51 protein-coding genes and 4 tRNA genes (2 of these 55 only partly in view) are annotated in these 57,671 nt (G+C 66.9%); 19 read left to right on the forward strand and 36 right to left on the reverse strand.

What is annotated here, in order from left to right:
* The 26 genes from K7711_RS03360 to K7711_RS03485 all read right to left on the reverse strand — a co-directional run.
* A protein-coding gene (locus K7711_RS03360; RefSeq protein WP_222964737.1) for a Uma2 family endonuclease crosses the window boundary here: on the reverse strand, positions 1-77 show its start. The gene continues 700 nt to the left of window position 1, outside the view; 77 of the gene's 777 nt are visible here — the first part of the coding sequence; its start codon is at positions 75-77; the stop codon falls past the left edge of the window.
* A 225-nt stretch (positions 78-302) separates the two neighbouring features.
* Positions 303-4,265, reverse strand: coding sequence for a DNA-directed RNA polymerase subunit beta' (locus K7711_RS03365; RefSeq protein WP_222964739.1), 3,963 nt, complete (start codon positions 4,263-4,265; stop codon positions 303-305).
* A gap of 121 nt (positions 4,266-4,386) precedes the next feature.
* Positions 4,387-7,977 carry a DNA-directed RNA polymerase subunit beta gene (gene rpoB / locus K7711_RS03370; protein ID WP_222964741.1) on the reverse strand — a complete coding sequence of 1,197 codons (3,591 nt, stop codon included), beginning with the start codon at positions 7,975-7,977 and terminating at the stop codon, positions 4,387-4,389.
* Positions 7,978-8,369: 392 nt separating this feature from the next.
* On the reverse strand, positions 8,370-9,116 hold the full coding sequence (locus K7711_RS03375; RefSeq protein ID WP_222964743.1) for a hypothetical protein: 747 nt from the start codon (positions 9,114-9,116) through the stop codon (positions 8,370-8,372).
* A 12-nt stretch (positions 9,117-9,128) separates the two neighbouring features.
* On the reverse strand, positions 9,129-9,872 hold the full coding sequence (locus tag K7711_RS03380; protein WP_222964745.1) for a hypothetical protein: 744 nt from the start codon (positions 9,870-9,872) through the stop codon (positions 9,129-9,131).
* A gap of 52 nt (positions 9,873-9,924) precedes the next feature.
* Positions 9,925-11,166: an MCE family protein gene (locus K7711_RS03385; RefSeq protein WP_222964747.1), complete on the reverse strand. Its 1,242-nt coding sequence runs from the start codon at positions 11,164-11,166 to the stop codon at positions 9,925-9,927.
* The gene (locus K7711_RS03390) at positions 11,163-12,368 is read right to left on the reverse strand and encodes an MCE family protein (RefSeq protein WP_222966606.1); all 1,206 of its coding nucleotides are present in this window, start codon (positions 12,366-12,368) and stop codon (positions 11,163-11,165) included. The genes K7711_RS03385 and K7711_RS03390 overlap by 4 nt, the downstream gene beginning before the upstream one ends.
* Positions 12,369-12,379: 11 nt before the next feature.
* Positions 12,380-13,894, reverse strand: a complete 1,515-nt coding sequence (locus K7711_RS03395; protein ID WP_222964749.1) for an MCE family protein — start codon at positions 13,892-13,894, stop codon at positions 12,380-12,382.
* On the reverse strand, positions 13,894-14,904 hold the full coding sequence (locus K7711_RS03400; RefSeq protein ID WP_222964751.1) for an MCE family protein: 1,011 nt from the start codon (positions 14,902-14,904) through the stop codon (positions 13,894-13,896). The genes K7711_RS03395 and K7711_RS03400 overlap by 1 nt, the downstream gene beginning before the upstream one ends.
* On the reverse strand, positions 14,904-15,971 hold the full coding sequence (locus tag K7711_RS03405) for an MCE family protein (protein WP_222966608.1): 1,068 nt from the start codon (positions 15,969-15,971) through the stop codon (positions 14,904-14,906). The genes K7711_RS03400 and K7711_RS03405 overlap by 1 nt, the downstream gene beginning before the upstream one ends.
* Before the next feature lie 8 nt (positions 15,972-15,979).
* Positions 15,980-17,329, reverse strand: coding sequence for an MCE family protein (locus tag K7711_RS03410; protein WP_222964753.1), 1,350 nt, complete (start codon positions 17,327-17,329; stop codon positions 15,980-15,982).
* Complete coding sequence (locus K7711_RS03415) at positions 17,326-18,183, reverse strand: MlaE family ABC transporter permease (protein WP_222964755.1); 858 nt, start codon at positions 18,181-18,183, stop codon at positions 17,326-17,328. Before K7711_RS03415 ends, K7711_RS03410 begins: the two co-directional genes overlap by 4 nt.
* A 2-nt stretch (positions 18,184-18,185) precedes the next feature.
* Positions 18,186-18,980, reverse strand: a complete 795-nt coding sequence (locus tag K7711_RS03420; RefSeq protein WP_067896654.1) for an MlaE family ABC transporter permease — start codon at positions 18,978-18,980, stop codon at positions 18,186-18,188.
* An 11-nt stretch (positions 18,981-18,991) separates the two neighbouring features.
* The gene (locus tag K7711_RS03425; RefSeq protein ID WP_222964757.1) at positions 18,992-20,068 is read right to left on the reverse strand and encodes an ABC transporter ATP-binding protein; all 1,077 of its coding nucleotides are present in this window, start codon (positions 20,066-20,068) and stop codon (positions 18,992-18,994) included.
* Positions 20,069-20,571: 503 nt separating this feature from the next.
* Positions 20,572-20,952, reverse strand: coding sequence for a 50S ribosomal protein L7/L12 (gene rplL, locus K7711_RS03430; RefSeq protein ID WP_040828120.1), 381 nt, complete (start codon positions 20,950-20,952; stop codon positions 20,572-20,574).
* Between the two features lie 59 nt (positions 20,953-21,011).
* The gene (gene rplJ, locus K7711_RS03435) at positions 21,012-21,563 is read right to left on the reverse strand and encodes a 50S ribosomal protein L10 (protein WP_222964759.1); all 552 of its coding nucleotides are present in this window, start codon (positions 21,561-21,563) and stop codon (positions 21,012-21,014) included.
* Positions 21,564-21,915: 352 nt separating this feature from the next.
* Complete coding sequence (gene rplA, locus K7711_RS03440; RefSeq protein WP_040828123.1) at positions 21,916-22,629, reverse strand: 50S ribosomal protein L1; 714 nt, start codon at positions 22,627-22,629, stop codon at positions 21,916-21,918.
* A gap of 73 nt (positions 22,630-22,702) precedes the next feature.
* Entirely contained in the window at positions 22,703-23,137 is a 435-nt protein-coding gene (rplK, locus tag K7711_RS03445; protein ID WP_040828125.1) for a 50S ribosomal protein L11, read from the reverse strand.
* A 156-nt stretch (positions 23,138-23,293) separates the two neighbouring features.
* Positions 23,294-24,076 carry a transcription termination/antitermination protein NusG gene (nusG, locus tag K7711_RS03450; RefSeq protein WP_308014436.1) on the reverse strand — a complete coding sequence of 261 codons (783 nt, stop codon included), beginning with the start codon at positions 24,074-24,076 and terminating at the stop codon, positions 23,294-23,296.
* 113 nt (positions 24,077-24,189) lie between these two features.
* Positions 24,190-24,558 (reverse strand): preprotein translocase subunit SecE, encoded by a 369-nt coding sequence (gene secE, locus K7711_RS03455; RefSeq protein ID WP_308014437.1) that lies wholly within the window; start codon positions 24,556-24,558, stop codon positions 24,190-24,192.
* 30 nt (positions 24,559-24,588) lie between these two features.
* Positions 24,589-24,661 (reverse strand) — tRNA-Trp (locus K7711_RS03460).
* A 238-nt stretch (positions 24,662-24,899) separates the two neighbouring features.
* Positions 24,900-25,892 carry a fused (3R)-hydroxyacyl-ACP dehydratase subunits HadA/HadB gene (locus tag K7711_RS03465; protein WP_222966612.1) on the reverse strand — a complete coding sequence of 331 codons (993 nt, stop codon included), beginning with the start codon at positions 25,890-25,892 and terminating at the stop codon, positions 24,900-24,902.
* A gap of 279 nt (positions 25,893-26,171) precedes the next feature.
* Entirely contained in the window at positions 26,172-26,342 is a 171-nt protein-coding gene (rpmG, locus tag K7711_RS03470) for a 50S ribosomal protein L33 (protein ID WP_011211653.1), read from the reverse strand.
* A gap of 45 nt (positions 26,343-26,387) precedes the next feature.
* Positions 26,388-26,460: transfer RNA gene (locus tag K7711_RS03475), tRNA-Met, on the reverse strand.
* Positions 26,461-26,526: 66 nt separating this feature from the next.
* Positions 26,527-26,599: transfer RNA gene (locus tag K7711_RS03480), tRNA-Thr, on the reverse strand.
* Between the two features lie 203 nt (positions 26,600-26,802).
* Positions 26,803-26,883, reverse strand: a tRNA-Tyr gene (locus K7711_RS03485).
* Positions 26,884-27,043: 160 nt separating this feature from the next.
* Between K7711_RS03485 and K7711_RS03490 the strand changes: the two genes are divergently transcribed.
* The gene (locus K7711_RS03490) at positions 27,044-27,535 is read left to right on the forward strand and encodes a YajQ family cyclic di-GMP-binding protein (RefSeq protein WP_222964763.1); all 492 of its coding nucleotides are present in this window, start codon (positions 27,044-27,046) and stop codon (positions 27,533-27,535) included.
* Here K7711_RS03490 and htpX read toward each other — a convergent pair.
* Positions 27,526-28,410, reverse strand: a complete 885-nt coding sequence (htpX, locus tag K7711_RS03495) for a zinc metalloprotease HtpX (RefSeq protein WP_222964765.1) — start codon at positions 28,408-28,410, stop codon at positions 27,526-27,528. The two genes, K7711_RS03490 and htpX, sit on opposite strands and share 10 nt — an antisense overlap.
* A 314-nt stretch (positions 28,411-28,724) precedes the next feature.
* A complete protein-coding gene (locus tag K7711_RS03500; RefSeq protein ID WP_235746536.1) occupies positions 28,725-29,747 on the reverse strand; it encodes a polyprenyl synthetase family protein in 1,023 nt (340 codons plus the stop codon).
* Positions 29,748-29,948: 201 nt separating this feature from the next.
* Here K7711_RS03500 and K7711_RS03505 point away from each other — a divergent pair, with 201 nt between their 5' ends.
* The 3 genes from K7711_RS03505 (at position 29,949) to K7711_RS03515 (ending at position 32,271) form a co-directional block, all read left to right on the forward strand.
* Entirely contained in the window at positions 29,949-31,223 is a 1,275-nt protein-coding gene (locus tag K7711_RS03505) for a geranylgeranyl reductase family protein (protein ID WP_222964767.1), read from the forward strand.
* A gap of 22 nt (positions 31,224-31,245) precedes the next feature.
* A complete protein-coding gene (locus K7711_RS03510; RefSeq protein ID WP_222964769.1) occupies positions 31,246-31,671 on the forward strand; it encodes a helix-turn-helix transcriptional regulator in 426 nt (141 codons plus the stop codon).
* 150 nt (positions 31,672-31,821) lie between these two features.
* Complete coding sequence (locus K7711_RS03515) at positions 31,822-32,271, forward strand: VOC family protein (RefSeq protein ID WP_040828132.1); 450 nt, start codon at positions 31,822-31,824, stop codon at positions 32,269-32,271.
* Positions 32,272-32,336: 65 nt separating this feature from the next.
* Here K7711_RS03515 and K7711_RS03520 read toward each other — a convergent pair whose 3' ends face one another.
* Positions 32,337-32,843: a DUF2505 domain-containing protein gene (locus K7711_RS03520; RefSeq protein WP_222964771.1), complete on the reverse strand. Its 507-nt coding sequence runs from the start codon at positions 32,841-32,843 to the stop codon at positions 32,337-32,339.
* Between the two features lie 40 nt (positions 32,844-32,883).
* Here K7711_RS03520 and K7711_RS03525 point away from each other — a divergent pair, with 40 nt between their 5' ends.
* From K7711_RS03525 to K7711_RS03540, 4 genes are all read left to right on the forward strand, one after another.
* Positions 32,884-33,360 carry a DUF3592 domain-containing protein gene (locus K7711_RS03525; protein WP_222964772.1) on the forward strand — a complete coding sequence of 159 codons (477 nt, stop codon included), beginning with the start codon at positions 32,884-32,886 and terminating at the stop codon, positions 33,358-33,360.
* Between the two features lie 112 nt (positions 33,361-33,472).
* Positions 33,473-34,615, forward strand: a complete 1,143-nt coding sequence (locus tag K7711_RS03530; protein WP_222964774.1) for a glycosyltransferase family 4 protein — start codon at positions 33,473-33,475, stop codon at positions 34,613-34,615.
* A 56-nt stretch (positions 34,616-34,671) separates the two neighbouring features.
* Positions 34,672-35,376, forward strand: a complete 705-nt coding sequence (locus K7711_RS03535; RefSeq protein ID WP_040828135.1) for a demethylmenaquinone methyltransferase — start codon at positions 34,672-34,674, stop codon at positions 35,374-35,376.
* Between the two features lie 189 nt (positions 35,377-35,565).
* The gene (locus K7711_RS03540) at positions 35,566-39,786 is read left to right on the forward strand and encodes a bifunctional nitrate reductase/sulfite reductase flavoprotein subunit alpha (protein WP_222964777.1); all 4,221 of its coding nucleotides are present in this window, start codon (positions 35,566-35,568) and stop codon (positions 39,784-39,786) included.
* A gap of 96 nt (positions 39,787-39,882) precedes the next feature.
* Here the strand turns inward: K7711_RS03540 and K7711_RS03545 are convergent, their stop codons facing one another.
* Positions 39,883-40,917, reverse strand: coding sequence for an aldo/keto reductase (locus K7711_RS03545; RefSeq protein WP_222964779.1), 1,035 nt, complete (start codon positions 40,915-40,917; stop codon positions 39,883-39,885).
* Positions 40,918-41,000: 83 nt separating this feature from the next.
* Here K7711_RS03545 and K7711_RS03550 point away from each other — a divergent pair, with 83 nt between their 5' ends.
* A complete protein-coding gene (locus tag K7711_RS03550) occupies positions 41,001-41,612 on the forward strand; it encodes a TetR/AcrR family transcriptional regulator (protein WP_222964781.1) in 612 nt (203 codons plus the stop codon).
* 43 nt (positions 41,613-41,655) lie between these two features.
* On the opposite strand, the gene K7711_RS03555 is transcribed toward K7711_RS03550, so the two are convergent.
* Positions 41,656-42,237 carry a TIGR03086 family metal-binding protein gene (locus tag K7711_RS03555; RefSeq protein ID WP_222964783.1) on the reverse strand — a complete coding sequence of 194 codons (582 nt, stop codon included), beginning with the start codon at positions 42,235-42,237 and terminating at the stop codon, positions 41,656-41,658.
* A gap of 223 nt (positions 42,238-42,460) precedes the next feature.
* Between K7711_RS03555 and K7711_RS03560 the strand changes: the two genes are divergently transcribed.
* On the forward strand, positions 42,461-42,673 hold the full coding sequence (locus K7711_RS03560) for an Rv3202a family protein (protein WP_222964785.1): 213 nt from the start codon (positions 42,461-42,463) through the stop codon (positions 42,671-42,673).
* A 9-nt stretch (positions 42,674-42,682) separates the two neighbouring features.
* Here the strand turns inward: K7711_RS03560 and menD are convergent, their stop codons facing one another.
* The 4 genes from menD to K7711_RS03580 form a co-directional block, all read right to left on the reverse strand.
* Entirely contained in the window at positions 42,683-44,308 is a 1,626-nt protein-coding gene (gene menD, locus K7711_RS03565; RefSeq protein WP_222964787.1) for a 2-succinyl-5-enolpyruvyl-6-hydroxy-3-cyclohexene-1-carboxylic-acid synthase, read from the reverse strand.
* A gap of 109 nt (positions 44,309-44,417) precedes the next feature.
* The gene (locus tag K7711_RS03570) at positions 44,418-44,864 is read right to left on the reverse strand and encodes a DUF6918 family protein (protein ID WP_067674635.1); all 447 of its coding nucleotides are present in this window, start codon (positions 44,862-44,864) and stop codon (positions 44,418-44,420) included.
* A gap of 87 nt (positions 44,865-44,951) precedes the next feature.
* On the reverse strand, positions 44,952-45,608 hold the full coding sequence (locus tag K7711_RS03575) for a PaaI family thioesterase (RefSeq protein ID WP_222964789.1): 657 nt from the start codon (positions 45,606-45,608) through the stop codon (positions 44,952-44,954).
* An 84-nt stretch (positions 45,609-45,692) separates the two neighbouring features.
* Complete coding sequence (locus K7711_RS03580) at positions 45,693-46,583, reverse strand: 1,4-dihydroxy-2-naphthoyl-CoA synthase (RefSeq protein ID WP_222964791.1); 891 nt, start codon at positions 46,581-46,583, stop codon at positions 45,693-45,695.
* Positions 46,584-46,706: 123 nt separating this feature from the next.
* Here K7711_RS03580 and K7711_RS03585 point away from each other — a divergent pair, with 123 nt between their 5' ends.
* The 7 genes from K7711_RS03585 to K7711_RS03615 all read left to right on the forward strand — a co-directional run bounded on the left by K7711_RS03585 (position 46,707) and on the right by K7711_RS03615 (position 52,486).
* On the forward strand, positions 46,707-47,102 hold the full coding sequence (locus K7711_RS03585; protein ID WP_222964793.1) for a VOC family protein: 396 nt from the start codon (positions 46,707-46,709) through the stop codon (positions 47,100-47,102).
* A 104-nt stretch (positions 47,103-47,206) separates the two neighbouring features.
* Positions 47,207-48,421 (forward strand): inorganic phosphate transporter, encoded by a 1,215-nt coding sequence (locus K7711_RS03590; protein WP_222964795.1) that lies wholly within the window; start codon positions 47,207-47,209, stop codon positions 48,419-48,421.
* A complete protein-coding gene (locus tag K7711_RS03595; protein WP_222964797.1) occupies positions 48,421-48,714 on the forward strand; it encodes a hypothetical protein in 294 nt (97 codons plus the stop codon). The genes K7711_RS03590 and K7711_RS03595 overlap by 1 nt, the downstream gene beginning before the upstream one ends.
* 18 nt (positions 48,715-48,732) lie before the next feature.
* On the forward strand, positions 48,733-49,161 hold the full coding sequence (locus K7711_RS03600; RefSeq protein WP_372460092.1) for a DUF3349 domain-containing protein: 429 nt from the start codon (positions 48,733-48,735) through the stop codon (positions 49,159-49,161).
* Between the two features lie 65 nt (positions 49,162-49,226).
* Positions 49,227-50,417, forward strand: coding sequence for an o-succinylbenzoate--CoA ligase (gene menE / locus K7711_RS03605; protein ID WP_222964799.1), 1,191 nt, complete (start codon positions 49,227-49,229; stop codon positions 50,415-50,417).
* Between the two features lie 219 nt (positions 50,418-50,636).
* On the forward strand, positions 50,637-51,647 hold the full coding sequence (locus K7711_RS03610; protein WP_222964801.1) for an ATP-binding cassette domain-containing protein: 1,011 nt from the start codon (positions 50,637-50,639) through the stop codon (positions 51,645-51,647).
* On the forward strand, positions 51,644-52,486 hold the full coding sequence (locus tag K7711_RS03615) for an ABC transporter permease (protein ID WP_222964803.1): 843 nt from the start codon (positions 51,644-51,646) through the stop codon (positions 52,484-52,486). The genes K7711_RS03610 and K7711_RS03615 overlap by 4 nt, the downstream gene beginning before the upstream one ends.
* Before the next feature lie 395 nt (positions 52,487-52,881).
* Here the strand turns inward: K7711_RS03615 and K7711_RS03620 are convergent, their stop codons facing one another.
* Positions 52,882-56,274, reverse strand: coding sequence for an AfsR/SARP family transcriptional regulator (locus K7711_RS03620; protein ID WP_235746537.1), 3,393 nt, complete (start codon positions 56,272-56,274; stop codon positions 52,882-52,884).
* Between the two features lie 190 nt (positions 56,275-56,464).
* On the opposite strand from K7711_RS03620, the gene K7711_RS03625 reads away from it, so the two are divergent.
* On the forward strand, positions 56,465-57,334 hold the full coding sequence (locus K7711_RS03625) for a 1,4-dihydroxy-2-naphthoate polyprenyltransferase (protein WP_222964807.1): 870 nt from the start codon (positions 56,465-56,467) through the stop codon (positions 57,332-57,334).
* A 17-nt stretch (positions 57,335-57,351) separates the two neighbouring features.
* On the forward strand, positions 57,352-57,671 hold the 5' end (the start) of the coding sequence (locus K7711_RS03630; RefSeq protein WP_222964809.1) for a helix-turn-helix domain-containing protein. It continues 556 nt past the right edge of the window; only the first 320 of its 876 coding nucleotides appear in the window; its start codon is at positions 57,352-57,354; its stop codon lies beyond the right edge, outside the window.

Below are 57,671 nucleotides of genomic sequence, written 5' to 3' on the forward strand. Positions count from 1 at the left end.
CCCTCACGCAACTGCTCGACGATCTCGCGACGGTCCATCTCAGGTTCCCGAGGCGATCGCATCATGTCGGCAAGCATGCCCGAAGCATACAGCCACACTCAGCGTACGGTCCACACCTTGAATTCGAATTCTGTTGCGGTACAACCGATTACATTGACAAGATATCGAAATGCGCAGGAGCACAGTGGAACTGGTCCAATCAGACAACAACGCAGCCGAATGCCCCCACGAGCCCCACACATACGACAACCGCCCCGCCTCGGATAACCGAGGCGGGGCGGATTGTGTTGTCTCCTACCGGATTACCGGTAGTCGCTGAAACCGTAGTCGTCCAGCGGGACCGCTGCACCCGTGGTCTGGCCGAAGCCCTCCGGGGTGTAGTAGGTGTCGTCGTAGGACGGCACCGCGTAGGCGGCCGCGCGGGCCTCCTCGGTCGGCTGCACCTGGATGTTGCGGTAACGGTTGATGCCGGTACCGGCCGGGATCAACTTACCGATGATCACGTTCTCCTTCAGGCCGATCAGCTTGTCGGAGCGGCAGTTGATCGCGGCGTCCGTGAGCACGCGGGTGGTCTCCTGGAAGGAGGCCGCCGACAGCCACGAATCGGTCGCGAGCGACGCCTTGGTGATACCCATCAGCACCGGGCGACCCGACGCGGTCGACGCGGCATCGCCGTGCTCGGCCATGACGCGGCGGTTGACCGCCTCGAACTCCGAACGCTCCACCAGCGAACCGGGCAGGAACTCCGTCGCACCCGAATCGATGATCGTGACACGCCGCAGCATCTGCCGGACGATGACCTCGATGTGCTTGTCGTGGATGGACACACCCTGCGACCGGTAGACCTCCTGGACCTCGTGGACCAGGTGGACCTGCACCTGACGCGGACCCATCACGCGCAACACCTCGTGCGGATCGGCCGAGCCCTCCAGCAGCTGCTGGCCGACCTCGACGTGATCGCCGTCGGCGAGCAGACGCTCGGAGCCGTCGTCGTGCTTGAACACCCGCAGACGCTGACGCTTCGACAGCTTGTCGTAGACCACTTCGTCCGAACCGTCGTCCGGAATGATGGTGATCTTGTAGAAGCGGTCGTCGTCCTCGAGCCGGATCCGGCCCGAGACCTCCGCGATCGGCGCCTTGCCCTTGGGCACACGAGCCTCGAAGAGCTCCTGCACACGGGGCAGACCGCCGGTGATGTCGTCACCCGCGACACCACCCTGGTGGAAGGTACGCATGGTCAGCTGGGTACCGGGCTCACCGATGGACTGCGCGGCGACGATACCGACGGCCTCACCGATGTCGACCAGCTTGCCGGTCGCCATCGAACGGCCGTAGCAGGTCGCGCACACGCCGGTGCCGGTGGTGCAGGTCAGCACCGAGCGGACCTTCACCTCGGTGACACCCGCCTCGAGCAGCGCCTCGATGGCCGGGTCGCCGAGATCGTGACCCTTCTCCACCACGACGTTGCCCTTGGCGTCGAGCGCGTCGGCGGCCAGCGTCCGGGCGTAGGTGCTGGTCTCGACGTGCGCGTCACGGATGATCGAGCCGTCGGCCTGCTTCTCCGCGATCGCGACGAGGATGCCGCGCTCGGTGCCACAGTCGGTCTCGCGCACGATGACGTCCTGCGACACGTCCACCAGACGACGGGTCAGGTAACCCGAGTCGGCGGTACGAAGCGCGGTGTCGGCCAGACCCTTTCGCGCACCGTGGGTGTTGATGAAGTACTCCAGAACCGTCAGGCCCTCACGGAAGGAGGACTTGATCGGCCGCGGGATGAACTCACCCTTCGGGTTCGTCACCAGGCCCTTCATACCGGCGAGGGTACGGGTCTGGGTGAAGTTACCCGTGGCGCCCGAGTCGACGATCGTGATGATCGGGTTGTCGGCCGGGTAGTGGCGGCGCAGCGCGGCGCCGACCTCTTCGGTGGCCTCCTGCCAGATCTTGACCAGCGCGTTGTTCCGCTCCTGGTGATCGAGCGCACCACGCTGGTACTTCTTCTCGATCCCGTCGGCCAGACCCTCGTAGCGCTCCATGATGTCGGCCTTCTCCGGCGGCACGAGCACGTCGGACATCGAGACCGTCACACCCGAACGCGTGGCCCAGTAGAAGCCGGCGTCCTTGAGCTTGTCGACGGTCTGAGCGACCACGATCATCGGGTAACGCTCGGCGAGATCGTTGATGATCGTCGCCTGACGCTTCTTGGGCATCGGCTCGTTGATGAACGCGTAGTCCACCGGGAGGAGATCGTTGAACAGCACGCGGCCCAGCGTGGTCTCGGCGGTCCACGCGTCACCGGGCTGCCAGCCCTGCGGGAACAGCTCCGCCTCGATGGCCCGCGGCGGACGCTGATCGTTCAGCCGCACCTTGATCTGCGACTGCACGGTCAGCTCACCGCGGTCGACCGCCATCTGTGCCTCGGCCGGCGAGGAGTACACGCCGAACTCCGGCTCGTCCTTCGTGGCCGCGCGGTACGCGCCCTTCGCATCCTCGACCCAGCGGGTCAGGTAGTACAGGCCGGTCACCATGTCCAGACGGGGCATGGCCAGCGGGCGACCCGAGGCCGGGGACAGGATGTTGTTCGAGGACAGCATCAGGATGCGTGCCTCGGCCTGCGCCTCCGCGGACAGCGGGAGGTGCACGGCCATCTGGTCACCGTCGAAGTCGGCGTTGAACGCCTCACACACCAGCGGGTGCAGCTGAATAGCCTTGCCTTCCACCAGAAGTGGTTCGAAGGCCTGGATACCCAGACGGTGCAGGGTGGGCGCGCGGTTCAGCAGCACGGGGTGCTCGGCGATGACCTCTTCCAGGACATCCCACACCTGCGGCCGCTGCCGCTCGACCATCCGCTTGGCGGACTTGATGTTCTGCGCGTGGTTCAGGTCGACCAGACGCTTCATCACGAACGGCTTGAACAACTCCAGCGCCATCAGCTTGGGCAGACCACACTGATGCAGCTTGAGCTGCGGACCGACGACGATGACCGAACGGCCGGAGTAGTCGACGCGCTTACCGAGCAGGTTCTGCCGGAAACGACCCTGCTTACCCTTGAGCAGATCGCTCAGGGACTTCAGCGGGCGGTTACCGGGACCGGTGACCGGGCGACCGCGACGGCCGTTGTCGAACAGCGCGTCCACGGACTCCTGCAGCATCCGCTTCTCGTTGTTGACGATGATCTCGGGCGCACCCAGATCGATCAGTCGCTTGAGGCGGTTGTTGCGGTTGATCACGCGGCGGTACAGGTCGTTCAGGTCGGAGGTGGCAAAACGGCCACCGTCGAGCTGAACCATCGGGCGCAGCTCCGGTGGGATCACCGGAACAGCGTCCAGAACCATGCCCATCGGCGAGTTGCCGTTGGTCTGGAACGCGGCGACGACCTTCAGTCGCTTGAGCGCACGCAGCTTCTTCTGACCCTTACCCGTGCGGATGGTCTCGCGCAGGTTCTCGGCCTCGGCCGGGATGTCGAACTGCTGCATCAGCCGCTGGATCGCCTCGGCGCCCATGGCTCCGACGAAGTACTCGCCGTAGCGGTCCTGCAGCTCGCGGTACAGCACCTCGTCCACGATCAGCTGCTTGGGAGCCAGCTTGGTGAACGTGGTCCAGATCTCGTCCAGCCGGTCCAGCTCGCGCTGGGCGCGGTCGCGCAGCTGACGCATCTCGCGCTCGCCGCCGTCCTTGACCTTGCGGCGCACGTCGGACTTGGCGCCCTCGGCCTCGAGCTCGGCGATGTCGCCCTCGAGCTTCTGGGCGCGGGCCTCGAGATCGGCGTCGCGCTGATCGGCGACGGCCTTCTTCTCGACCTCCATCTCCGCCTCGAGCGTGGACAGCTCGTTGTGGCGCAGATCGTTGTCGACGGCGGTGATGACGTAGGCGGCGAAGTAGATGATCTTCTCGAGATCCTTCGGCGCCAGGTCCAGCAGGTAGCCCAGACGCGAGGGCACACCCTTGAAGTACCAGATGTGGGTGACCGGGGCCGCCAGCTCGATGTGGCCCATCCGCTCACGGCGCACCTTGGCGCGAGTCACCTCGACGCCACAGCGCTCACAGATGATGCCCTTGAAGCGCACGCGCTTGTACTTACCGCAGTAGCACTCCCAGTCCCGGGTGGGACCGAAGATCTTCTCGCAGAACAAGCCGTCCTTCTCCGGCTTGAGCGTGCGATAGTTGATGGTCTCCGGCTTCTTGACCTCACCGAAAGACCAGTTGCGAATGTCTTCGGCGGTAGCCAGGCCGATCCGGAGTTCATCGAAGAAGTTGACGTCTAGCACGTAACTTCCTTTCCCCTGTCGGGATTGATTTCGAGCAAGTTCTCAATCGTCGTGAACAGGTGCCCCGACCGCCCTGCTCGCCCGGCGCGCGGCCGGGTGAGCAGGGGGTGCGGGACCAAAATCACTGCGCCAGATCGTCTACCGTGGCGGCTTCGTTGCGGGACAGGTTGATGCCCAGGTTCGCGGCGGCCCGCTCCAGGTCCTCGTCGTCGCCGTCGCGCATCTCGATGGCCGCGCCGTCCGAGGACAGCACCTCCACGTTCAGGCACAGGGACTGGAGTTCCTTGAGCAGAACCTTGAACGACTCCGGGATACCCGGCTCGGGAATGTTCTCGCCCTTGACGATCGCCTCGTACACCTTCACACGACCCACCACGTCATCGGACTTGATGGTGAGCAACTCCTGCAGCGTGTACGCCGCACCGTAGGCCTGCATCGCCCAGCACTCCATCTCACCGAAGCGCTGACCACCGAACTGAGCCTTACCACCGAGGGGCTGCTGCGTGATCATCGAGTACGGACCCGTCGACCGCGCGTGGATCTTGTCATCCACCAAGTGGTGCAGCTTCAGGATGTACATGTAACCCACAGCCACCGGGTACGGGAACGGCTCACCCGAACGACCGTCCAGCAGGACCGCCTTACCGTCGGCGTTGACCATGGTCTCGCCGTCGCGGTTGGGCAGGGTCGAACCGAGCAGACCGGTCAGCTCCTCCTCGCGGGCGCCGTCGAACACCGGGGTGGCGATGTTGGTGTCGGCTTCCTGACCCCACATCTCCTCCGGCAGCGCCTGCGCCCACTCGGGCATGCTGTCGGTGTCGGAGCCCTCGACATGCCAGCCGGCCTTGGCGATCCAACCCAGATGGGTTTCGAGCACCTGGCCGATGTTCATACGACGCGGCACACCGTGCGTGTTCAGGATGATGTCGACCGGAGTCCCGTCGGGCATGAACGGCATGTCCTCCTTCGGGAGGATCTTGCCGATGACGCCCTTGTTACCGTGCCGACCCGCCAGCTTGTCGCCGTCCTGGATCTTGCGCTTCTGCGCCACGTAGACGCGGACCAGCTCGTTCACACCAGGAGGCAGATCGTCGTCGTCATCACGGGAGAACACCCGGATACCGATGACCTTGCCCGACTCACCGTGCGGCACCTTCAGCGACGTGTCACGAACCTCGCGCGCCTTCTCACCGAAGATCGCACGCAGCAACCGCTCCTCCGGAGTCAGCTCGGTCTCACCCTTCGGAGTGACCTTGCCGACCAGGATGTCACCGTCACGAACCTCCGCACCGATGCGGACGATGCCACGCTCGTCGAGGTCAGCCAGGACCTCGTCGGAGACGTTCGGAATGTCGCGAGTGATCTCCTCGGCACCGAGCTTGGTGTCGCGGGCATCGATCTCGTGCTCCTCGATGTGGATCGAGGTCAGGACGTCCTCTTCCACGAGGCGCTGCGACAGGATGATCGCGTCCTCGTAGTTGTGGCCTTCCCACGGCATGATCGCGACGAGCAGGTTCTTGCCCAGCGCCATCTCACCGTTCTCGGTGCAGGGACCGTCGGCCAGGACCTGGCCGTGCTCGACCCGCATGCCCTCGTCCACGATCGGACGCTGGTTGGAGCAGGTGCCCTGGTTGGAACGGTTGAACTTGCGCATCCGGTAGCTGCGGCGGGTGCCGTCATCGTGCATCACGGTGACGTAGTCGGCCGAAACCTCTTCCACCACACCGGGCTTCTCGTTCACCACGACGTCGCCGGCGTCCACCGCAGCGCGCAGCTCCATACCGGTGCCGACCAGCGGCGACTCGGAACGGATCAGCGGCACGGCCTGACGCTGCATGTTCGCGCCCATGAGGGCACGGTTGGCGTCGTCGTGCTCGAGGAACGGAATCATGGCGGTCGCGACCGACACCATCTGGCGCGGCGAGACGTCCATGTAGGTGACCTCGGTCGGGCCCACGTACTCCATCTCCTCGTTGCCGCGGCGCGCGAGCACCCGGTCCTCGAGGAAGGTGCCGTCGGCGGCGACGGGCGAGTTGGCCTGGGCGCGAACCTCGCGGTCCTCCTCGTCGGCGGTGAGGTACTTGACCTCATCGGTGACGCGGCCGTCCTCGACCTTGCGGTACGGGGTCTCGATGAAACCGAACGGGTTGACCCGCGCGTACACCGACAGCGAACCGATCAGGCCGATGTTCGGGCCTTCCGGGGTCTCGATCGGGCACATGCGGCCGTAGTGCGAGGGGTGCACGTCGCGCACTTCCAGGCCGGCGCGCTCACGGGACAGACCACCCGGGCCCAGCGCCGAGAGACGACGCTTGTGGGTCAGACCCGAGAGCGGGTTGTTCTGGTCCATGAACTGCGACAGCTGCGAGGTGCCGAAGAACTCCTTGATCGCCGCCACGACCGGGCGGATGTTGATCAGGGTCTGCGGGGTGATCGCCTCGACGTCCTGAGTGGTCATGCGCTCACGCACGACGCGCTCCATACGCGAGAGGCCGACCCGGATCTGGTTCTGGATCAGCTCGCCCACGGTACGCAGACGGCGGTTGCCGAAGTGGTCGATGTCGTCCACGTTCACCGGAACCTCGGCACCCTGCGGGGCCGTCATCGTCCGATCGCCCTGGTGCAGGCGCACCAGGTACTCGATCGTGGCGACGATGTCTTCCCGGGTCAGCGTCGAGCCGGTGACCGGGACATCGAGGTTCAGGCCCAGCTTCTTGTTGATCTTGTAGCGACCGACGCGAGCCAGGTCGTAGCGCTTGTCCTTGAAGAACAGGTTCTCCAGCAGGGTCTGCGCCGACTCCTTGGTCGGCGGCTCGCCCGGACGCAGCTTGCGGTAGATGTCCAGCAGCGCCTCGTCCTGACCGGCGGTGTTGTCCTTCTCCAGGGTGGACATCATGATCTCGGAGAAACCGAAACGCTCGGTGATCTCCTCGGCGGTGAGTCCCAGCGCCTTGAGCAGCACGGTGACCGGCTGACGACGCTTGCGATCGATGCGGACACCGACGGTGTCGCGCTTGTCGACGTCGAATTCCAGCCACGCGCCACGGCTCGGGATGACGCGCACGCTGTGCAGCGTCTTCTCGGTGGTCTTGTCGATGGACTCGTCGAAGTACACGCCCGGTGAACGCACCAGCTGCGAGACGACCACACGCTCGGTGCCGTTGATGATGAACGTGCCCTTGTCGGTCATCATCGGGAAGTCACCCATGAAGACCGTCTGGGACTTGATCTCACCGGTGTTGTTGTTGATGAACTCCGCGGTGACGAACAGCGGCGCCGCGTAGGTCATGTCCTTGTCCTTGCACTCCTCGATGGAGGCCTTGACCTCTTCGAAGCGCGGATCGGAGAAGGACAGGGACATGGATCCGGAGAAGTCCTCGATCGGCGAGAGCTCTTCGAGCACCTCCTCGAGCCCGCCATACGGGGTGACCTCACCACGGGCGATCGCCTTCTCCCGCCACTGCGGGGAGCCGACCAACCAGGCGAACGAATCGGTTTGTAGATCGAGAAGCCCCGGAACCTCGAGAGGCTCGCGGATCTTCGCGAAAGACACCCGCTTCGGGGCTCCGGGGATTCCGGCCTTGGTCTGGGTGGAGACTGCCAAGATGCGTCCTTCCAGCACCTCACGCGAGTCGCACGGTGGGCCTGCGACCGTCGCTTGTCTGCTTCGTTGTGTGAGATTCCCGCTGGTCACAACCCGAACGAGCCCCATACAGCAGACAACGGAAGTAACACCTGACGGTGGAACTTTCGTAGTGTGCGATCAAAGGTGTGGACAGGAGGCAGCCAGCGCAAAGTCCAAACGTACACCCCCGAAGCAGGGGTGTCAAAGTACCACCAAGGCCCAGCTTCGGTGTATCGGCGCGCCGTACCCGTATTCGCTGGCTGCGTCAGGGTCGGCGGCTGCCTGCACACTCCGAGTCCTGGACCCTGTGACAGCTGCCGCTGTTGTGAATAGCGTGACGGTTCGGACGTAACTCGTCAAGTGGCGGGGCCGCCCCGGTACCCGCGAGATCGACTGGGGCGCTGGACCTTCACGCGATCAGGGCATCGTTCGACATCGATAATCAGGCCCTGAACAGCGGTTCCGCGATCCGGGAAGACTCAGCGGTCGGCGATTTCGCTGGCCAGCCAGTGCCCGTTGATCTTCTGCATGCGCAGCACGATCGGGCCCGAGGCACTCTCCTGCGGCGCGCCGTTCTTGGTCGCGGCCACTGTGAGATCTACCAAAAGCTCGGCGCGATCATCGGTGAGCAAAGTCACACCGATCGGATCCGGCGTGGCCTTGGCGGTCGACTGAGCCTGTTTCACCGCCGTGACGGTGGTGTCGGCGAACTTGTCGAAATCGCCCAGCATCTTTCCGGTGACCACCTTGTGGACCGTGTCCTTGTAGCCATCGATGTTCTTGACGTCGTAGGAGTAGATCGTCTGGAGCGCGTCGGCGGCGGCGGCGGTGACCTGCTGGGTGGCCGCGGTGTCCACGAACGCCGCGTTCCCGTCGTCCACGCCCGGCCGCAGGAACGCGACCACCGCGAACGCGGTCAGCACGATCGCGCCCACCAGCATGCCGACGCCCATCCCCCAGCCCGTCGCGCGCAAGCGCGGCAGCGAAGGCATCGTGACCCGCGGCAGCCGGAACGAGGGCCTCGCATCGGCCGCGGATCCGGCGGCCCGGCCACCGGCGAACTTCGCTCCGAAAGCCTTACCAGCAGTGTTACCCGCAGAGGAGTCCGGCCGCGACGAACCGGCCGTGACGCGGGAGGTCCGCTTGCGGGTGGTGGCGTTCTCCGCGGCACGTGCCGCAGGCCGCATCCGCGAGGAGATCTTGTTGACTGGACGACGTGAAGTCATTGACGGTTCCTCCTACGAACCCGGTTGGCTCTGCGGCGCGGGTGCGGGAGTACCGCTCGGTGCGGGGGCCGGCGTGGCCGGACCCGGTTGGGCCGAGGGCGCGGCCTGCTGCGGCGACGCGGTCGAACCCGCGTTGTCCAGCGGAACCAGCTGCCCCAGCGAATTGGCCTGATCGGTCTTCCACAGGCCGCCGACCTTCGACAGGTCCAGGGTCCAGGTGGCCCGGAACGACTGCACCGGCACGTTCGGCGCGGTCTGCGTCTGCTGCACGACCACGATCGCCGCGGCCTTGTCCCGCTCGCTGTCCAGCGACGTCAGCGAGGCGCCGAGGATCTTGGCGTCCAGCCGGGTCCTGGACTCCTGCGCGGTCTGTTTGATGCGGTCGTGGTTCTGGTTGAACTCGTCGAGCATCTGCCCGGTCATCGAGGACTGCATCAGCTTGATCGAGCCCTCCACGTCGTCGGGATTCATCGAGCTCAGGTTCAGCGCCGCCTGCCGCGCGGCGTCCAGCGCGCTGTCGCGGGCCTGGGCGCGGGGCGCGTCGGTGAAGAATCCGGCGCGCACCCACCCGACGCCGAACCAGGCCGCCGCCACCACCGCCGCGACCAGCCAGACGGCGGCCACACAGGTCACCACCGTCCGGATCGGAAATACCTGGGCGGTTACCTCGTGCGAGCCGTCAGCAAACTTCGAGTCGGCCTCTTCCGACGGCGTCTGCGCAGCTTCCGGCACGGCGTTGGACAGATCAGTACTCACAGCGACACCCTAGCGTCGTTATTTTCCCGGACTCGCCACCCCTGCTCGGCCATCACCGCTTCGGGGTCACTCCGATGAGAGTGGCCAGCTGGGTGGCGACCGGGTTCAGGTTCAACTTGTCCGGATCGGTCTTGGGCTTGTTGTCCCACGGCTGTGGAACACTCGGATCGGCCAGTTCGGCTCGGGCTCCGCCCCGCACGTCCGTCGGATTACCTTGCGGCACAGTGCATTTCGCGTCCTTGTTGAACGGGAAATCGTCGCGGGTGTCATCGAAGTTCGGATTCTTCGCCTTCATCTGCGCGAGAATCTTCTGCGTGCCCTCGTACCCGAGAGTACAGGCCGGCGGATTGTTGGTTTCCAGCACCAGCCCGAAGTGCGTGGTCCCGTCCCCCGGCGCGGTGGCCGAACCGCCGATCGACAACAGCGGCAACATCTGCAGCAGCGGTTTGAGCCCGAAGTACTTCGGCGAGACCGCCAGCAGTACCGTGCGCAGATTCGCCAGATCCTTGGTCAGCGGATCACCGCTCTCCTGCAGCAGTTTGCCGATCGAGTTACCGGCGTCGGCGCCGGTGCCGATCAAGCGGCGGATATCGGGATCGTTGGCGCGCAGCTGGGCGGCCACCTTGTCCAGGCCATCGCTGAACTGCCGGATATCCCCACCCTGATCGACCTGGGTCTGCAGGACGGTCTGCGCGTCCTTGATCAGATCCACCGTCTGGGGCAGCGCGTCCAGGCCGGTCACGGAGAACTTGTTCAGCGAATCGATCAGGACGCGCAGATTGTCGCCCTGCCCGTCGAACGCCTTGCCCAGTTCGGTGACCGTCGTGCTCAACGCCTTCAGATCCGTGGTGCTGGCCAGGGTGTTCACACTCGCCAACAGGTCCTGCACCGGAAGCGGCGTCTGCCCGCCGACGATGATCGAACCGTCCCGCAGATACGGCCCGCCCTCGCTGGAGGGCACCAGATCCACGTACTGCTCACCGATCGCCGACCGGTTGGCCACGACCGCCTTCGCATTCGCGGGCACCTTCGGCTTACCCGAATCCAGCTGCAGGTAGATGACCACACCATCCGGAGTGATGTCCTGCTCGCCGACGGTGCCGACCGGAACACCGCGATAGGTGACCTCCGATCCCTTGGACACGTCACCGGTAGTCTGCATCTTCAACTTCACCTGGTACTGGCCGAAACCCAGCATGTGGTCCAGGTGAACGTATTTCGCGCCGACGAACACCACGCCGAGCACGGCGATCAGGCCGAACGCGATCAGCTGATAGCGAACGAGTTTGCTCATCTCGGCTTCACTCCCAACTGATTCAGAATCGAGCCGATCGGATCACCCGGCTTGGCGTTGGCCGGAGCAACCACGGTCGGCGGCAGTGGAAGCAGCGAGACCGTGGGCCAGCCCGGCCGCGGGCCGTTGCCGTTGTAATAGGGGTTGGTCGGATCGACCGGCACCGGACGACCCCACTTCGGCGGGATGTAGACCGGATTGGGCTCGCCCACCCCCAGGCCCTTCAACATGGTGCCGATCTGCAGATCCACCGACAGCCAGGTGTTCACCGAACCGCCGAATTCGGATTTGATCGCCTCGTCGGGGAACGGATAGGTCGGGATCAGCGGGAACGCCGTCACCAGATCCGGCGCCGAGCGGCCCAGTTCCTGCAGGGTCGGCCGCAGGGCGACCAGGTCCTTGATCAGGTTGTCCTTGGATTTGTCGAGCACCGAGACACCGGCCGTCCCGACCCGGTTCAGCTGCTTCAACAGCCCGATCAGCTCGGGACGCTGCTGGTCCAGGATGTGGATGCCCGCGGGCAGTTCGTCCAGGATCTTGGCGATCTGATCGTTCTGCTGCCCCACCCGCTCGGACAACGTGCCGAGTCCGTCCAGCGCGTGCTGGATATCGCCGACCTGATCGTTCAACCCCTTGATCAGGGTGTCGGTCTGGTTCAGCAGGGAGCGGACCTTGTCCTCACGACCACCGAGGGTCTTGTTCAACTCGGTGACGATCGGCTGCAATTGCGCGACGCCACCACCGTTGAGCAGCAACGACAATGCGCCCAGTACCTGCTCCACCTCGGTGGCGTGCTGAGTGTTCTGCACCGGGATGACCTCGCCGTCGTGCAACGGCTTGTCGGACACGTCGGAGGTCGGCGAGGTCAGTTCGATGAACTTCTCACCCAGCAGATTGGTCTGCTTCACCTCGGCGTGCGCGTTCGACGGCAGTTTCACCGAATTGTTCACTACGGCACGCACACTCGCGGTCCAGCCGTCCGGTGCGACCTCGATCTTGTCGACACGGCCGACGGGAATGCCGTCCACCTTCACCGCGGACTGCGGCACCAGGTCCAGCACGTCGTCGAACCGGATGTCCAGATGCAGCGGATGATCGCCGACGTTCGCGCCACCGGGCAGCGGAACGCTGTAGATCCCCGCCGAACCACAGGAACTCACCAGCAGCGTCGTCACGCCCAGAACCGTTGCGGCACAGGCCATCTTGAGCGGCTTCACTTCTGGCCTCCCGGCTTCTGCGAGGGCGGCTGCTGATTCGACGGCGTCCCGGGCACGGTGCCGGGCACCGGCGCGCGCTGCAGGTTCTCACCGCTCAGGATGCCGAACGGCAGGTTCAGCGTGGGCGTTGTCACACCCGCTTTGATCTGGTCGGTGATGGTCTTGCACTTGCTCAGGATCGGTCCGAGCTGACGGCTGATCGCGTCGAACTTCGGATCACCCGGACGCAGCTGCCCCAGATCGAGCATCTTGCAGATCGCGCCGAACGGATTCTGCAGATCGGTGAAGTTGGCACGCATGTCCAGGGTGCCGGTCTCACCGTTGTGCACGTTGATCAGGTTGCTCAGCGCCAGCGGCAGCACCGGCAGCAGATTGGCCACGTCGTTGCGCTGATCGGCCAGGGTCTGGGTCAGCTTGGTCAGCGACGCGGCGTTGCTCGCGACGAGTTCCCGGTTGTCGTCGATGAACCGCGCCACGTCCCCGAGCGCCACCGACAGCAGATTCAGCGCCTGCCCCAGATCGTGCCGCTCGCCCGAGAGGAATCCGGCCAGATCCGCGAGCTGCGTATTGAACTGCCGCACCTGCGCATCGTTCACCGACAGTGTGTGCACGAAGATCTGCAGATTCTTGATCGTGCCGAAGATGTCACCGCGCGCATCGGACAGATAACTGGCCGCGTGCGAGAGCTGGGTGAGGCTGTTGGACAACGCGTCACCGTTACCGGCCAGATTCTTCGCGCCCGTCTCGACCAGCTGGTTGACCGCGCCGTTCTTGTTGGCGCCGTTGGGCCCCAGCTCGTCGGACAGTTGCGCGATGGACTTGTAGAGCCGGTCCACCTCGACCGGGGTCGCGGTGCGCTCCTTGGGGATGGTCGCCTCGCGGGCCATCTTCGGCCCGCCCTTGTAGACCGGGCTGAGCTGGATGTAGCGGTCCGAGACCACCGAGGGGGTGATCTGCGCGGCCGAGGCGTCCGCCGGGATGTCGTACTTCCGGTCGACCGACATGACGACCTTCACCCGATCGCCCATCGGGGTGATCGAATCCACCTTGCCCACCGGCACACCCAGGATGCGCACCTCCGAGCCCTGATAGATGCCGATCGACTTGTCGAAGTACGCGGTGATCCGGGTGGTGTCGAAGCTCTCGAACAGCCACCACACCACCCCGGCCAGCACGACCGCCACCACGGTCACCAGAGAGATGAGAATCTTGGTGGGACGGCCGGATTCGCGCAGCGTGGTCAGCGGATCACGATGACCTGCCGAACCACCGGCGGCCGCAGCATCTTTCGCGGCTGCAGCATCCTTCGCGGCCGAAGTGTCTTTCGCGGCAGCCGCATCTTTCGCGGCGGCCTGCTGTACCGGAATCTGCTCGGTCGGTGAATCGGCACCGGCCACATCGTCTCGGGACGCGGCCTTCTGCACCGGCAGCTGCTCGGTCGGCGAATCGCCGCCGCCCGCAACATCTTTACCCTGCTCAGGCACGGCATCTCTGCCGAACTCGGGTTCCATCAGCGGCCTCCCAGGTTCCGGATGGGCGGACGGTTGCCCGGGACGTCCGGCAGCGCCGGGGGAATCAGGTTGACGATGACCGCGTCGAACCAGCGGCCGTTACCCAGAACGTTGGAATAGAGCCCGTAGAACGGCGCGGCCAACGTCAGCGTCTTGGAGATGTTCTGCTGGTTGTCGTTGAGCATGTCGATGGACTTCTGCAGGTTGGTCAGCGCCGGGCCGATCTGCTGCTCGTTGTCGTGCACCAGCGTGGTCAGTTCCGCCGCAATGGTTTTCGCGCCGGTCAGCAGCTGCGCGATCGCCTGCTGTCGAACGTTCAGCTCGGCCAGCAGCTGACCGCCGTTGGCGAGCAGCCGTTCGAACTGGACATTGCGGTCGGCGAGCACCTTGGTGGTCTTGTTGGTCGCCGCGAACAGCTGCTTGAGCTGCTCGTCGCGTTTGGCCAGGGTCTCGGACAGTCGCGCGACGCCGTCGATCGAGCTGCGGATATCCGGCGGGGTCTCGGAGAACGCGTCCGAGAGCACCTGCATGCTCTTGGCCAGCTGCGCGGTGTCGGTCTGCTCGAGACTCTTCGCGGCGTCCTGGAACGCCTCGGTCACGTCGTAGGGAGAAACCGTGCGCGACAACGGAATCCGCTTGGACGGATTCGCCGGATGGGTGCCCTTGGGATCCAGGGCCAGATATTTCTGCCCGAGCACCGTCTTGATCTGGATCGATGCGGTGGTGTCGTCCCCGACCCAGGCGTCCTTGGTGCGGAAGGAGATCAGCACTCGATCGCCGTCCAGCCCGACGTCGGTCACATCACCGACCTTGACCCCGGCGATGCGCACCTCGTTCCCCTTCTTCAGCCCGGCGGCCTCGGAGAATTCGGCGGTGTACTTGGTGCCCGCGCCGATGATCGGCAAACGGTCCAGGTAGAACGTCGACACGGCGATCAACAGCACCAGGAACAGGCCGAGCGCACCCATGAACGCGGGGCTGCGCCGCCCCAGGAGCTTGCGCTCATCCATCAGCGACCACCCTTCCCATGACACCGCGGCGCGGGATTGGTGTAGACCGGCTGATTCACCGTCGGCATATTCGCCGGCAGGTTCAGATTCTGACCGTCCTTCATGCCCGGACCCGCGACGATGTCGATACCGCACAGATAGAACTGGAACCAGGAGCCGTAACTCGCGGCGCGGCCCAGTTTCTCCATCTTGATCGGCAGATTCGTCAGCGCCTCGTTCACCTCGGGCGACCGGTCGTTCAGTGTGCCGGTGAGCTGGTTCAATCCCGCGATCGAACCCTGCAGCGTCGGCACCGTCGGCACCAGCAGATCCGCCGTGGCCGAGGCCAGGTTGCCCAGTGAGCTCACCGCCGAGCCGATCGTGCCGCGTTCGGCGTTCAGTCCGCTCACCAGCGCCTCGGTGTTGACGATCAGATCGTTGAGCGCGCCGTCCTTCTTGTTCACCGAATCCAGGATCGCGTTGAGGTTCTTGACGATCTGACCGATCACCGCGTCCTTGTCGGCGATCTTGTTCGTCAGGCCGGCGGTATTGCTCACCAGATCGCTGATGGTGCCCTTCTCACCCTGGAACACCTGGATGATCTCGTAGGACAACTTGTTCACATCATCCGCGGTCAACGTCTGGAACAGCGGGCGGAACCCGTTGAACAGCGTGGTCAGATTCAGCGCCGGACGAGTGTGGTCCAGCCCGATCGTCCCGCCCGCGTTGATTTTTCGGCCCTGCTGGCCGGTGCCCTGCTCCAGCGAGATGTACCGCTGCCCGACCAGATTTCGGTAACGGATGGTCGCGGTCACCGAGGCAGGCAGCCAATCGCGATCGGTCAGTTCGAAATTCACCATCGCCTGGTCGTGATCCACAACCGAGACCTTGGTGACCTTGCCCACGCGCACACCCGCGACGCGCACCTCGTCGCCCGGATTGAGCGAGGTCACATCGCTGAAGCGCGCCTTGAACCCGGTGCCGCCGCCGGAATAGTTGGCGATGGTCAACCCGAGCACGATCGTCAGCAGAACGGTGACCAGGATGAAGATGATGAGTTTGGTCAGCGGCCCACCCAGTCCGCGCAGTGCGGCCTTCACTTCACACTCACCTCACTTCCACGCAGCGCGGGCGCGCCGATCCGGCTCACCCAGCTGGGCACCTTGTCCGGCGACACCCCGTTCGCCGCAGCGTAGATCGCGCCCAGCGCGTGCTCCTCGGACGGCGAACCGGCCAGCGAGGTCGGCTGCGCGCCGAAGACCGAGAACTGCGCCGGCGGCAATTGACCGATGTTCTGCTTGCCCGGATTGCGGGTCGGCGGCTGATACGAGCCGTCGTTGGCCGAACCGGTCGGATACTGACCGGCGTCGGTGCCCAGCGGGGGCTCCGGGAAACACACCGGCGGGCGGGTGTCGAACCAGCGCGGCTCGTCCTGGTTCGGCAGGTACCGGCCGCGCGGATTGACCAGTTTGATCGACACCCGCGAGCCGGGCAGATCGGTTCCCTTACCGAAGATCTGGTCGATCCGCGGCTTCTGCTGCGCGAAATTCTTCATGGTGCAGGCATATTCGGGGGAATAGGTGGCCAGCAGCTGCAACGCCTCTCGCGAATCGGCAGCCACGTCGATGATGTTGTCGTGGTTGGCCGTCAGGAAGTCGGCCAGTCGCGAGGAGGTCGGGGTCAGCACCGAGTACAGCGTGTCGATCTGCGAACGCTTCTGCACGATCGTGGCGTTGAGTGTGCGCAGATCGTTGAAGGTGTCCACCAGCTGCGGCAGCGCGTCGGCGTAGGTGTCCGCGACGGTGGCGAAGTTGTGGATGTCGTCCTGCAGGGTCGGCATGACGCCGTTGATCCCGCGGAAGACCGTGTCCAGCCGGTCCACAGTGTGACCGAGCTCCTCGCCCTGTCCGCCGAGGGCCTGCGAGAGCGCGCCCAGCGTGGAGGCCAGATACTGCGGCGGAATCGCCTGCAGCAGCGGCATCACACTGTCGAGCAGCTGACTGACCTCGATGGCGTTACCGCTGGCGTCCTGATGCAGAGTCTGTCCCGCGGTCAGATGCCCGCTGGGATCCTGCGGCCAGACCAGATCGACGTACCGCTCACCGAACAACGTCTTGGGCAGCAGCCGCGCGGTGACGTTGGACGGAATCTTCCCGGCCTTGCCCGGATCCAGCGCCAGATGCAGCGTGACCTTGCTGCCCTGCGGCTGACTGGATCGGACCTCGCCGACGGTGACGCCGCGAACCTTCACATCGGCGTTGCGCGTCAACGCGTTTCCGACGGTGTCGGTGATCAGATCGACCTTCACCACCGGGGTGAAGGACTTGTTGTACATGGCGACCGTGGTGCCCAGGAACAGGGCCATCACCACGAAGAACAGCACACCGAGCGTGCGCGTGCGCAATTTCTCCGTCGATCGCCAGAACTGAATTCCAGCTGCACTCATCCGGCTACTCGCACTGTGGTCGTCGTCCCCCAGATGGCCAGGCTCAGAAAGAAATCGAGAATGTTGATCAACACGATCGAGGCGCGGACCGCACGGCCCACCGCCACGCCCACGCCCGCCGGACCGCCCGAGGCGTTGAATCCGTAGTAGCAGTGGATCAGGATGATCACGAAGGCGAATATCAGCACCTTGAGGAACGAATACAACACGTCCTGAGGTGGCAGGAACAAATTGAAATAGTGGTCGTAGGAGCCTGTGGATTGCCCCTCGAACCACACGCTGATCTGCCGCGAGGCCACGAATGTGCCCAGCAGACCGACGATGTAGAGCGGAATCACCGCCACGAATCCGGCGATCACGCGCGTGGTGACCAGGAATGGCACACCCGGCACCGCCATCACCTCGAGCGCGTCGATCTCCTCGGAGATCCGCATCGCGCCCAATTGGGCGGTGAAACCACAACCGACCGTCGCGGACAATGCCAGCGCCGCGACCAGCGGAGCCAGCTCGCGGGTGTTGATGTACCCGGTGAGGAATCCGGTCAGGACCGAGGAGCCCAGGGCGTCCAGGGCCTTGAAGCCCTGCAGGCCGACCACGACACCGACCGAGGCCGACATCATCACAACGACGCCGATGGTTCCGCCGATCACCGCCAGCGCACCCGAGCCGAAGGTCACCTCGGCCAGCAGCCGCATGACCTCCTTGCGGTAGTGCACGATGGTGCGGGGAATCCAGGCGATCGCCTTGGAGTAGAACGCCATCTGATCGCCGGCGCGATCGATGACATCGACGGGAGCCCGTAGGACACCGCCGATCCGGCGCAAATTCTTGGTGGATCGCTGCGAAACAACCATGGTCAGGCGCCCTTGGCCGGGACGATCTGCAGGTACACCAACGTCAGTACGAGGTTGACGAAGAAGAGCACCAGGAAGGTGATCACCACGGATTGGTTCACCGCGTCACCCACTCCTTTCGGTCCCCCCTTCGGATTCAGGCCTTTGTATGCGGCGATGACGCCCGCGAGCAGCCCGAACAACAACGCCTTGATTTCACCGATCCACAGGTCCGGCAGCTGAGCCAGCGCCGAGAACGATGCCAGATACGCGCCCGGCGTGCCGCCCTGCAACATCACGTTGAAGAAATAGCCACCGCAGATGCCGACGACCGAAACCAGGCCGTTGAGCAGCAGGGCGACCAGCATCATGCCCAGCACACGAGGAACCACCAGGCGCTGTACCGGGTCGATGCCCAGCACCTCCATGGCGTCGATCTCCTCGCGGATGGTCCGCGAGCCCAGATCCGCGGCGACGGCCGAACCCGCCGCACCGGCGATGATGAGCGCGGTGACGACGGGCGCGGCCTGTTGGACGGTAGCCAGCACACTGGTTGCGCCGGTGAAGGACTCAGCGCCGAGCTGCTTGATCAGTGAACCGGTCTGCAACGCCACGACGGCACCGAACGGGATTGCCACCAGGGACGCGGGAAGGATCGACACACTCGCGATGAACCACGACTGTTCGATGAACTCGCGCCACTGGAACGGCCGGACGAATGTCTTACGCGCAACGCTGATGAGCAGCGCAAAGATATTGCCCGCCTGAGCAAAACCCGACTCGACCGGGGTGCGCAGCCGCGTCAGGGTTAGATTCACGGGAGCGTATGTTACCCGTTGGTTGGGTTTTGTCGCGCGGTGGTGTCGTACGCGTTGCCTGGGTAATCCTGTTGGTTACCCGAATAGGCCGGGAGAACTTGTGTATCGCCGTTCTCCTGCATCGATTCCTGGATCGCCACCTGGGCCTGATGCGGCAGGGTGTGCATGATCTCCAGCACGCGACGACGACGACGCTCCACGCCCTGTCGCACCGGCATACCGGGCGTGGCCTTCATCTGCGGGATGATGCCCTCGATCTCCTCGGTGCCGTTGTCGTAGTGACCGGCCTCCGCGAGCGCCTGCTCGCGAGCCATCTGCGCCTCGTCCTTCTCCTCGGACATACCGATCGGACCGACCATGCGGCCGTTGAGGAACTGCTTCACCACCGGCTCCTCGGAGGTCAGCAGCACCTCGCGCGGGCCGAACATGACCAGCTGACGCCGGAACAGCATGCCGATGTTGTCCGGCACCGAACGGGCCAGGTTGATGTTGTGCGTGACGATCAGGATCGTCGCGTCGATCTGCGCGTTGATATCGATCAGCAGCTGCGACAGATAGGTGGTGCGGACCGGGTCAAGACCCGAGTCCGGCTCGTCCACGAGGATGATCTGCGGATCCAGCACCAGGGCGCGGGCCAGACCGGCGCGCTTGCGCATACCACCGGAGATCTCGCCGGGCAGTTTGGATTCCGCGCCGAGCAGACCGGTGAGCTCGAGCTTCTCCATGACGATCTTCTTGATCTCGGATTCGCTCTTCTTGGTGTGCTCCCGCAGCGGGAACGCGGTGTTGTCGAACAGGTTCATCGACCCGAACAACGCGCCGTCCTGGAACAGGACGCCGAACAGCTTGCGGATCTCGTACAGCTCCTTGTTGGAGCAGGTGGTGATGTCCGTGCCGTCGATGAAGATCGAACCGCGCTCCGGGCGCAGCAGACCGATCAACGACTTCAGGAATACGGACTTACCGGTACCGGAGGGGCCGAGCAGCGCGCTGACTTCCCCCGTGGGCAGAGTCAGTGTGACATCCTGCCAAATACGCTGAGAGCCGAAGGATTTGGTGACACCTTCGGTCCGGACCTCGACGCCCACGCCAACCTCCACATAATTCTTTGCAACGAGCGGTCCCGTGCCGTGTCACTGCTCGGCCGAAACCGCTCCAGCGCTGGGCCGATACAACACAGCACGATGTGACGCGTCACACTGGGTGCGGCCACTGTATCGCATGTAAACCGGCATTCCCATCCCTCCCTACCGGAGAGTAAGAAGTAATACGTTCCGGTTTATTCTTGCTCATCCCCCTACCAGGACAAACCGAGTACGGATACAAACCTCGATCAACCTGCGCGACTCGCCGCACATACGCCTAGCGGGCGGCTCCCACAAAGGGAACCGCCCGCTAGTGACAACAACCGCCGCACCTCGTCCCGCCGGCTCCGGACGACGCCGACACCGCGTTTGCGGCGCGGCTTGCCGCCCGGACGCGTGGCGGGTGCGAGGAACGAGTGCCCGACACGGGGCCGGGCGGTGAGCCTTCAGGCGCCGCAAACCCGCCGGAGCGAAGCGGAGGCCAAAGACACAGCCGAAGATACTGCTTACTTGACCGAGACCTTGGCGCCGGCCTCTTCCAGCTTGGCCTTGGCGGCCTCGGCGGCGTCCTTGGCGACCTTCTCCAGGATCGGCTTCGGCGCGGACTCGACGAGGTCCTTGGCCTCCTTCAGGCCCAGGCCCGAGACGATCTCACGCACGACCTTGATGACCTGGATCTTCTTGTCGCCGGCGCCCTCGAGCACGACGTCGAACTCGTCCTGCTCCTCGGCGGCCTCGGCCGGGGCAGCACCGCCGGCAACGGCGGCCACGGCGACCGGAGCAGCAGCGGTGACCTCGAACTTCTCCTCGAACTTCTTGACGAAGTCCGACAGCTCGAGCAGGGTCATGCCGCCGATGGTCTCCAGCAGCTCGTCAACGTTGGCCATGATGGCTTCCTTTCAGTGGGGTCTCCCCGCACAGGCGGGAAAAGTGTTGGGGTGGTTGGTTATTCGGCAGCATCGGCCGGAGCGGCCTCGCCGCCGGCGGCACGCTGCTTGTCCTCGAGCGCGGCGAACAGGCGCGCGACCTGTCCGGCGGGCGCGGCGAACAGGCCCGCGGCCTTGGTGAGGTTGCCCTTCATGGCACCGGCCAGCTTGGCCAGCAGCACCTCGCGGGACTCCAGGTCGGCGATCTTCTCGACCTCGGTCACGGACAGCGGCGCGCCGTCCATGTACCCGCCCTTGATGACCAGCGCCTTGTTGTCCTTGGCGAAGGTCTTCAGCGCCTTGGCGGCGTCGACCGGCTCACCGTGGATGAAGGTGATCGCGGTCGGCCCGACGAACAGCTCGTCCAGGCCCTCGACGCCCGCGTCGGCGGCAGCGCGCTTGACGAGGGTGTTCTTGGCGACGGAGTACGTGGCGTTGTCGCCGAGGGCACGCCGCAGCTCGGTGAGCTTACCGACGGACAGGCCACGGTATTCCGTGATCACGGTGGCGGTCGCGTCCTGGAACTGCTTGGTGATCTCTTCGACCTGGTCGTGCTTCCACTGGATTGCCATACTTCGCCTCCTCTCAGGGGTATCGGTTCGTAATGAACGACCGGAGTCCGCCAGGACCGGAGACAAAGCAAACGCCCCGGACGCAGAGCGTTCCGGGGCGCACAAGAAACATCGTGAATCCCAGGGGACTCACGGCTTCCCGACCTCGGCTCTCCCTGCGTGGGCCGCCGGCAATATCGCCGGACCTTCAGCTACCTGACGGCAGCAACCAACGGTCTTCGGTAGAACGATTGGGGGTGATCACTGAACTGGTCAGCAACCGTCGACCAGAATAGCAGAGACCTGCCCACCAGCCAAAACGCCAACGGCCGGTACGGAAATCCGTACCGGCCGTTGATGATTCAGCGTGCTACTACGCGTCCTCTTCGGTGAGGTTGCGGGTGCGGTTCGGATCCACCGGGATGCCCGGACCGGTGTTCGTCGAAATCGTCACCTTCTTGACGTAGCGGCCCTTCGCGGTCGAGGGCTTCACACGCAGGATCTCCTCGAGCGCGGCGCCGTAGTTCTCCACCAGCTTGGCGTCGTCGAAGGACGCCTTGCCGATCACGAAGTGCAGGTTGGCCTGCTTGTCGACGCGGAAGTTGATCTTGCCGCCCTTGATGTCGTTGACGGCCTTGGTCACATCGGGGGTGACCGTGCCCGTCTTCGGGTTCGGCATGAGACCACGCGGACCCAGGACACGCGCGATGCGGCCGACCTTGGCCATCTGGTCCGGGGTGGCGATCGCGGCGTCGAAGTCCAGCCAGCCGCCCTGGATGCGCTCGATCAGATCCTCGGCGCCCACGGCGTCCGCACCGGCGGCCTCGGCCTCGGCGGCCTTGTCGCCGACCGCGAACACGATGACGCGAGCGGTCTTACCGGTGCCGTGCGGCAGGTTGACGGTGCCGCGGACCATCTGGTCGGCCTTGCGCGGGTCGACACCCAGGCGCACGGCGACCTCGACGGTGGCGTCGGTCTTCTTGGTGGAGGTCTCCTTCGCCAGCCGCGCGGCGGTCAGCGGGGAGTACAGCGCGGAGCGGTCGACCTTGGCGGCCGCCTCGAGATATGCCTTGCTTCGTTTTGCCATGATTATCTGTCCTGTTCTGGAGTCAGAAGTGGTAGCGGGACTGGCCATCCCTCCCACTGCGCGAGCGCCGCGACTAGTCCGAGACGGTGATACCCATCGAACGGGCGGTGCCCGCGATGATCTTCGCCGCGGCGTCGATGTCGTTGGCGTTCAGGTCTTCCTGCTTGGTCTTGGCGATCTCGCGGATCTGGTCCATGGAGACCGTGGCGACCTTGTTGCGGTGCGGCTCGGGCGAACCCTTCTGCACACCGGCGGCCTTGAGCAGCAGCTTGGCGGCAGGCGGGGTCTTCAGCTTGAAGTCGAACGAGCGGTCTTCGTAGACCGTGATCTCGACCGGGATGACGTTGCCGCGCTGCGACTCGGTCGCCGCGTTGTACGCCTTGCAGAACTCCATGATGTTGACGCCGTGCTGACCCAGCGCGGGACCGACCGGCGGCGCGGGGTTGGCCGCACCGGCCTGGATCTGGAGCTTGATGAGCCCGGCGACCTTCTTCTTCTTGGGGGGCATCTTTCTTCCTTGGTTAGGGTTCCTACGGATTCCCGTAAGCCTTCTCCGGATGACGCCCCGGGAGAATCGACCGCACGACGAAATACGGTCGGCCGGGGCGCAACCCGGCAAGTGTAGTCGAACGCCGTCGGGGGCCCGAAATTGCCCCCGGCCGACTCAGATCTTCGCGACCTGCGTGAACGCGAGCTCGACCGGAGTTTCGCGACCGAAGATCGACACCAGCACCTTGAGCTTCTGCTGCTCGGCGTTGACCTCGGAAATGCTGGCCGGGAGCGTGGCGAACGGGCCGTCCATCACGGTGACCGACTCGCCGACCTCGAAGTCGACCTCGATGGTGGGCTTGGTCAGCGGCTCGGCGGCGGCCTCGGCGCTGGCGGCGGCCGCGGCGGCGGGCTTCTTCTGCTGCTGGTCGGCGGGGACCAGGAACTTCACCACGTCGTTGATGGACAGCGGCGACGGACGCGAGGTCGCGCCGACGAATCCGGTGACGCCGGGGGTGTTGCGGACCGCGCCCCACGACTCGTCGTTGAGGTCCATCCGGACCAGGATGTAGCCGGGCAGCACCTTGCGCTGCACGTTCTTGCGCTGGCCGTTCTTGATCTCGGTGACCTGCTCGGTCGGGACCTCGACCTGGAAGATGTAGTCCTCGAGTCCGAGGTTCTGCACGCGGGTCTCGAGGTTGGCCTTGACCTTGTTCTCGTAACCGGCATAGGAGTGGATGACGTACCAGTCACCGGGTGCGCGGCGCAGCGCGGCCTTCATCGCGGCGACAGGATCGACGTCCTCGTCCGCGAGGGACTCCTCGACAGGCGCGTCGCCAGGGGCGGACTCCGCGATCGGCGCGGAATCCGCGGACTCCTCGACCTCCGGCGCGGCGATCTCTTCAGCCACGTCGTCGACCGGGAATTCCTCGGTTGTGCCGTTCTCCGGGGTGCTCACTGGGCACTCGCTTCCTGTGTCGTCACTAACTTCCTCTGCGGGCCGGACGTCGATTCCAGCGAACGGCATCCGCACCCATCCACGTGGGAATGGTCACCGGCGCTGACGGCCAGCTAGCCGAACAGCCAGTTGACGCCCTTGATGAACGCCAGATCCAACAAGGCGATGAACGCGACCGTGAAGATCACGAACACCAGGACGACGGTCGTATAGGTGACCATCTGCTTGCGGTTCGGCCAGATCACCTTACGGAGTTCCTGAACAACCTCTTTCAGGAACTTCACCAGGCGTTTCAGCGGATTGCCCGTACCGCCGGCCTTCTTCTTGCCGGAAGGTTTGGACGTCTTGCGCGATCCCGCGTCGTCCCGCTCGATCGTCGCGACAGAGCCCGTCTCGTGATCCGAGGAACCGGAACGAGCTCGCCGAGTCGACCGTTTGCCGGTCGGACGACTCACCGCGCGGGTGTCATCGTCATCGGACACGTCGATCCTCTCTCGTCGCTGGCATCCTTGCAGGGGTGACAGGACTTGAACCTGCAACCTGCGGTTTTGGAGACCGCTGCTCTGCCAATTGAGCTACACCCCTTCGGCTGGACTCTCGATCCAGCACGGTGCTGTTCACTTGTACCCGGGTAGCCACACAACACACGCGCCGCCCCTGCAGTGTTCCGGCACCGGCGGAAATCCGCCCGGAACCGGGCCCTTCGGAGCAGCGCGCAGCGGCTGGTGACCCCAGATTCCCGAGTGTACGGTACGCCCCCCTCGCACCGCCAATCCGGGCCCGGCGGCCACCCCCACCACCCGATCCGCGCAGCGTGCGCGGCTCAGGCCAACTGCACGGTGGCCGTCGCGCGACCGAAGATCTTGCGTCCGGCGGACTTGGCGACCATCGCGATCACCGCGGTGCGGGTCTCGGGATCGACCGACTTGATCTTGCCGGTGTACTCGATCTCGGCGGGCTCGTCGGCCGCGACGTAGACCGGGCTGGTGAACCGGACGTTGTACTCCTTGATCGCGCCCGGATCGCCCAGCCAGGAGCTGACGAAGCCGCCACCCAGGCCCATGGTGAGCATGCCGTGCGCGACCACGTTGTCCAGACCGGCGAGCTTGACCATCTCGTCGCTCCAGTGGATCGGGTTCGCATCGCCCGAGACACCGGCGTAGTTGACCAGATCGCCACGGGTGAGCCGGACCACGCGCGCGGGCAGTTCGTCACCGGCGCTGACGTCCTCGAAACGCACCGCGTGGGTGCTGGCCGGCAGTTCGGGCAGGGTGGCGACCGGCACGGGCGGCTCGGTGACCGGCGGGGTGGTGCGCGGGTGATGCCCGGGAGCCTCGCCGATTCCGTGCATCAGCACGTTGCGCACGGCCTCGGAGATGTTCGGGTCGACGTCGCCGCCGCTGCGGCCGACCAGGGTGGTGTAGGTGGTGAGTACCAATTCGTCCCGCGAGGTGACGATGTTCTTCGTCACGATGATGTCGCCGCCGAAGGCCTGCCGGAACGAGTGCAGATAGACGTCGCAGACCAGCTGATCGCCGACCCTGATCGGCCGGTGGAATTCCAGAATCTGGTCGGTCTGCATGATCTGGCTCAGGTCGTAACCCGTGACGACCTGCTCGAACAGCTTGCGCTGAGCCAGGATGCCGACCAGCGAGATGAACGTCACCGGGGCGACGAGACCGTCGTAACCGTATTCCTGGGCGACGTCCTCGTCCCAGTGCACCGGGTGGTAGTCCTGCACCGCGCGGGCGTACTCGCGCACCTTCTCACGGCCGACCTCGTAGTAGTCGTCCACGCGGTAGTGGTGGCCGACCATATCGCGCGCGTGCGCGGCCGGGTCGAAATCCTCGACGGTGTCGGTTCCGGTGTCGGTGGTCCCGGCTTGTGTAGTCACGGAAGAAAGTCCCTATCTGACCCCGCTACGGGATCTGCCGAAGCACACACTGCCGCGGATACACCAAATGCCGGAGCGGGTTCACACCCTGCTCCGGCACTGAAGGCTGACTCGAGTTGCGACATGCGCGGGGACCTGGCAGCTACATGAGCTTCCTGCGGCCTCACCGACGTCGCACGCGGCAGTGGCACGCGTGGAGTATTAGCGAGATTCGCGGTGCGCCCGGTGGGTGCCGCAGTTCGGGCAGAACTTCTTCAGTTCCAGCCGATCCGGGTCGTTACGCCGGTTCTTCTTGGTGATGTAGTTGCGGTGCTTGCACTGCTCGCAGGCCAAGGTGATCTTTGGCCGGACATCGGTGGACTTCGCGGCCACGATATGCCTTCTTTCGGGTCTACCTGATGGAGGTATCGGTCTTTGTAGCGATGGCCGGACTTGAACCGGCGACACAACGATTATGAGTCGTTTGCTCTACCGACTGAGCTACACCGCCATAAGGGTCGGCTTGCGATGGTGCCTGACCCTGGAGATGCCGTCGGTCACCACCGGCAATCCGGCGAGCCCCCTAACGGAATCGAACCGTTGACCTTTTCCTTACCATGGAAACGCTCTGCCGACTGAGCTAAGGGGGCATGACTACATGCGCTCCTGATCGCGATCGCTCGCACCCGGGGCGCCGAAGCCTTGAACGAGGTTACACACTCTTCCGCCGAGTTACCAAACCGGCAGCTCAGAGCCAATTTTCCAAGCCCGCGCAGAGAAGCGGACGCCGGGCCCGAACACCACCCTCGAACAAAATCAGGGCCCTCTCCGATTGGAGAGGGCCCTGAGAGTGTGGCGGATGAAGGATTCGAACCTCCGAAGCTTGCGCGGCTGATTTACAGTCAGCTCCCTTTGGCCGCTCGGGCAATCCGCCGAACACGCTGAGTGAGCGCGCTGAGCAGAATACAACGATCAGGGCCCCTGGATGCAAACCGGCAGGCCAGCGGGGTAGCGTCGGGCCCTCGGCGGCTAGTGGCGGGGCGATGCCCGCGGCGCTAGCGTCGAAGCCGGAATTCGCGAGACAGGAGCGCAGTGTGGCCGATTCGTCATTCGACGTCGTCAGCAAGGTCGATCACCAGGAGGTCGACAACGCCCTCAACCAGACGGTCAAAGAGCTCTCGACCCGATACGACTTCCGCGGCACCGGCGCGAGCATCGAATGGTCCGGCGAGGAGAAGATCGTGCTGTCCGCCGAGTCCGAGGACCGGGTCAAGGCCGCGCTGGATGTGTTCAAGGAGAAGCTGATCCGCCGCGACATCTCGCTCAAGGCGTTCGACGCCGGTGAGCCGCAGGCGTCCGGAAAGGTGTACAAGATCACAGGATCCCTGATTCAGGGCATCTCCACCGAGAATGCGAAGAAGATCGCCAAGAAGATCCGCGACGAGGGCCCCAAGGGCGTGAAGGCGCAGATCCAGGGCGAAGAACTGCGGGTGAGCAGTAAGAAGCGGGACGATCTGCAGGCCGTCATCGCGCTGCTCAAGGGCAGCGATTTCGATCTGGCCCTGCAGTTCGTGAACTACCGATAATTCCGGGGGCCGCCCGCCATATGTTCCAGGCGGGCGATCCGCTCGGCCATCGGCGGATGGGTGGAGAACCAGCGGGCCATCTGGTCGCCGGGGCGGAACGGGTTGGCGATCATCAGGTGTGACTGGGCGGTCAATCGCGGTTCGGGGGGTAGCGGGGCCGCCGCCACACCGCGTTCGAGTTTGCGCAGGGCCGAGGCCAGAGCCAGCGGGTCGCCGGTGAGCTGGGCGCCGTCCTGATCGGCCTGGTACTCCCGCGACCGCGATACGGCCAGTTTGATCAGCGTCGCCGCGATCGGGCCGAGTAGCGAAACCAGAAGTACGCCAAGGATGTTCGGGCCTTCACCGTCGCGATTGCCGCCACCGCCCAGGCCCGCGAAGAAGGCCAGATTGGCGAGGCCGGAGATCACCGCGGCCAGGGCGCCGGCCACCGAGGAGATCAGGATGTCGCGGTTGTACACGTGCGAGAGTTCGTGGCCCAGAACCGCGCGTAACTCGCGTTCGTCGAGCAGCTGCAGGATGCCGCTGGTGCAGCAGACCGCGGCGTGCCGGGGATTGCGGCCGGTGGCGAAGGCGTTGGGGGCGGCGGTGGGGCTGATGTACAGCCGCGGCATGGGCTGACGTGCCGCGGTCGCCAACTCGCGCACGATCCGGTACATCACCGGGGCCTCGAGTTCGGAGACCGGCTGCGCGTGCATCGCCCGCAGCGCCAGCCGGTCGCTGCTGAAGTAGGCGTAGGCGTTCATGCCCACGGCCAGCAGAATGGCGATCGCCAGGATCGTGGGATTGCGGAACAGCGCGCCGATGAACACGATCAGCGCCGACATGCCGACCATCAGGCCGAACGTCTTCAGCCCGTTCGCGTACCCACCGTGCATGGCCGGTCCTCCATCTCAGCACCCCATCACTAATTATCCGTTACACCAGGTCAACGAAGCAGGTGCCACCCAGAGTTCCGCGATGCACTCCAGGACGCAGCAGTGTGTCAGGGCTCATCCACGCTGATACCCCAGAACACCTCGTAACGCCGACACCGCGTTTGCGGCGCGGCTTGCCGCCCGGACGCGTGGCGGGTGCGAGGAACGAGTGCCCGACACGGGGCCGGGCGGTGAGCCTTCAGGCGCCGCAAACCCGCCGGAGCGAAGCGGAGGCCAAAGACACAGCAAACCCGCCGAAGCGAAGCGGAGGCCAATTACACAGAGCGTTCGATGGTGTAGCGGACCAGGCGCTCGAGGGCCGCGTTGGCGGGGCCCTCGGGCAACGCGGAGAGTTCGGCGTGGGCGAGATCCGCGTAGCCCTGCAGTTTCTCCTTGGCCAGGACCATGCCCCGGGAGCGGGACAGCAGGTCCAGGGCCTCGGTGACCTCGTCGTCGGTCTCCAGGGGGCGGGCCAGCAGGGTGCGCAGGCGGTCGCCCTCGGCGCCCTCGTCGCGCAGCGCGTACAGCACGGGCAGGGTGTGCACACCCTCGCGCAGGTCGGTGCCCGGCGTCTTGCCGGACTGTTCGGCGGCCGAGGAGATGTCGATGATGTCGTCGGAGATCTGGAAGGCGGTGCCGACCAGGTCGCCGAGCCGGGCCACGCGTTCGACGTGTTCGCGGTCGGCCCCGGAGAAGGTGCCGCCGAAACGCCCGGACGCGGCGATCAACGATCCGGTCTTCTCCCACACCACCTGCAGATAGTGTTCGACCGGGTCCTGGGATTTCTTGGCGCCCAACGTCTCTCGCATCTGGCCGGTGACCAGCTCGGCGAACGTCTCGGCGATGATCCGCACCGCGTCCGGCCCCAGGGTGGACACCAGCCGCGAGGCGTGCGCGAACAGATAGTCACCGGACAGGATGGCCACGCTGTTGCCCCAGCGCGAGTTCACGCTCGGCGCGCCGCGCCGCATCGGGGCCTCGTCCATGACGTCGTCGTGGTAGAGCGTGGCCAGATGCACCAGTTCGATCACGGTGCCCGCGGTGATCAGATCCGGATCGGTCGGGCGCGGACCCAACTGCCCGGTCAGGATGGTGAACAGCGGCCGGAACCGCTTGCCGCCGGCGCGAGCCAGGTGCAGCGCCGCCTCCTGCAGGAATTCCTCCCCGTCGGACAGCTCGGCGATCAGCAGTTTCTCGACTTCGACCAGACCGTTGCGCACGGTCGACGCGAGCTCGTGGTCGCCGAGATCAACCCCGGCCACCACCGTGCTCTCATCGCTGATCGCCGATGCACTCATGTCGTCTCCCAATGCCGCGTCCGTCCCCACGCCCCACAACCTAGCGTGTCGGGTTCGGAGTCCCCATGAACACCATCACAACATCGCCATTGTGGGACGAATCCGACACCGGCGCAGCACCGTGTCTCCCCGGCGCGTCCGGCCCGCGACACCGCACGGCCCCGTCGACACTGTTCTCGCAGCCCTGCGAGGATGGGGCCCATGGGTTCACCGGATGCCACCATCGGGAGCGAGCGCGAACCGCATGCGCTGCCCGCACATGCCGACGTGCTGGTCGTGGGCGCGGGACCGGCGGGTTCGGCGGCGGCGGCCTGGGCCGCGCGCGACGGTCGCGACGTGCTGCTCACCGATGCCGCGGTCTTCCCGCGTGACAAGACCTGCGGCGACGGGCTGACCCCGCGAGCCACCGCGGAGATGGAACATCTCGGACTGGGCGAATGGCTGCGGGCGCACACGGTGAACCGCGGTCTGCGGATGGGCGGATTCGGCCGCGAGGCGCTGCTGCCGTGGCCGGGCGGGTCGTTCCCCACCTACGGAAGTGCGGTCCCCCGGCTCGAACTCGACGACAAGCTGCGCGAGACCGCCGTCAAGTGGGGTGCACGAATGGTCGACGGGGCGCGGGTGAGCGCGGTGTCCCGCGACGGCGACCGGGTCACCGGCGTCAGCGTGCGCACCGACGCGGGCGTGCACGACATCACCTGCCGGACATTGATCGTCGCGGACGGCGTGCGCTCTCCGGTCGGCAAGCTGCTCGGCCGCACCTGGCATCGCCGTTTCGCCTACGGCGTTGCCGCGCGCGCCTACATTCGTTCGGCGCGCAGCGACGACGAGTGGATCACCTCGCATCTGGAATTGCGCGACGCCGAGGAGACGCTGGTGCCCGGCTACGGCTGGGTGTTCCCGCTGGGCAACGGCGAGGTGAACATCGGCGTCGGGTCGCTGGCCACCGAACGCCGCCCATCCCATATCGCGTTGAAACCGCTTCTGCAGCACTATATTTCGCTGCGACGGGAGGAATGGCAGTTCGACGGTGACGCGCGCGCGGTCGCCTCGGCGCTGCTGCCGATGGGTGGTGCGGTCTCCGGTGTGAGCGGGCGCAACTGGGCGCTGGTCGGCGATGCGGCGGGATGCGTCAATCCGCTCAACGGCGAGGGCATCGACTACGGCCTCGAGGGCGGACACCTGCTGGCCGGACTGCTCGACGAACCGGATCTGAGCACGCTGTGGCCGGATCTGCTGCGGGCCCGCTACGGCCGCACGTTCTCGGTCGCGCGCCGGATCGCGGCCCTGGCCACCCACCCGCGCATGGTGCCGACCGGCGGGCCGCCGATGATGCGTTCGAAGTTGTTGCAGCACACCGCGGTCCGGGTGATGGGCAATCTGGTCACCGAGGAGGACGCGGATCTCACCGCGTGGCTGTGGCGCACGGCGGGCCGCGCGTCCATGCGTTTCGACGACCTGACGCCGTTCAGCTGATCTCGACGCCGAGGAAACGCCTGTGGCCGACACCCCGCCGCGACCGGTCCCCGAGGACCTGCTCCCCCACCTGCGCCGCGCACGCGACCTGGCCGACCGCCACTATGCCGAACCTCTGGACCTGGACGGTCTGGCCGCCGCGGCCGGGGTTTCGAAATATCATTTCCTGCGCTGTTTCGCCGCGACCTACGGCAGGACCCCGGCCCTGTACCTGGCCGAACGCCGGATCGAACGCGCCCAGGACCTGCTGCGCGCGACCAACGTCACCGTCACCGAGGCGTGCATGCTCGTCGGCTACAGCAGCCTGGGCTCGTTCAGCCGCAAATTCACCGACCTGGTCGGCATGTCCCCCTCGGCCTACCAGGCCAAATTCGCTATCGAGGGCGCACCCCACATCCCGGGCTGCTACATCTTCATGCACGGGCTGTCGGACCGGCAACACCGCTGAACACGTCACCTGAATTCCGGCGAGATGCGCACGCCCCAACCTCGCACGGAGCGAGCCTTCGGGGCCGCGAACACGCCGGAGCGAAGCGGAGGCCGAAAATACAGCAATTTCGGAGAAGCAATCCGCACTTCGACCCCATAGCCTGATGACATGACAACCATCACCAATGTGTCTCTGGTCACCGTGCACGTGACCGATCAGACCGCGGCGAAGAACTGGTACATCGAGAAGCTGGGCTTCGAGGAGATGACCGATATCACCATGGGGGACAACGGATTCCGCTGGGTTTCCATCGCGCATCCCGATCATCGGGAACTGGAGATCACGCTGATGCTGCCCGGACCTCCGCTGGCCGAGGATGTGGCCGAGGCGATTCGGCGCGCGCTGGCCAACGGCACGAACGGCGGGCTCGGGCTGCGCACGGACGACTGCCACAAGGCGTACGAGGAATTGACCGCCAAGGGCGTGGAATTCGTTCAGCCGCCGTCGGATCGGCCGTACGGCGTCGAGGCGATCATCCGCGACAACTCCGGCAACTGGCTGGTTCTGGTGGAGCCCAGGGAATTCCGGCCGGGCGACTTCGGACCGGGAGCGCAGTAGGAGAACCACCGCGCGATTCCTTGCATGCGAGCATTCGGAATCGGCTCGCATGCAAGGTTTTCAGTTCAGGCGCCGGCCTTGTCGGCGAACCAGTGCTCGATGAACTTGCCTTCGCTTTCGACGACGCGGCGCTGCAGCTGTTCGGCCAGCGGCTCGATCGCGCCGCCGACCAGCGGCACCTTCACCGATACGCTGCCCGCGACCACGACCTCCGAACCCGTTGCCGCGGGCCGCATTTCGTAGGTGCCGGACATCTTGGTGGTGATGCCCTGCGACGTGCCGGTGAACACACCCCGGGCGGTGTCGCCGTCGAGCGGACCCCAGTCGTCGGTGCGCTCGACGACGAGGTCGTTCCTGAGCACCTTGCGCACGAGCGCCGGAATCTTGTCCGGCCGTACGGTTTCGGTCATGTGGACGCGGATGGTGCCGGGACCGTCGTCGTGGGAAAGGTCCAGGGTCGCCGTGGTCGCGCCCTCGAAACGGGCCTGCCACAACTCGTCGCTGGTGATCGCCCGGTGGAGCTCCTCGACCGGGACGCTGTATGACACGGTGAAGCTGAATTTTCGGGACATGGGCGCACACGCTATCGGAGCAATGCAATAGCCTGAAGTCGTGTCGGAGAACAGTCAGCCCGCACATCGGCGTACGCGGCGTCTGCGACGGATTCGGCTCGGTGTGCTCATCGCCGCGACGGCGATCAGCACGCTTGCGGTGCTGCTGGTCCTGGCAGCCTGGCGCGACGACCTGCGGATCGCCTCGGACAAGGGTGTGGCCAGCGCCGAAGTGCTCTCGGCGGGCCGGCTGCGTTCCGCGGTGACGTTCGTCACCCCCGACGGCGTCACCCGCAATCCGCGTCTGGGCGTGCTGTACCCGACCAAACTGACCGCCGGTGAACGGATCAACGTCGAGTACAGCCGGGCCGATCCGGAACTCGTACGGGTCGCCGGTCGCGACGCGCGGGTGGCGATCGTGCCGGCGCTGTCGGTGATCGTGGTGGTGTGGGCAATCGCGCTACCGGCGTTGTGGCTGGTGCGGCGTGTGCGGATGCGTGGTCCGGACCCCGTCCCCGAGGTCGCGGGCGCGCCCTGAGCAGGCCCCGCGTCACTACCACCGCGCGGCGAACGCAGATGTTCGCCGGAACTTCGCATTCGCGTCACACGGTCGTGGCGGCTTCGCGTCGCCGCTCGAGCACACTCGAAGTGTGCGTGTAGCGATCGTTTCGGAGTCGTTCCTGCCGAATATGAACGGCGTCGTCAACTCCGTGCTGCAGGTGCTCGGGCATCTGGAGCGGCACGGCCACGACGCGCTGATCATCGCCCCCGACACCCCGCGCGGGGAGCCGCCCGCGCCGCGCTCCTACGGCCGGTTCCCGGTGGTGCGGGTGCCCGCGGTGATGGTGCCGAAGATCAGTTCGCTGCCGGTCGGGCTGCCGCAGCCCGGAATCACCGCGGCGATCGAGGAGTTCGACGCCGATATCGTGCATCTGGCCTCGCCGTTCCTGCTCGGAGCCGGTGGGATGTCCGCGGCGCTGCGGCTGGATCTGCCCGCGGTGGCGGTGTACCAGACCGACGTCGCCGGATTCGCACAGAGCTATGGGCTCGGCCCGGCCCGGCGGGCGGCGTGGGCGTGGACACGGCGCATCCACCAACGCGCCGCCCGCACTCTCGCCCCGTCCTCGGCTGCCGCGGAAGATCTTGTCCAGCACGGAATTCCGCGCGTGCACCGGTGGGCGCGCGGCGTGGACATCGCGCGATTCACCCCCTCGGCGCGCTCGTCGGAGCTGCGCGAGGCGTGGTCGGCGGACGAGCGTCTGGTGGTCGGTTTCGTCGGGCGGCTGGCCCCGGAGAAGCATGTGGAACGCCTCGCGGTGCTGGACGGCGATCCGGAAATTCAGCTGGTCATCGTGGGTGACGGCCCCGACCGCAAACGTCTGGCCGAGCTGATGCCCTCGGCGGTCTTCACCGGCGAGCTGGGCGGCGACGAGTTGGGCCGGGCCTATGCGAGCCTGGACGTGATGGTGCACGCCGGCGAACACGAGACGTTCTGCCAGGGCGTGCAGGAGGCGCTGGCCAGTGGCCTGCCGGTCGTCGGCCCCGATGCGGGCGGCCCGCGCGATCTGATCGCGCACTGCCGCAACGGATATCTGCTCCCGGTGGACCGCTTCAGCGAACTGCTGCCCAGTGCCGTGGCAGCGCTGCAGGATCCGGGACACCGCGCCCGATTCGCCGCCGCCGCACGCAAATCCGTGCTGCACCGCACCTGGCCCGCCATCTGCACCGAGCTGATGGGGCATTACGCGGATGTGCTCGGCACGAGGACCCAGGACATCGGCCGCAGCGCATAGCGGCAGCCCGACACCACCTCCGACGCTGCGCGCGGACCACGCTAGGGTCTGCAGACGTGGCGAAAACAGAGTCGTTCCGTGCCTCGCTGGACAAGGAACCGCACGAGGTCGCGTCGATGTTCGATGGGGTCGCGAAGCGGTACGACCTGACCAACACGGTGATCTCCGCGGGCCAGGACAGATATTGGCGTTGGGCGACCCGTAAGGCGCTGGCGCTGCGGCCCGGTGAACGGGTGCTGGATCTGGCGGCCGGGACCGGGGTGTCCACGTTGGAGTTCAGCAAGTCCGGCGCGTGGTGCGTCGCGGCGGATTTCTCCCGGGGGATGTTGGACGCGGGCCGCTTCCGCAAGGTGCCGATGGTCGCCGCGGACGGCACCCGGCTGCCCTTCGCCGACGAATCCTTCGACGCGGTCACCATTTCCTACGGGCTGCGCAACTTCTCGGATCCGGATCTGGCGATGCGCGAGATGCTGCGCGTCACCAAGCCGGGCGGACGCCTGGTGATCGCGGAGTTCTCCACGCCGGTGTTCGGCCCGTTCCGCACCGTGTACATGGAGTACCTGATGAAGGCCCTGCCTCGGGTGGCACGCGCGGTCAGCAGCAATCCGGACGCGTACGTCTACCTCGCCGAATCCATTCGGTCCTGGCCCAATCAGCGCCAACTCGCACTCCGGATGGCCGACGCGGGCTGGTCCTCGGTCAAATGGCGCAACCTCACCGGCGGCATCGTCGCGCTGCATCGCGGGTACCGACTCGGCTAGGACCGGCGTCGTCCGGACCGCGTTCTGTCCCGGGGTAGCACTCCCCGGCGGGAATTTCCGCTGCGCCGGCGGGTTTTCCGGTGATATCGCTCACTCCTCACAAGGTCGACTTCGGGCTGTGCGGACCTTTGTCACTCGCCGATAACGTTCGGTAAATCCGGCGCAATCGCCGATGGCGATGATCGAGTCATGTCCCCTTCTCCCTCCGGCCCGGCGAGCGTCGACACCACGTGTTCGTACTGCGGCGTGGGGTGCGGGATCACCGTGGAGACCAAGGTGGACGAGTCCGGTGCGCCGGTCATCGCGGCCGTGCGCGGTAACAAACTGCATCCGGTCAACGCCGGACGGCTGTGCACGAAGGGGGCCACGCACGCCGAGATGATGCGCGCGCCGGGCCGGATGACCACGGCCCTGCGACGCGCGGAACGCGGGCACGAACCCGCCCCGATCGCCGTGGACGATGCGGTCCGCGAGGTCGCCGGACGGCTGCGGAACATCCTGGACACGCACGGCCCCGATGCGATCGCACTGTACGTCTCGGGGCAGATGTCGCTGGAAGCGCAGTACCTGGCGACCAAACTGGCCAAGGGATATCTGCGCACCCTGCACATCGAATCGAATTCACGGCTGTGCATGGCCAGCGCGGGCACCGGATACAAACAGTCGCTCGGCGCGGACGGACCGCCGGGATCCTACGACGACATCGATCATGCCGATCTGTTCCTGGTGATCGGCGCGAACATGGCCGACTGCCATCCGATTCTGTATCTGCGCCTGGCCGATCGGCGCAAGAGCGCCGGGGCCAAGCTCATCGTGGTCGATCCGCGTCGCACCGAAACCGCCCGCAACGCGGACCTGTTCCTGCAGATCACGCCCGGCACCGATCTGGCGCTGCTCAACGGATTGCTGTATCTGCTGGTCGAAAACGGTGATATCGACGCCGATTTCATCGCCGCGCACACCGAGGGTTGGGAGGCGATGGGTGAATTCCTCGCCGACTATCCACCGGATCGCGTGGCGGAGATCACCGGTCTGGCGCAGGACGACATCCGCACTGCCGCACGGTGGATCGGCGAGGCGGGCGAGTGGATGTCGCTGTGGACGATGGGGCTGAACCAGTCCACGCACGGCACCTGGAACACCAACGCGCTGTGCAATCTGCATCTGGCCACCGGCACGATCTGCCGCACCGGCAGCGGCCCGTTCTCGCTGACCGGGCAGCCGAATGCCATGGGCGGCCGGGAAATGGGCTACATGGGCCCCGGACTGCCCGGTCAGCGCAGCGTGCTGTCCGAGGCCGATCGCACGTTCGTCGAAACCGCCTGGGGTCTCGAGCAGGGGACGATCCGGACCGAATCCGGGCCGGGCACCATCGAGATGTTCCGGGAACTGACCGACGGGAAGATCCGGGCCTGCTGGATCATCTGCAGTAATCCCGTTGCGTCGGTGGCGAATCGCAAGACCGTCATCTCCGGGCTGGAGGCGGCCGAACTGGTCGTCACGCAGGACGTCTACACCGAGACCGCCACCAACGCCTACGCCGATGTGCTGCTGCCCGCCGCGTTGTGGGCCGAGGCCGACGGGGTGATGGTGAATTCCGAACGCGATGTCAGCCTGTTGCAGCGCTCGATCGATCCGATCGGCGATGCCCGTCCGGACTGGCTGCTGATCGCACAGGTCGCCACGGCGATGGGATTCGAGGGATTCGAATTCGGTTCCAGTGCCGAGGTTTTCCAGGAGATTCGGCAATTCGCCAATCCGGCCACCGGATACGACCTGCGCGGAATCGACTACGAGGAGCTGCGAGCCGGTCCGCTGCAGTGGCCGTGTCCGGATCCGGCGCAGCGCCGCAACCCGATTCGCTATCGCAACGACGGGGTGAGCCAGCACCTGTTCACCGACGAATCGGGGAACACTCCGGAGCTGGCTTTCGCGACCCCGAGCCGGCGCGCGGTGTTCTGGCCGCGGCCGCATATGGAACCCCGCGAAATGCCCGACGACGATTACCCTTTCGTACTCAACACCGGGCGGCTGCCGCATCAGTGGCACACCATGACCAAGACCGGCAAGGTCGCCAAGCTGACCAAGTTGAACGGCAAACCCTTCGTCGAGGTGCATCCCGAGGACGCCGAGCGGATGGGCGTGCGGCCGGAGGATCAACTCGAAATCACTTCTCGCCGTGGGCGTGCCGTGCTGCCGGTGCAGATCAGCGACCGGGTGCGGCCGGGGAACTGCTTCGCGCCCTTCCACTGGAACGACGAGCAGGGCGAATACCTGACGGTGAATGCGGTCACCAATGACGCGGTGGACGACGCGTCGCTGCAGCCGGAGTTCAAGGCATGTGCGGTATCGCTGCGCCGCATCGCGGCCGAGCCCGCCGCACCGGCGCAACCGCCGGTCGCCGCTCCCGTGGCGTCTGCAGGCGGACATCCCCTGGCCCGCATGCTCGGGTTGGACACCGCCGCCGCGCCGATGCTCAGTGACACCGAGCGGATCTATCTGGGCGGATATCTGGCGGCGCTGGAATCCCTTCCGGTGCAGGGGCAACCGGTCCTGCCCGAATCCGCGCCGCTGGCGCGCAGCAGTCGCTTGTGGATCGACGGATTGCTGGCGGGGATGTACTCGCGGGCGGCGGGCGGGCCGGTCCTCGCGGCGGAACCGGCCGGGGCCGCGGCGGAACCGCGCGTGGTCACCGTCCTGTGGGCTTCGCAGACCGGCACCGCCGAAGAATTCGCCGCCGAGGTCGCCCAGCGATTGTCCGAGTCCGATTGTGCGCCGCGACTTCTGGAGATGAACTCCTGTGCTGTGGCCGATCTGCACGGTGACGTGCTGGTGATCACCAGCACGTTCGGTGACGGCGGGCCGCCGGACAATGGCGCGGAGTTCTGGGATCTGCTGTCCGGCAGCACGACTCGCCTGAACGATCTGCGGTACGCGGTCTTCGCGATCGGCGACTCCTCCTACGACGACTTCTGCGGTCACGGACGCAAACTCGACGAGTTGTTCGCGAAATGTGGTGCCACCAGGTTGCTTGCGCGGGTGGACAGCGAACCCGATCACGGCGATCTTTCGGCGAAGTGGCTCGAGGACGTGCTCGGGGTGCTGGGTACCGGAGAGTCGGGCTCGGATCCGGCCGCGCGGGCGCCCGTCGATTCGGGACCGGGTGGAATGCGGCCTGGCCCAGCGGGATCGGGCGGGGCGGAACGCCCGTCGCCCTCCGGTGTCGCGGTGCTGAGTTCCGCGCGCACCGAGCCGGTTCCGTCGTCCGCGACGAAGGCGAGCCCGGCCGCACCGGCGTTCACCCGCAACGCCCCCACTCCCGCGCCGCTGGTCCGCAACGAACTGCTCTCCCGCGCCGGTTCGTCGAAAGAGGTGCGGCAGTTCGGATTCGACCTGCGCGACCGCGATGCCACCTACGAGGTCGGCGACTCCCTCGGCGTCTGGCCCACCAACGACGAGACATTGGTCGCGCAGTGGCTCGACGCGACCGGGCTGGATCCGCGGCACGCCACCGAGATCGACGATCGCGAAGTCACGCTCGAGCAGGCGCTACGCACCCACTACGACATCACCCGGGTCAGCAACGACCTGCTGAACTTCGTCGCGGCACACAATCCGAGCCCGCAACTGGCCAAACTCCTGCGCCGCGACAACCGCACCGAACTCGACGGCTACCTGTGGGATCGACAGGCCGTGGACGTCCTGCGCGACTTCACGGTCCGCGCCGATCCGGTGGATTGGCTCGGCATCCTGAAAAAGCTGCAGCCGCGGCAGTATTCGATCTCCTCGAGTCCGCTGGTCGATCCGCACGAGGTGCAGTTGACCGTCGGCGTGGTGCGCTACGGCGATCCGGCCGCCCGGCGCGGCGGGGTCTGCTCGACCTTCCTGGCCGACCGGGGCGCGGAGGCGCAGATTCCGATATTCCTGCAGCGCGCACCGCATTTCCGCCCGCCGCTGGATCCGAATGCCCCGATGATCATGATCGGTCCCGGCACAGGTATCGCTCCCTTCCGCGGCTTCCTGCACGAACGCCGCGCGCTGGGCTGCCGCGGCCGCAACTGGCTGCTGTTCGGTGACCAGCACGCCGCGGACAACTTCTACTACCGCACCGAACTCGAGGACATGTTCCGCGACGGCTTCCTCACCCGCCTCGACCTGGCCTTCTCCCGCGACCAACGGGAACGGATCTACGTCCAGCACCGCATGCTCGAACACGGCGCGGAACTCTGGTCCTGGCTCCGGTCCGGCGCGCACATCTACGTCTGCGGCGACGCCAGCCGCATGGCCCGCGACGTCGACCAGACGCTGCTCACCATCGCGCAGATCCACGGCAATCTCACCCCCGAGGCCGCCGCCGCCTTCAAGAAGCAGCTCACCACCGAGAAGCGCTACGTCCGCGACATCTACTGACCGGCTGGCGAATCGCACGCGGGTGTGGGCGATTTCGGGCAGTGCGCGCCGACCGGTGCACATCGATCGACGCGCACACCCGTGCGACCGCCGGCATCACACGGCGGGCGGGTTCAGGCGCGCGAAGTCCGGTAGCCGGTAGTAGGGGTAGTACGGGTACGGCGGGGTGCGCATGCTGACCTTGTCCAGGCGGGCGACCTGGTCGGCGTCGAGTTGCCAGCCCACCGCGCCGAGGTTCTGGCGCAGTTGCTCCTCGGTGCGTGCGCCGATGATCACGGTCGCGACGGTGGGCCGGGACAGCAGCCAGTTCAACGCGATCTGCGGAACCGTCCGGCCGGTCTCGGCGGCCAGCTCGTCCAGGACGTCGACCACGTCGTACAGCAGCTCGTCGGGCACGGGCGGACCGGCTTCGGCGGTCTTGTGCAGTCGGCTGCCGTCCGGAAGCGGTTGTCCGCGACGGATCTTCCCGGTCAGCCGTCCCCAGCCCAGCGGGCTCCACACGACCGCGCCGACGCCCTGATCCAGCCCCAGCGGCATCAGTTCCCACTCGTAGTCGCGGCCGACCAGCGAGTAGTACACCTGGTGCGCGACATAGCGGACGTGACCGTGCCGATCCGCGGCCGCAAGGGATTTCATCAACTGCCATCCGGCGAAGTTGGATGCGCCGACATACCGGACCTTGCCGCTGTGCACCAGATCGTCCAGTGCGGCAAGCACTTCCTCGACCGGGGTGCCCGCGTCGAAAGCGTGCAGCTGGAACAGGTCGAGGTAGTCGGTGCCCAGCCGTCGCAGCGCGCCCTCCACCGCGCCGATCAGCCGGGCGCGGCCCGAACCGGCCTCGTGCGGTCCGGGACCGGTGGGCAGAGATGCCTTGGTGGACAGCAGCACCCGATCCCGCCGCCCCCGAATCGCCTCGCCCAGCACCTGTTCCGACGCGCCTTCGGAGTACACGTCCGCGCTGTCGAACATGGTGACGCCCGCGCCCAGCGCGACGTCGACCATCCGGCGCGCCTGCCGGGCGTCGGTATCGCCCCACGCGCCGAACAGTTCACCGCGCCCGCCGAAGGTGCCCGCACCGAAACTCAGCGCGGGAACCGTCAACCCGGAAGCGCCCAACCGCCGATACTCCATGACCCACTCCTAACAGGACTTCAGTTTCATTAACAATTCGAACGCTACACTCATTCGATCACTAACGGAACTGGAGGACCGTTATGAATCAGGACACGGCCAGCCCGGGCTCGGTACGTCCGGGCGGCCGCACCGCCCGCGTCCGCGAATCGGTGCTGCGAGCAGCCGGTGACCTGCTGGCCGAACGTGGTTTCGCCCACCTGGACCCGGCTGAGGTCGCGGCCCGCGCGGGCGTGGGCAAGACCACCGTCTACCGACGCTGGCGCACCCCCGCCGGCCTGGTCGCCGATCTGCTGACCGAGATGGCCGAGACCTCACTCCCACATGCCGACACCGGATCCCTGCGCGGCGACCTACTCGCCAACGCACGCCTGGTCGCGCGCACCCTCGACGACCCCCGCCAGGGCAGGGTCTTCGCCTCTCTCGTCGCCGCCGCGACCTGCGATCCCGCCACCACCGAAGCACTGCGCCACTTCTACGACGCCCGCCTCGCCGAATGGTCACCCTGCATCGATGCGGCGGTCGCGCGCGGCGAACTCCCACCCGAAACCGACCCTCGCGCAGTTCTTTCCGCGGTGTCGGCGCCGCTGTACTACCGATTACTGAACACCGGCGACCCGATCGACGACCACGCCGCGACCACGGCCGCCGAAGCCGCCGTACTCGCCGCCCGCGCCGGATTGTTCACCCGCTGAGACCCTCGCCGCCGCTACCCCTCGATCGAGCGGCAGCGCGGGATCAGTCGGCCTGCCACGCCGGATCGCGACCGGTCAGGCCGATCACGCGGTCCAGCAGTGTGGCGTCCGGGGCGACCAGGACTCGGGGGCCGAACAGGCCGGGGATGCCGTCGGTCGGGGTCTCGGCGAGCATCTCCAGCAGGATCACCAGGTCCTGCTCGGTGGGTGCGAAGGGCTGTCCGGTGGCGCGGGCCAGATCCCAACCGTGCACGATCAACTCGTCCAGTGCGAAGCAGGCCATCTGCGGTGCCGGTCCGGTCGCACCGCCGACCTCGGTCTCCCCCTCCCAGGCGGCGGGTTCGCGCCAGGCCTCGACCAGGGCCTTGCACTGCGCCGGAACCTGCGCACGCCAATCCTGCGGCAGGGACCGCGGTGCGGCGGCCGACGGCGGCAGCGAGGCGCCGATGCCCTCCTTGGTGGCCCCGCGCCGGAACCCCTCGGTGAAGCCGAGCACATGCTGCACCATGTCGCGAACCGTCATCGCGGTGGGCGTGGACGCGGCGAGCCGATCATCGGCGATCCCGGCCACCACTCCTTCCAGCAGCGTCGCGGCATTCTCCAGATCGAACATCGGTGTGCTCATAGCTCTCCTCGCCGGCTGTGGCCCGGACGCGACCGGGGCCTTCGAGGTGTAGACGAACCACGCGCGCCGAATTCATCGCCACGCGTGCGGATATGCGTGCGACAAGGCCCCGAAACACTCTCGTCGGCAACGGAAAGCGCAGCTTGCCAGGCGCGCGTGAACAGAGGATTCTCGACAGTGCCGCAGTAACCGGCAATCGGCCCACTACGGACAGGAGGACCCGATGACCGAGCACACCGTCGCAGCCATCGACACGGTTCCGGAGGCCGATCGCGCGGAACAGTCCGTCTCGGCCTATCTCGACGACAACGAACTCGAACCCGAGTTCCCCACCGCTGCCACCGATCGCGAGGCCGCCGAGGCCGACGTCATCGAGCAGTACCTCGAGGTCCCGCTCGACGACGACTACGCCGAGAATCCGGCCGACGAGTACTGATTCACGCCGCTACGCGCCGATCCCGGCCCGCACGGTGGAGTGCAGCTCGCGCAGGCTGGAACGTTCGGTCGCCACCTCGAGCACCCGCATACCGTGCGCGTGCCGGGTCAGCTCCACCGCGAGTTCGGCCGGATCGACCTGGCGGTGCGGGACGCGGTAGGCAGCGCACATGGCCGCCAGATCCATACCGTGCGGCGTGCCGAACACCCGCTCGAAGACCCCGGCATACTGCGGATCGCCCTGTTCCAGCAGTTCGAAGATGCCGCCGCCGTCGTCGTTGGCGACCACGATGGTCAGATCTTCCGGGCGGGGTTCACCGGGGCCGATGAGCAGGCCCGACGCATCGTGCAGGAAGGTCAGATCGCCGATCAGGGCGATGGTGCGACCGGGGTGGCTCAGCGCCGCGCCGACCGCGGTCGACACCGTGCCGTCGATACCCGCGACGCCGCGATTGGACATCACCGTGATTCCGGGCCGCGGATGCGAGACCAGCGCCGCATCCCGCACCGGATTCGACGCGCCCAGCAGCAGCTGATCCCCCTCCCGCAGGGCGTCCATCACGACCGCGGCCACGTGCAGGCCGGTCGGCTTGGGATGCCGGGCCAGCTCGTCGCGCACGACACCGACGGCCTTGGCGTTGAGGGTGCGGCAGTGCTCCAGCCACTTCGGATCGGGTGCGCCGCGGGTGACCGCGCGAGTTCCGGTGCCGATCACGTTGCCCGACACGTCGGGCCAGCGCGGACCGGTGGTCAACGCGAACACCGAGACCTCCGGGTCGGCGAGCACCCGGGACACCTGCCGGTGCAGGGTCGGCCGCCCGGTGATGATCGCCTGACGCGGCCGCAGCAGCGGCAGCGCCAGCGGATGCAGGGCCGGACCGTGCCGCGGCGCGGTCGGTTCGGCCACGGTCGGCAGATCGGCCAGTTCGGGCCGCAGACCCGCGCCGTGACCGGAGATGACCACGGTGTCCGGAGTCAGATCGAGGTCCAGTGGAACGTCGAGTGTCGCGTATTGCGTTGCGGTCCAAGGGGATCCGTCGGGACGCCCGGTGGGAACGAGCTCCCCCGGCGCGAGATCGGGAACCAGCGGCTCCCGCAGTGGAATATCGAGCTGCACCGGCCCCGCATTGCCCGAACGAGTACCGCGCGCCGCGGCCAGAACTCGACACACGGCCGCGCGCCAGACGCTGTTCTGCCGCCGGTAGCCGTCCTCCTGTTCGGCCAGCCCGAGGCTGTTCGACAGCCGCACCTGCGACCCGAACAGACCGAACTGCTCGACGGTCTGGTTGGCTCCGCTGCCCAGCATCTCGTAGGGCCGATTGGCGCTCAGCACGATCAGCGGCTGTCGCGCGTAGTTCGCCTCCAACACCGCCGGGCCCAGATTGGCCACCGCGGTTCCCGAGGTCATCACCACCGGCACCGGACTGCCACTGGCCACGGCCAAGCCGATCGCCAGGAATCCGGCCGTACGTTCGTCGACGCGCATGTGTAGCCGCAGCCGACCCGCCGCATCGGCGGCCTCGAGCGCGAAAGCCAGGGGCGCATTGCGCGAGCCGGGGCACAACACGACGTCCCGCACGCCACCGCGCGCCAATTCGTCGACGACGACCTGGGCCTGCGCTGTCGAAGGATTCACATCCCCCAGCCTGTCAGACTGTTCCCTGTCGTGGTGCGTTGACCCGCTCACACCCGGCCAGGGAGGAGCCTTCGGGCCGCGTGAAGCGACGCCGAAGGCTGTGCACCGATCAGCCAGCGTGACGCTGCACCAGGTCGCCGACGCGCGGAAGCGCCTCGGCGACATTCTTCTTGGCCGAGGACCGCAGCGAGGAGTAGACCTTCTGCAGTGCCGGACGCGAGGAGCTCTCGGCCCGCGCGTCGGTCACCGACAGCAGCGCCTCGGCGACCTCGTCCTGCTTGGCGACGAGCAGATCGGCAAAGCTGCCGCCGCCGTTGCCCTGGAATTCGGCCCAGTACGGCTCGAGCTTCTCGACGAACTTGGGTGCGAACGATTCCAGCGCATCCGCGACGATCGACGGGCTGACCTTCTTCACCGCGGCGTATCCGCCCTTGACGGCGAGGCCCGACGCGCCACCCTTATCCGACACCTCTGCGTCCAGCACCTCTTTGGCGTCGGCCAGGAAGGCCGGGCGCTTGGCGTCGTCGAGCAGGGATTCAGACAGTGCTGCAACCACTTTCAGGTTCCTCCGGATTGATTTTCGATGAGCGAGCGCACGCAACTATACGCACCGGACGTTCCAGGCACACTGTCCTACAACCAACTACGGCTGCCAGGGCAGCAATTGCACCATCAGCCCGTCACATTCGGCCAGCAGATTATCGGATTCGTCGCGCAGCCGCGCGCTGACGAAACTCTTGCGTCCCTCGACCCGATCGATCGTTCCCTCGACCTTCAGCGGCGTGTGCAGCGGCGTGATCTTGCGGTAGTTGACGTGCAGAAACGCCGTGCGGCTGATCGGACGTCCGGCGTAGTGCACGAGCGAACCGAACAGATCGTCGAACAGCAGCGGCAGGACGCCGCCGTGCACGGCGCTGTTGCCGCCGAGGTGATAGCGACGGAATTCGCCGCGCATCGACACGCCGGTCGGCCCCGCCTCGACGATCTGCCACGGCGGCATGAGCAGACTTCCCCGCCCCGGCAAGGTGCTGACCCGTCCGGCCGGGCCGACCGTTTCCGGCGCGCGATACGGCTCGAGCAGATCGTTGAGCTGACGCACTCGCTCGCGGGCCTCGCCGAACACCTCGTCCGGGCAGTCCACCGAGACCGCGAGGTCCTGCAGCGTACGCAGGGCGTCCACGAACGGCGCGAAGTTCGGACCCGGCTCGGCCTCCGCGACCTTGGGAAATCCGCCGTGCTCGGCGTAACGATCCGTATCGATCGCACTCCGGTCGATCACCGGCTCGGTGCGTTCACTCATATCTGCACGGTAACTCGCCTTCTTACACCGTCCAATCGAACTGGCCGGTAGGTGATATTTCAGACAGGGCGTTGAACTGGGATTTCAGAAGTACCAGGGGTACGGGGACCAGTCCGGAGCGCGCTTCTCCAGGAAGGCGTCGCGACCCTCGACGGCCTCGTCGGTCATGTACCCCAGGCGGGTGGCCTCACCGGCGAACAACTGCTGACCGACCAGACCGTCGTCGGTGAGGTTGAACGCGTACTTCAGCATCCGCTGCGCCTGCGGGGACTTGCCCAGGATCTGCGCGGTCCACTCCAACGCCTCGTCCTCGAGCCGATCATGATCGACCACCGCGTTGACCGCACCCATGTGGTGCATCTCCTCCGCGGTGTACGGACGACCCAGGAAGAAGATCTCCCGCGCGAACTTCTGGCCCACCATCTTCGCCAGATACGCACTGCCGTACCCGGCGTCGAAACTGCCCACATCCGCGTCGGTCTGCTTGAACCGGGCGTGCTCCCGGCTGGCCAGGGTCAGGTCGCACACCACGTGCAGGCTGTGCCCGCCACCCGCGGCCCACCCGTTGACCAGCGCGATGACCACCTTCGGCATGAACCGGATCAGCCGCTGCACCTCCAGAATGTGCAACCGTCCCGCGCGCGCCTTGTCGACCGTCTCCGCGGTGTCCCCCGAGGCGTACTGATATCCGCTACGTCCGCGGATCCGCTGATCGCCACCCGAACAGAACGCCCACCCGCCGTCCTTGGGACTCGGCCCGTTCCCGGTCAGCAGCACCGCGCCCACGTCCGAGGTCATCCGCGCGTGATCCAGCGCCCGGTACAGCTCGTCCACGGTGTGCGGCCGAAATGCGTTGCGCACCTCGGGCCGATCGAACGCCACCCGCACCGTGCCCTGCTCGATGTGCCGGTGATACGTGATGTCGGTCAGATCCTCGAACCCGTCCACGGGCTTCCACAGCTTCGCATTGAACACATCGCCATCTTGCCCCCGCGCCGCCGCGCCGCGGACCGCACCCGCCGACACGCCTCGCGGTATCCCGGTGGCGTACGGACGAAATGCGCGTCGCGCCGGGCAGGCCGCCCTTACGCTCGAGGTGTGGACATACTGAGCAGTCGAATCATTCTGCGCCCGGTGGATTACGAGCGAACGGTGGAGTTCTATCGGGACGGGCTGGAGTTGGCGATTGCGCGGGAGTACCCGGGCGGGACGGTGTTCTTCGCGGGGCAGTCGTTGATCGAGGTGGCCGGGCACGCGCGGGCCGCGGATGCCCGGACCGGGTTCGCCGGGGCGCTGTGGTTGCAGGTGCGCGATGCGGACGAGACAGCGGCCGCCCTGGTCGCGCGGGGTGTCGCACTCGATCGGGGGCCGGTGCGGGAGCCCTGGGGATTGATCGAGATGTGGTTGCGCGACCCGGACGACGTGCCGATCGTGCTGGTGCAGGTACCCGGGGACCATCCGCTACGGCGAGACACCCGACCGCACAAGGACTGATGCGAAGCAAATCTTCAGCATACGAGCCACACAACATCTACGAATAATCTCGATCCAGTGGAACCCACTGGTCGGTTTCACCCCCCATATTGCACACTGAGAGCGTGTCCGCCGAACTGATCGTTCTGCTCATCGTCATCGTCACCGCCCTGGTTTTCGACTTCACCAACGGTTTTCACGACACCGCGAACGCGATGGCCACCTCCATCGCCACCGGAGCGCTCAGACCGCACGCGGCCGTCATCCTGTCGGGCAGCCTGAATCTGGTCGGCGCGTTCCTGAGTGTGGCGGTCGCCGCGACCGTGGCCGAAGGGATCGTCCGGCTCGACGAGGTCAGCGGCAGCGATCTGCTCGCAATCGTCTTCGCCGGACTCGTCGGCGGCATCCTGTGGAACCTGCTGACCTGGCTGTTCGGACTGCCGTCGAGTTCGTCGCACGCCCTGTTCGGCGGCCTGATCGGCGCCACCATCGCCGCGCTGGGCTGGCACGGAGTCATCTGGAGCGCCGGCAACCAGGGCGTGCTGACCAAGATCGTGGTCCCCGCGGTGCTCTCGCCGGTGGTGGCCGCGCTGATCGCCACGATCGGCACCTGGCTGGTGTACCGCATCACCCGCGGCAGCGACACCGGAGTGGTGAACCGCGGATTCCGCTGGGGCCAGATCGGTTCGGCCTCACTGGTTTCGCTCGCGCACGGCACCAACGACGCGCAGAAGACGATGGGCATCATCTTCCTGGCCCTGATCGCCTACGGCTCCCGCACGCCGTCGGACTCCCTGCCGCTGTGGGTGATCGTGGCCTGCGCCGTGGCCATCGCGGCCGGAACCACACTGGGCGGCTGGCGGATCATTCGCACCCTGGGCAAAGGTCTGGTCGACATCAGCCCGCCACAGGGTCTGGCCGCGGAATCGACCAGTGCGGCAATCATTCTCACCTCCGCGCATTTCGGCCTCCCGCTCTCGACCACGCAGACCGTCACCGGCGCCATCCTGGGCACCGGACTGGGCCGTCCGGAAGCCGAGGTGCGCTGGAACGTCCTGGGCCGGATGGTGGTGGCCTGGCTGTTCACCCTGCCGCTGGCGGGAGTCGCGGGGGCGATCTGCTGGGCGCTGGCACACGGCATCGGCGGTCTGCCCGGCGTGGTGGTCGTCTTCGCGCTGCTGGTGGTGCTGTCGGGTTACATGTATCTGCGCTCGCGCCGGGACCCGGTACACGCGAGCAACGTCAACGACCAGTGGCGCGTCCCGTCCTCAGACGCCGACCACGCCGACCCGCCCGACGCTCCGGCGGCGACACGATCCTCCTCGGCCGGGAGGGCATGATGCATACTCTGCTGACCGATCTGCGGGAGTTGTGGCGGGTCACCCTGGCCGCGCTGATATTCGGCGCCGGACTGCCCGCGATCTTCGCGGTGGGCATCCGATTCCAATCCCTCGCCCGCGTGGGCGTCACCGGAACGACCGACGTCGCTCCGCTCTCCCGCCGACGAGCCGCGGCCGCGGTGGCCGTGCTGTGTTACGCCGTCGTGCTGGCGGTGGTGATCGCCGGAGTGTTGTTCGTCGCCAAGGCTTTTCTCGCTTCTCGTCTCGGCATCCATCTGTTCGGGCAGGAATGACCACGGAAAGGACGTTCGGTGACCAGCGGACCGGACCCCGCGCGTGAACCGGAGCAGTCGCATGCCCCGGAACCCGCGCGCGAATCAGCGCAGTCGGGTGAATCAGCGCAGGCGCAGAACCCCGAGGCCGCGCAGTCGATGCTGCAGAAGGTGCTGGGCTGGCTGCGCGCCGGTTATCCACAGGGCGTGCCGCGGTCGGACTACGTCGCGCTGCTGGCCGTGCTGCACCGGCGGCTCACCGACTACGAGGTCCACCTCGTCGCGGACGAGCTGGTTCGCGAGCGCGCCGGCGACGACGAGATCGCCCGGCACGAGATCGAGGACGCGATCGGTCGAGTTGCCAAAGAGCTGCCGGGCGAGGACGATATCGCACGAGTGACCTCCCGGCTCGAGGCCGGTGGCTGGCCACTGGCGACACCGACGTCCGAAAGACCCCTCGACCCCTGAGTTAACCGAAGGGAGGCGGGGACCCGTAACCGGGTCGTCGGCCCCGACATGACACCATCGCGAACGTGAGCACTCTGCGGACCCTCCCCATGCCTACCGGAGCCGCGGTGGGTGATGTCCTGCCGCATCTACGTGACGCCCTGGCGGGCAGCGGTCCGGCATGGCTGCCCGTGCCGGGCGGCGACCGGCGGGAGACGACCCGGCTGTCCAGCGCCCTCGGTCCGGGCGAACCGATCGATGACGACGTGGCCCTGGTGGTCACCACCTCCGGCACCACCGGCGTGCCCAAGGGCGCCATGCTCACCGCGGCCGCACTGCGCGCCAGCGGCGAGGCCACCCACGAACGTCTGGGCGGACCGGGCCAGTGGCTGCTGGCGCTGCCCACCCATCACATCGCCGGACTGCAGGTGCTGATGCGCGCCATCCAGGCCGGAACCGAACCCGCCGTCCTGGACGTCTCGGACGGATTCCTGCCCGGCGGTCTGGCCAGCGCGATCGCCGGGATGACCGGTGAGCGCCGCTACACCTCCCTGGTCCCGACCCAGCTGATCAAGGCCCTGGACGATCCGGAGTGCGCGGCCGCGCTGGCCACCCTGGACGCGATCCTGGTCGGTGGCGCGGCGACTCCGCGGCCGGTGCTCGAACGCGCGCAGGCCGCCGGAATCACCGTCGTGCGCACCTACGGTTCGAGCGAGACCTGCGGCGGCTGCGTCTACGACGGCGTGCCGCTGACCGGAATGCGGGTCCGCATCCAGGACGGGCGCGTACTGCTGGGCGGCACGATGCTCGCCAAGGGTTATCGCGGCATCCCGGAGCATCCGGCCTTCGCCGAACCGGGCTGGTTCCGCACCGACGACGCCGGCACGTTCACCGACGGCGTACTCACCATCACCGGACGTCTGGACGAGGCCATCACCACCGGTGGCCTGCTGGTGATCCCGCAGGTCGTCGAGGCTGTACTGGCTCACCATCCGGCCATCGCGGAGTGCGTGGTCCTGGGGCTGCCCGACGAACGCCTGGGGCAGCGGGTGGCCTTGGTGGTGGTTCCGGCGCCGGGTGCGACGCCGACGCTCGAGGAGATCCGCGATTTCGTGATCGCCGAACTCGACACCACCGCCGCGCCGCGCGAGCTGGCCCTGGTGGAGGAGATCCCGATGCGCGGACCGGGTAAACCCAACCGTGCGGCCCTGCGCGAACGCCTGCTCAGCGCTGAAATTCGGCCGCCGCTTCGCTCCGGCGGGGTCGGCGCCCCCTGAGGCCGAGCCCGCGTCTGCGGCGTCCGCTCCGCTCCGGCGGGTTTTCGGCGCTGTAAGGCTCGTCGCTGCGCCCTCGAGACTCGGGCTTCGCTCATGCGCTTCGAGGGCTGAACGACAAGCCCGCGCCGAAAACCTTGGGGGTTGGCGTTATGGGCCTCTTGCACGCACCCGCAACATGTACGCAAGGGGTATGCAAGACCGGGGCCGCACAGTAAGGGCATGACATCCAACGCACCTGCTGATGCACTCGCCATCGAGGCGGACGGGCTGGTCAAGGTCTTCGGGGAGCAGCGCGCCGTCGACGGCGTGAGCCTGGCGGTGCCGCAGGGCGCCGTGTACGGCGTGCTCGGCCCCAACGGGGCCGGTAAGACCACCACCATCCGCATGCTCGCCACCCTGCTGCGCCCGGACGGGGGCAGCGCCCGGATCTTCGGCCACGACGTGTTCGCCGAGCCGACCGCGGTCCGCTCGCTGATCGGGGTCACCGGGCAGTACGCCTCGGTGGACGAGAAGCTCAGCGCCACAGAGAACTTGATCATCTTTTCCCGGCTGCTCGGGCTGAGCCGGTCCGAGGCGCGACGTCGCTCGGCCGATCTGCTCGAGGAGTTCGGGCTGACCGAGGCCGCGAGCAAGCCGCTGGAGAACTTCTCCGGCGGTATGCGCCGCCGTCTGGATCTGGCCGCGAGCCTGATCTCGACCCCGCCGCTGCTGTTCCTCGACGAGCCCACCACCGGCCTGGATCCGCGCACCCGCGCGCAGATGTGGGAGACCATCCGGCGGCTGGTCCGCGAGGGCGCGACCGTGCTGCTGACCACCCAGTACCTGGACGAGGCCGATCAGCTGGCCGACCGGATCGCGGTCATCGACCACGGCAAGGTCATCGCCGACGGCACCTCCGACGAGCTCAAGAGTTCGGTGGGCACCTCGTCCCTGCAGATCACCGTGGCCGATCCGACGCGAATCGAGCGGGCCCGCACCGTGATCGGCGAATTCCTCTCGCATGCCGACGGGAAGCTGGTCGATGCCAGCATCACCCCCGAGGCGGGCCGCGTCACCGCGCCGCTGAACGATCCGAGCGTCACCGCGGATCTGCTGATCCGCTTGCGGGACAACGATATCCGGGTCGACGAGATCACCGTGAGCAAACCGAGCCTGGACGAGGTGTTCTTCGCACTGACCGGGCACGGCGCCGAATCCGACACCACCGACACCGAAGAGAGTGCCGCATGACCACCACCATCACCGCCCCCGCCAGCGGCGGCAAACACGCGGTCCGGGCCGCGATACCCGAGGTCAGCAATCACATCGGCCTGCGGCAGACCATGGCGAATTCGCTCACCATGGCCTACCGCGGCCTGCTGAAGATCAAGCACAATCCCGAGCAGCTGTTCGACGTGACGATCCAGCCGGTGCTGTTCACGGCACTGTTCGCGTACATCTTCGGCGGCGCGATCGGCGGCAGCGTGCAGGCGTACCTGCCCGTGCTCATTCCCGGCATCCTGGTGCAGACCGTCGTGCTGACCTCGGTCGTCACCGGCACGCAGTTGCGCGAGGATATGGACAAGGGCGTCTTCGACCGCTTCAAATCCCTTCCGATCGCCCGGGTTTCGGCACTGGCCGGCGCCCTGCTGGCCGATATGGTCCGTTACGGCATCGCGACCATCCTGACCGTCGTGGTCGGCCTGATCCTGGGCTACCGTCCCGGCGGCGGTTTCGCCGGTGTGCTGGTCGCGGGCCTGATCGTGGTGTTCTGCTCGTTCGCGGTCAGCTGGATCTGGGCGCTGGTCGGCGTCACCGGTAAGAGCGCGGCCGCGGTGCAGGGCATCTCGATGATGATCATGTTCCCGCTGACGTTCATGTCCGGCGCCTTCGCTCTGGTCAAGACCATGCCGGGCTGGCTGCAGGCGATCAACAAGGCCAATCCCGTGTACTACATGGTCAATTCGTGCCGCGACCTGATGAACGGCAACGTCTACTCCAGCAATATCGCCTGGTGCCTGATCGGCTCGGTGATCGTCATCGCGATCTTCGCGCCGCTGGCCATCCGCGCCTACATGCGCAAGGCGTGAGTTTTTGGCCTCCGCTTCGCTGCGGCGGGTTTTCGGCGCTGTAAGGCTCGTCGCTGCGCCCTCGAGACTCGGCCTTCGGCCATGCGCTTCGAGGGCGCAGCGACGAGCCCGCGCCGAAAACCTTGGGGGCTGGCCTTGTTGAGCCTTCCGCTTCGCGGGCGACTTCCAGCGAACAGAGACGCTTCGCCGCTGGGCACGCCGGTGGGGGCGGCGGGTTGTGTTGGAGAGTCCGCTGGTGGTCTTGCTGAGGTCGTCGCTTCCGGGCAACCAATAGCGGGACAGAGACGATTCGCCGGTGGGCACGCCGGTTGGTGATCGGGCAGAGCGGGACGAAGAAGCTTCGGCACTGGCGCGATTTCCCGCCGGACACGAAAGTGTCCGGCGGGTTCGGCGTTTCAGCCGACCTTGCCCGAAAGTTCTTCCAGCAGAGCCATGATGCGGTGCGCGGCGGGGCGGCGGCCGGTGCGGGCGGCGCGGGCGTAGGGCTCTGCCATCAGGTCCGGGTGGACCGCCGCGGCATGGTGGGCCAGGTGACGATCGATCCGCATGCTGGGGGTGTCCTGACGGGCCATCGCCTTGGGGGCCAGCGCGATCAACTCCCGTCCGATGTCCGCAAAGCGTTGGACGGCGAGCAGATACGAGCCGATCGCCAACGCGACCGAGCCGATCTGCGGAATATCGATGTAGTGGCCGAGATGTTCGCGGCCGTTGTCGATCAGTTCCTGCGCCAGGGCGGGCACCGCGTCCAGGGCATCGTGCAGCACGTGGGCATCCAGGACTCCGGCGGCCACGGCGATCGCGCCGGGACCGCCCCGCATCGGCATGTCCGGCCAGCCGTGCATCTCCAGCACACTGCGCGAGCGCCGCAGCCCGGCCTCCCGATCACCCTGTGCCAGAGCGAGTTCGGACCAGCCGACCTGCACGGTCGCCCGGCGATGATTCGGGCGCGGGACCGGATCGTCCGGACCCGCGCCGCCCTCGACGAATCCGGTCGCCATCTCCAGTTCCCACCGGGCCTGTTCCAGATCGCCCGTACCGACCAGCACGACGGCGAGGTAACTGGCGATCTCGGCGACCTCGTCGAAGGAGTGCAACTGCCGCAGCGCCTCGACCGAACGCCGATAGTTGACCGCCGCCTCGCCGTATCGCGCGGTCTGCGACATCAGCTGGGCCAGATGCTGATACAGCATCGCCGAACCCCAGACGTCACCCGGAGCAAGATCCCGCAGGGCGCCCTGCGCATCCCGCATCGAACCGCGCACATCACCGGCGTTCTCCCGCACGTTCGCACGCAACAGCCGTGCTGCCCAACGGACCTCCCGATCCGCGGACTGCACGCCCACGGTGAGCCGACGCGCCGCGCGGACCGCGGTCGGGCGTTCGCAGATCAGCTCGCCGATGAAGCCGGTGCTCGGCGACAGCACCGCCACCGGGGATCGCAGCAAGCGCCGCAACCGAATTCGCAGCAGCGCCGCATCGCGCAACCGAGTGTCGCCGAACGCCAGGTGCATCCCCACCAGCGCATGCGCGATCACCTGCAGGTCGTCGGCTGTGGTTCCGGCGGCCGGGGGCGGCGGGACGGCCAGCACCCGGGCCGACCAGCCCACGAATTCGCCGTGCGCCCCGCGCATCACCCACAGCATGCCGGGCAGCGGGAACACCATGTAGACGGTGACCGCGTCACCGATATCGCAGGCGTGGCGCAGCACCGCGAGCAGATTGTCCAACTCGGTGCTCACCCGCCCCACCATCCGAACCTGCTGTTCGGCGGCGTAGTTGTTCAGCACCTCGACCGCGAATTGCCTTGCCCACCCGGACATCCGGCTCATCACCAGATCCCCTTCACCGGCGGCGCCCAACTGCTCCTCGCCGAATTCCCGGACGGTCTCCAGCATCCGATAGCGGATCCCGCCGTGCTCGTCGTCCAGCACGGACAGCAGCGACTGACTCACCAGACCGTCCACGGCGGCGGCGATATCGCCGATATCGGGACCGTCGGCCACGATCTCGGCCGCGCCGAAGGTGAATCCGGCCGGGAACCGGCACAACCGGCGCAGGGCGATGCGCTGCGGTTCGTCCAGTAGATTCCAGCTCCACTCGATCACCGCGTGCAGGGTCCGATGACGTTGCGGCGAGGTGCGATCCCCGCTGCGCAACAACGTGAATCGGTGTTCCAGGCGCGCGTCGATCTCCTCGACGCTCATGGTGCGCACCCGCGCCGCGGCCAGTTCGATCGCCAGCGGCAGTCCGTCGAGTGTGCGGCACAGTCGCGCGACCACCTCCGGATCCAGGCGCACCGACGGCCGCACCGCGCGGGCCCGGGTCTCGAACAGTTCGGTGGCCGGTGAGCCGTGCGCGTCGATCGCCAAGGGCGGCAACGGATACACCGTCTCCGCGGTGATCTCCAGCGGCGCGCGGCTGGTGGTGAGCACGGTGAGCCGATCGCACGCGCCGACCAGATCGGCGACCACCTCGGCGACGGCATCGATGAGATGTTCGCAGTTGTCCAGGATCAGCAGCATCGGACGCGCGGCCACCGCATCCCGAAGACGCTGGCGCGCATCGATTTTGCGACCGGGTCGCAGGCCCGTGGTGTCGCGGGCCGCCTCGGCGACGCCGAGCGCGGCGCTGATCGCGGCCTCCACCTCGGCGCGGGCGTCCTCGGGCGCGGCCCGTACCGAGGCCAGCTCGATCAGCGCGACCGGCACGGCCGTGGTCATCCGCAGGCCCAGTTCGTTGGCCACCCTGGTCTTTCCGGTACCGCCGGGCCCGAGCACGGTGGTCACCCGGGACGCGGCGAGCAGATCCTGCAGCGCGCCCAGATCGACGGTGCGGCCCAGCAGCGGATTCGGCGCGGCGCGCAACCCGATCGCCGCCCCCGCCTGGCCGGAATCATCCGGTGCCACATCGGTTTCGGCGTCCCGGGGCGCGGCTTCGGGCCGCACCGCGCGCGCCCCTGCCACCGGCTCGCCGCGCAGGATCGCCGCGTTCAGTTCGACCAGCGCCGGGCCCGGATCCGCACCGAGTTCGGTCACCAGGCCCGCGCGCAGGGTCACGAAGACCTCCAACGCCTCGTTGGCGCGTCCGGCCGCGGCGAGCAGTCGCATCAGCGTGCCGTGCGCGGGTTCGTCCAGCTGCCGGGCCGCGGCGATCCGCTTGGCTATCCGCACCGCGCCGTCCAGATCCCCGGACGCCTCGCGGGAGGCGAGTTCCAGTTCGTCCAGGGCGTGCCAGCGGGTCACGGCCAATTCGGCCAGTTCGTCGGCGACCGGTCCGGGCGGCAGATCCGCACCGGGTTCGCCGCGCCACAGCGCCCGCGCGCGGGCCACCAGCTCGAGGCAGTGGTCGTCGCGTCCGGCGGCGTGCATTTCGCGGGCCTGGCGTTCGAGGCGGCGGGCCAGGGTCAGGTCGACCTGCTCTTCGCCGAGGGCGAGCCGATATCCGGCCGGACCGACCTCGAGCGCGCCGTCGGGCAGCGCCGAGCGCAGCCGGGAGACCTGGGTGTGCAGGGCGTTCATCGGGGCGCGCGGGGGCTGTTCGCCCCAGATGTCCTCGATCAGCCCCTGGGCGCTGCGGCTGCGGCCCGGATGCAGGGCCAGGGCGGCCAGCAGCAGCCGGGCCCGCGCACCCGGCACCGCGGCCAGGCCGGAGCCCGCGCGACACAGCGCGATCTCACCCAGGACCGACACTCGCACCGAGGCGTCCGCGGGTAACCCGTCGGCCCGGTCCCGACCCGACCGGGTGTTCGTCGTCCCGGCGCCCGCGGAGCCGCTCTGATCAGGAATCATGCCGTTCACCATCGTATGTGAGCAGTCCACCGATTATTCGGCTCACAGCGCCGGGACCACCCCTACCAGCATGCGCCGTGAACCCCGCCATCATACTCCGATATATCGAAATAGTTCTACCGATAGGGTGGCCGTCGCCATCCCACCCGCGGCACGTCCTGCGCGCCGCGATACGCATAGGCTTCGACCCATGGCTAGTGCAGCACAGTGGCTCGAAGGCGCGCGACCGCGAACCCTCCCCAACGCGATCGCCCCGATCCTGGTCGGCACGGGTGCGGCCGCATCCCTGGACGCCGCGATCTGGTGGAAGGCTCTGCTGTCGCTGGTGGTTTCGCTGGCGCTGATCATCGGCGTGAACTACGCCAACGACTATTCCGACGGCATCCGCGGCACCGACGACGAACGCGTCGGGCCGCTGCGCCTGGTCGGCTCGGGCGTGGCCTCGCCGGGCGCGGTACGTGCCGCGGCGATCGCGAGCCTGAGCGTGGGCGCGGTCGTCGGGCTGGTGCTGGTGTTCACCACCGCGTGGTGGCTGCTGCTGATCGGCGCGGGCTGCCTGGCCGGCGCCTGGTTCTACACCGGCGGCCGGAAGCCCTACGGCTACAGCGGTTTCGGCGAGATCGCGGTCTTCGTCTTCTTCGGACTGGTCGCGGTGCTGGGCACCGAATTCGTACAGGCGCACCGGATCGACTGGGCCGGTGTGGTCGGCGCGGTGGCGGTCGGCGCGTTCTCCAGTGCGGTACTGGTCACCAACAATCTGCGCGACATCCCCACCGATTCGGTGACCGGCAAGACGACCCTGGCCGTCCGCCTGGGCGACACCCGCACGCGCACACTGCATCTGGTGCTGATGGTGGTGCCGTTCATCGCCTCGCTGGTCCTCGTCGCGCGCACCCCGTGGGCCCTGCTGGGCCTGCTCGCCGTACCGCTCGCAATCCGCTCGAACAACCCGGTACGCGGCGGTCAGCAGGGCCCCGGACTCATCCCCTCGCTGCGCGACACCGGCCTGGCGATGCTCCTGTGGTCGATCCTCTCGGGAGTAGCGCTCGCCCTCGGCTGATGCTCCTACCATGAGATATGCCTGTCGAACGGGTCCGCATCGCCGACGCCGAAGTGGATGTCGCGATGCCCTCGCCCGGCGACCGGCTGCCCGGACTGAGCATGGCGGGCTTCCACGGACGAGCCGAGGACGCTCTCGCCCTGGACGTGGTCCCGTACCCGGCCCTGACCATGTTCATCGACCTCGGTGACGATGCGCTGATCATGGACGACGGCACCGGCGAGCGGCGCTACGGCAGCGTCGTCGTCGGCGTCGCGCCGGGCGGTATCCGCGGCTGCGCGCGGGATGTGGAACTCCTGCAGATCCGGCTGTCTCCGCTGCTGGCACAGGCTGTTTC

The sequence above is a fragment of the Nocardia coffeae genome (genome assembly GCF_019890715.1).
Classification (GTDB): Bacteria; Actinomycetota; Actinomycetes; order Mycobacteriales; family Mycobacteriaceae; genus Nocardia; species Nocardia jiangxiensis.

Coding starts and splice junctions, on each gene's coding strand:
- rpoB (WP_222964741.1), bottom strand. CDS start 7,977: ATGGGGCTCGTTCGGGTTGTGACCAGCGGGAATCTCACACAACGAAGC.
- K7711_RS03375 (WP_222964743.1), bottom strand. CDS start 9,116: ATGACTTCACGTCGTCCAGTCAACAAGATCTCCTCGCGGATGCGGCCT.
- K7711_RS03385 (WP_222964747.1), bottom strand. CDS start 11,166: ATGAGCAAACTCGTTCGCTATCAGCTGATCGCGTTCGGCCTGATCGCC.
- K7711_RS03390 (WP_222966606.1), bottom strand. CDS start 12,368: ATGGCCTGTGCCGCAACGGTTCTGGGCGTGACGACGCTGCTGGTGAGT.
- K7711_RS03395 (WP_222964749.1), bottom strand. CDS start 13,894: ATGGAACCCGAGTTCGGCAGAGATGCCGTGCCTGAGCAGGGTAAAGAT.
- K7711_RS03400 (WP_222964751.1), bottom strand. CDS start 14,904: ATGGATGAGCGCAAGCTCCTGGGGCGGCGCAGCCCCGCGTTCATGGGT.
- K7711_RS03410 (WP_222964753.1), bottom strand. CDS start 17,329: ATGAGTGCAGCTGGAATTCAGTTCTGGCGATCGACGGAGAAATTGCGC.
- K7711_RS03415 (WP_222964755.1), bottom strand. CDS start 18,183: ATGGTTGTTTCGCAGCGATCCACCAAGAATTTGCGCCGGATCGGCGGT.
- rplL (WP_040828120.1), bottom strand. CDS start 20,952: ATGGCCAACGTTGACGAGCTGCTGGAGACCATCGGCGGCATGACCCTG.
- rplJ (WP_222964759.1), bottom strand. CDS start 21,563: ATGGCAATCCAGTGGAAGCACGACCAGGTCGAAGAGATCACCAAGCAG.
- rplA (WP_040828123.1), bottom strand. CDS start 22,629: ATGGCAAAACGAAGCAAGGCATATCTCGAGGCGGCCGCCAAGGTCGAC.
- rplK (WP_040828125.1), bottom strand. CDS start 23,137: ATGCCCCCCAAGAAGAAGAAGGTCGCCGGGCTCATCAAGCTCCAGATC.
- K7711_RS03465 (WP_222966612.1), bottom strand. CDS start 25,892: ATGGTCGGCCACCACTACCGCGTGGACGACTACTACGAGGTCGGCCGT.
- htpX (WP_222964765.1), bottom strand. CDS start 28,410: ATGCACGGTGGGTACGCGAACGGGCTGAAGACGTTCGGCCTGATGGTC.
- K7711_RS03500 (WP_235746536.1), bottom strand. CDS start 29,747: ATGAGTGCATCGGCGATCAGCGATGAGAGCACGGTGGTGGCCGGGGTT.
- K7711_RS03505 (WP_222964767.1), top strand. CDS start 29,949: ATGGGTTCACCGGATGCCACCATCGGGAGCGAGCGCGAACCGCATGCG.
- K7711_RS03515 (WP_040828132.1), top strand. CDS start 31,822: ATGACAACCATCACCAATGTGTCTCTGGTCACCGTGCACGTGACCGAT.
- K7711_RS03520 (WP_222964771.1), bottom strand. CDS start 32,843: ATGTCCCGAAAATTCAGCTTCACCGTGTCATACAGCGTCCCGGTCGAG.
- K7711_RS03540 (WP_222964777.1), top strand. CDS start 35,566: ATGTCCCCTTCTCCCTCCGGCCCGGCGAGCGTCGACACCACGTGTTCG.
- K7711_RS03545 (WP_222964779.1), bottom strand. CDS start 40,917: ATGGAGTATCGGCGGTTGGGCGCTTCCGGGTTGACGGTTCCCGCGCTG.
- K7711_RS03550 (WP_222964781.1), top strand. CDS start 41,001: ATGAATCAGGACACGGCCAGCCCGGGCTCGGTACGTCCGGGCGGCCGC.
- K7711_RS03555 (WP_222964783.1), bottom strand. CDS start 42,237: ATGAGCACACCGATGTTCGATCTGGAGAATGCCGCGACGCTGCTGGAA.
- K7711_RS03560 (WP_222964785.1), top strand. CDS start 42,461: ATGACCGAGCACACCGTCGCAGCCATCGACACGGTTCCGGAGGCCGAT.
- K7711_RS03575 (WP_222964789.1), bottom strand. CDS start 45,608: ATGAGTGAACGCACCGAGCCGGTGATCGACCGGAGTGCGATCGATACG.
- K7711_RS03595 (WP_222964797.1), top strand. CDS start 48,421: ATGCATACTCTGCTGACCGATCTGCGGGAGTTGTGGCGGGTCACCCTG.
- K7711_RS03610 (WP_222964801.1), top strand. CDS start 50,637: ATGACATCCAACGCACCTGCTGATGCACTCGCCATCGAGGCGGACGGG.
- K7711_RS03615 (WP_222964803.1), top strand. CDS start 51,644: ATGACCACCACCATCACCGCCCCCGCCAGCGGCGGCAAACACGCGGTC.
- K7711_RS03620 (WP_235746537.1), bottom strand. CDS start 56,274: ATGATTCCTGATCAGAGCGGCTCCGCGGGCGCCGGGACGACGAACACC.
- K7711_RS03625 (WP_222964807.1), top strand. CDS start 56,465: ATGGCTAGTGCAGCACAGTGGCTCGAAGGCGCGCGACCGCGAACCCTC.